Source organism: Streptomyces sp. NPDC034670, from assembly GCF_055574875.1.
On sequence record NZ_JBVITR010000033.1, the window covers coordinates 25846 to 81408 of the forward strand.

Annotated in this window: 44 protein-coding genes and 2 pseudogenes; 26 read left to right on the forward strand and 20 right to left on the reverse strand. The window is 74.0% G+C overall.

What is annotated here, in order from left to right; genetic code table 11:
- Positions 1-143: 143 nt before the first annotated feature.
- Complete coding sequence (locus ACZ56B_RS21300) at positions 144-1097, reverse strand: DUF2510 domain-containing protein (RefSeq protein WP_468792654.1); 954 nt, start codon at positions 1095-1097, stop codon at positions 144-146.
- A gap of 327 nt (positions 1098-1424) precedes the next feature.
- Between ACZ56B_RS21300 and ACZ56B_RS21305 the strand changes: the two genes are divergently transcribed.
- Entirely contained in the window at positions 1425-4115 is a 2691-nt protein-coding gene (locus ACZ56B_RS21305; RefSeq protein WP_468792658.1) for an ATP-binding protein, read from the forward strand.
- Between the two features lie 96 nt (positions 4116-4211).
- Here the strand turns inward: ACZ56B_RS21305 and ACZ56B_RS21310 are convergent, their stop codons facing one another.
- The gene (locus tag ACZ56B_RS21310; RefSeq protein ID WP_468792662.1) at positions 4212-5210 is read right to left on the reverse strand and encodes a DUF3048 domain-containing protein; all 999 of its coding nucleotides are present in this window, start codon (positions 5208-5210) and stop codon (positions 4212-4214) included.
- A 197-nt stretch (positions 5211-5407) separates the two neighbouring features.
- Between ACZ56B_RS21310 and ACZ56B_RS21315 the strand changes: the two genes are divergently transcribed.
- The gene (locus tag ACZ56B_RS21315; protein WP_468792666.1) at positions 5408-6598 is read left to right on the forward strand and encodes a zinc-dependent alcohol dehydrogenase; all 1191 of its coding nucleotides are present in this window, start codon (positions 5408-5410) and stop codon (positions 6596-6598) included.
- A gap of 135 nt (positions 6599-6733) precedes the next feature.
- Here ACZ56B_RS21315 and ACZ56B_RS21320 read toward each other — a convergent pair whose 3' ends face one another.
- Positions 6734-8935, reverse strand: a complete 2202-nt coding sequence (locus ACZ56B_RS21320) for an OmpL47-type beta-barrel domain-containing protein (RefSeq protein WP_468792812.1) — start codon at positions 8933-8935, stop codon at positions 6734-6736.
- 23 nt (positions 8936-8958) lie between these two features.
- Complete coding sequence (locus ACZ56B_RS21325) at positions 8959-11460, reverse strand: ThuA domain-containing protein (RefSeq protein WP_468792670.1); 2502 nt, start codon at positions 11458-11460, stop codon at positions 8959-8961.
- A 201-nt stretch (positions 11461-11661) separates the two neighbouring features.
- Between ACZ56B_RS21325 and ACZ56B_RS21330 the strand changes: the two genes are divergently transcribed.
- The 4 genes from ACZ56B_RS21330 to ACZ56B_RS21345 all read left to right on the forward strand — a co-directional run bounded on the left by ACZ56B_RS21330 (position 11662) and on the right by ACZ56B_RS21345 (position 15265).
- Positions 11662-12702 carry a multicopper oxidase domain-containing protein gene (locus ACZ56B_RS21330; RefSeq protein ID WP_468792674.1) on the forward strand — a complete coding sequence of 347 codons (1041 nt, stop codon included), beginning with the start codon at positions 11662-11664 and terminating at the stop codon, positions 12700-12702.
- Between the two features lie 137 nt (positions 12703-12839).
- Positions 12840-13880: a LacI family DNA-binding transcriptional regulator gene (locus tag ACZ56B_RS21335; RefSeq protein WP_468792679.1), complete on the forward strand. Its 1041-nt coding sequence runs from the start codon at positions 12840-12842 to the stop codon at positions 13878-13880.
- A 170-nt stretch (positions 13881-14050) separates the two neighbouring features.
- Positions 14051-14845 carry a VOC family protein gene (locus ACZ56B_RS21340; RefSeq protein WP_468792683.1) on the forward strand — a complete coding sequence of 265 codons (795 nt, stop codon included), beginning with the start codon at positions 14051-14053 and terminating at the stop codon, positions 14843-14845.
- A 174-nt stretch (positions 14846-15019) separates the two neighbouring features.
- Entirely contained in the window at positions 15020-15265 is a 246-nt protein-coding gene (locus ACZ56B_RS21345) for a WhiB family transcriptional regulator (protein ID WP_468792687.1), read from the forward strand.
- A 115-nt stretch (positions 15266-15380) separates the two neighbouring features.
- Here the strand turns inward: ACZ56B_RS21345 and ACZ56B_RS21350 are convergent, their stop codons facing one another.
- The 5 genes and pseudogenes from ACZ56B_RS21350 to ACZ56B_RS21370 form a co-directional block, all read right to left on the reverse strand.
- On the reverse strand, positions 15381-16355 hold the full coding sequence (locus ACZ56B_RS21350) for an acyl-ACP desaturase (protein WP_468792690.1): 975 nt from the start codon (positions 16353-16355) through the stop codon (positions 15381-15383).
- 211 nt (positions 16356-16566) lie between these two features.
- Complete coding sequence (gene ddaH, locus ACZ56B_RS21355; RefSeq protein ID WP_468792693.1) at positions 16567-17343, reverse strand: dimethylargininase; 777 nt, start codon at positions 17341-17343, stop codon at positions 16567-16569.
- Between the two features lie 189 nt (positions 17344-17532).
- Positions 17533-19812: an ATP-binding cassette domain-containing protein gene (locus ACZ56B_RS21360; protein ID WP_468792695.1), complete on the reverse strand. Its 2280-nt coding sequence runs from the start codon at positions 19810-19812 to the stop codon at positions 17533-17535.
- A gap of 10 nt (positions 19813-19822) precedes the next feature.
- Complete coding sequence (locus ACZ56B_RS21365) at positions 19823-20734, reverse strand: ATP-binding cassette domain-containing protein (RefSeq protein WP_468792823.1); 912 nt, start codon at positions 20732-20734, stop codon at positions 19823-19825.
- Between the two features lie 216 nt (positions 20735-20950).
- Positions 20951-21361 (reverse strand): annotated as a pseudogene (locus ACZ56B_RS21370) (ATP-binding cassette domain-containing protein); the annotation flags it as partial.
- A gap of 406 nt (positions 21362-21767) precedes the next feature.
- Between ACZ56B_RS21370 and ACZ56B_RS21375 the strand changes: the two are divergent.
- Positions 21768-22448, forward strand: coding sequence for a GOLPH3/VPS74 family protein (locus ACZ56B_RS21375; RefSeq protein WP_468792698.1), 681 nt, complete (start codon positions 21768-21770; stop codon positions 22446-22448).
- Between the two features lie 193 nt (positions 22449-22641).
- Here ACZ56B_RS21375 and ssgD read toward each other — a convergent pair whose 3' ends face one another.
- The gene (gene ssgD / locus ACZ56B_RS21380) at positions 22642-23058 is read right to left on the reverse strand and encodes a spore wall synthesis regulator SsgD (protein WP_468792701.1); all 417 of its coding nucleotides are present in this window, start codon (positions 23056-23058) and stop codon (positions 22642-22644) included.
- A 287-nt stretch (positions 23059-23345) separates the two neighbouring features.
- On the opposite strand from ssgD, the gene ACZ56B_RS21385 reads away from it, so the two are divergent.
- Entirely contained in the window at positions 23346-23669 is a 324-nt protein-coding gene (locus tag ACZ56B_RS21385; protein ID WP_468792703.1) for a plasmid stabilization protein, read from the forward strand.
- 77 nt (positions 23670-23746) lie between these two features.
- Positions 23747-24439: an endonuclease V gene (locus tag ACZ56B_RS21390; protein WP_468792706.1), complete on the forward strand. Its 693-nt coding sequence runs from the start codon at positions 23747-23749 to the stop codon at positions 24437-24439.
- Between the two features lie 100 nt (positions 24440-24539).
- Here the strand turns inward: ACZ56B_RS21390 and ACZ56B_RS21395 are convergent, their stop codons facing one another.
- A complete protein-coding gene (locus ACZ56B_RS21395) occupies positions 24540-24752 on the reverse strand; it encodes a hypothetical protein (RefSeq protein ID WP_468792708.1) in 213 nt (70 codons plus the stop codon).
- A 213-nt stretch (positions 24753-24965) separates the two neighbouring features.
- Here ACZ56B_RS21395 and mmpA point away from each other — a divergent pair, with 213 nt between their 5' ends.
- Positions 24966-25112 (forward strand): morphogenic membrane protein MmpA, encoded by a 147-nt coding sequence (gene mmpA, locus ACZ56B_RS21400; protein WP_468792711.1) that lies wholly within the window; start codon positions 24966-24968, stop codon positions 25110-25112.
- Positions 25113-25136: 24 nt separating this feature from the next.
- On the opposite strand, the gene ACZ56B_RS21405 is transcribed toward mmpA, so the two are convergent.
- The gene (locus ACZ56B_RS21405; protein ID WP_468792714.1) at positions 25137-26315 is read right to left on the reverse strand and encodes a saccharopine dehydrogenase family protein; all 1179 of its coding nucleotides are present in this window, start codon (positions 26313-26315) and stop codon (positions 25137-25139) included.
- Positions 26316-26605: 290 nt separating this feature from the next.
- Between ACZ56B_RS21405 and ACZ56B_RS21410 the strand changes: the two genes are divergently transcribed.
- From ACZ56B_RS21410 to ACZ56B_RS21420, 3 genes are read left to right on the forward strand one after another with little or no spacing between them, the layout of a single operon-like run.
- On the forward strand, positions 26606-27760 hold the full coding sequence (locus tag ACZ56B_RS21410) for a CaiB/BaiF CoA transferase family protein (protein ID WP_468792828.1): 1155 nt from the start codon (positions 26606-26608) through the stop codon (positions 27758-27760).
- Positions 27761-27771: 11 nt separating this feature from the next.
- Positions 27772-28986, forward strand: a complete 1215-nt coding sequence (locus tag ACZ56B_RS21415; protein WP_468792718.1) for an acetyl-CoA C-acetyltransferase — start codon at positions 27772-27774, stop codon at positions 28984-28986.
- A gap of 55 nt (positions 28987-29041) precedes the next feature.
- On the forward strand, positions 29042-31237 hold the full coding sequence (locus ACZ56B_RS21420) for a 3-hydroxyacyl-CoA dehydrogenase NAD-binding domain-containing protein (protein WP_468792722.1): 2196 nt from the start codon (positions 29042-29044) through the stop codon (positions 31235-31237).
- Positions 31238-31253: 16 nt separating this feature from the next.
- On the opposite strand, the gene ACZ56B_RS21425 is transcribed toward ACZ56B_RS21420, so the two are convergent.
- Complete coding sequence (locus tag ACZ56B_RS21425; RefSeq protein ID WP_468792726.1) at positions 31254-31985, reverse strand: MerR family transcriptional regulator; 732 nt, start codon at positions 31983-31985, stop codon at positions 31254-31256.
- A gap of 263 nt (positions 31986-32248) precedes the next feature.
- Here ACZ56B_RS21425 and ACZ56B_RS21430 point away from each other — a divergent pair, with 263 nt between their 5' ends.
- The 3 genes from ACZ56B_RS21430 (at position 32249) to ACZ56B_RS21440 (ending at position 38266) form a co-directional block, all read left to right on the forward strand.
- Positions 32249-34204 (forward strand): Xaa-Pro dipeptidyl-peptidase, encoded by a 1956-nt coding sequence (locus tag ACZ56B_RS21430; protein WP_468792731.1) that lies wholly within the window; start codon positions 32249-32251, stop codon positions 34202-34204.
- Positions 34205-34755: 551 nt separating this feature from the next.
- Positions 34756-36477, forward strand: a complete 1722-nt coding sequence (locus ACZ56B_RS21435; protein WP_468792736.1) for a BCCT family transporter — start codon at positions 34756-34758, stop codon at positions 36475-36477.
- Between the two features lie 148 nt (positions 36478-36625).
- The gene (locus ACZ56B_RS21440) at positions 36626-38266 is read left to right on the forward strand and encodes an ABC-F family ATP-binding cassette domain-containing protein (protein WP_468792739.1); all 1641 of its coding nucleotides are present in this window, start codon (positions 36626-36628) and stop codon (positions 38264-38266) included.
- Positions 38267-38461: 195 nt separating this feature from the next.
- Here ACZ56B_RS21440 and ACZ56B_RS21445 read toward each other — a convergent pair whose 3' ends face one another.
- Both ACZ56B_RS21445 and ACZ56B_RS21450 read right to left on the reverse strand, forming a co-directional pair.
- Positions 38462-40852 (reverse strand): Tex family protein, encoded by a 2391-nt coding sequence (locus ACZ56B_RS21445; protein WP_468792744.1) that lies wholly within the window; start codon positions 40850-40852, stop codon positions 38462-38464.
- Positions 40853-40969: 117 nt separating this feature from the next.
- Positions 40970-41101: an LPFR motif small protein gene (locus ACZ56B_RS21450; RefSeq protein ID WP_468792747.1), complete on the reverse strand. Its 132-nt coding sequence runs from the start codon at positions 41099-41101 to the stop codon at positions 40970-40972.
- Positions 41102-41274: 173 nt separating this feature from the next.
- Between ACZ56B_RS21450 and ACZ56B_RS21455 the strand changes: the two genes are divergently transcribed.
- Positions 41275-42243 carry a GlxA family transcriptional regulator gene (locus tag ACZ56B_RS21455; protein WP_468792751.1) on the forward strand — a complete coding sequence of 323 codons (969 nt, stop codon included), beginning with the start codon at positions 41275-41277 and terminating at the stop codon, positions 42241-42243.
- Between the two features lie 56 nt (positions 42244-42299).
- Positions 42300-42935: a DJ-1/PfpI family protein gene (locus ACZ56B_RS21460; RefSeq protein ID WP_468792756.1), complete on the forward strand. Its 636-nt coding sequence runs from the start codon at positions 42300-42302 to the stop codon at positions 42933-42935.
- Here the strand turns inward: ACZ56B_RS21460 and ACZ56B_RS21465 are convergent.
- Complete coding sequence (locus ACZ56B_RS21465) at positions 42922-43680, reverse strand: enoyl-CoA hydratase/isomerase family protein (RefSeq protein WP_468792760.1); 759 nt, start codon at positions 43678-43680, stop codon at positions 42922-42924. The genes ACZ56B_RS21460 and ACZ56B_RS21465 overlap by 14 nt on opposite strands.
- 149 nt (positions 43681-43829) lie before the next feature.
- Between ACZ56B_RS21465 and ACZ56B_RS21470 the strand changes: the two genes are divergently transcribed.
- Both ACZ56B_RS21470 and ACZ56B_RS21475 read left to right on the forward strand, forming a co-directional pair.
- Entirely contained in the window at positions 43830-44489 is a 660-nt protein-coding gene (locus tag ACZ56B_RS21470) for an HdeD family acid-resistance protein (RefSeq protein WP_468792763.1), read from the forward strand.
- 174 nt (positions 44490-44663) lie between these two features.
- Positions 44664-45167, forward strand: a complete 504-nt coding sequence (locus ACZ56B_RS21475) for an ATP-binding protein (protein ID WP_468792832.1) — start codon at positions 44664-44666, stop codon at positions 45165-45167.
- Between the two features lie 85 nt (positions 45168-45252).
- Here ACZ56B_RS21475 and ACZ56B_RS21480 read toward each other — a convergent pair whose 3' ends face one another.
- From ACZ56B_RS21480 to ACZ56B_RS21495, 4 genes are all read right to left on the reverse strand, one after another.
- A complete protein-coding gene (locus tag ACZ56B_RS21480; protein WP_468792772.1) occupies positions 45253-45384 on the reverse strand; it encodes a putative transporter small subunit in 132 nt (43 codons plus the stop codon).
- A 16-nt stretch (positions 45385-45400) separates the two neighbouring features.
- Positions 45401-47149: a sodium:solute symporter family protein gene (locus ACZ56B_RS21485; RefSeq protein ID WP_468792777.1), complete on the reverse strand. Its 1749-nt coding sequence runs from the start codon at positions 47147-47149 to the stop codon at positions 45401-45403.
- Positions 47150-47787: 638 nt separating this feature from the next.
- Positions 47788-48381 (reverse strand): isopentenyl-diphosphate Delta-isomerase, encoded by a 594-nt coding sequence (gene idi / locus ACZ56B_RS21490; RefSeq protein WP_468792781.1) that lies wholly within the window; start codon positions 48379-48381, stop codon positions 47788-47790.
- Between the two features lie 180 nt (positions 48382-48561).
- A complete protein-coding gene (locus ACZ56B_RS21495) occupies positions 48562-49500 on the reverse strand; it encodes a cation diffusion facilitator family transporter (RefSeq protein ID WP_468792783.1) in 939 nt (312 codons plus the stop codon).
- 502 nt (positions 49501-50002) lie between these two features.
- Between ACZ56B_RS21495 and ACZ56B_RS21500 the strand changes: the two genes are divergently transcribed.
- The 6 genes and pseudogenes from ACZ56B_RS21500 to ACZ56B_RS21525 all read left to right on the forward strand — a co-directional run.
- A complete protein-coding gene (locus ACZ56B_RS21500) occupies positions 50003-51847 on the forward strand; it encodes a DUF5941 domain-containing protein (RefSeq protein ID WP_468792787.1) in 1845 nt (614 codons plus the stop codon).
- The gene (locus ACZ56B_RS21505) at positions 51844-52596 is read left to right on the forward strand and encodes a phosphocholine cytidylyltransferase family protein (RefSeq protein ID WP_468792790.1); all 753 of its coding nucleotides are present in this window, start codon (positions 51844-51846) and stop codon (positions 52594-52596) included. The genes ACZ56B_RS21500 and ACZ56B_RS21505 overlap by 4 nt, the downstream gene beginning before the upstream one ends.
- Complete coding sequence (locus tag ACZ56B_RS21510; protein WP_468792793.1) at positions 52584-53645, forward strand: iron-containing alcohol dehydrogenase family protein; 1062 nt, start codon at positions 52584-52586, stop codon at positions 53643-53645. Before ACZ56B_RS21505 ends, ACZ56B_RS21510 begins: the two co-directional genes overlap by 13 nt.
- A complete protein-coding gene (locus tag ACZ56B_RS21515) occupies positions 53623-54402 on the forward strand; it encodes a CDP-alcohol phosphatidyltransferase family protein (protein WP_468792798.1) in 780 nt (259 codons plus the stop codon). Before ACZ56B_RS21510 ends, ACZ56B_RS21515 begins: the two co-directional genes overlap by 23 nt.
- Entirely contained in the window at positions 54399-55292 is an 894-nt protein-coding gene (locus ACZ56B_RS21520) for a glycosyltransferase family 2 protein (RefSeq protein WP_468792802.1), read from the forward strand. The genes ACZ56B_RS21515 and ACZ56B_RS21520 overlap by 4 nt, the downstream gene beginning before the upstream one ends.
- Positions 55293-55390: 98 nt before the next feature.
- Positions 55391-55563 (forward strand): annotated as a pseudogene (locus tag ACZ56B_RS21525) (ABC transporter permease); the annotation flags it as partial.

The following is a 55563-nucleotide window of genomic DNA, read 5'->3' on the forward strand; positions in this document are numbered from 1 at the left end:
AACCCTGTCCCCCCCCCCACGGGCAAACCGTGCGGCGACCCGCCCGCTCCGCACCGGGGGGGCGGTGGCGGCGCACACCACCCGTCCGGTTGGTGCGCTCCTCGAGCGGAGGGGCGCACCACCCGGCCGTCGCGGGTCGCGGATCAGACGTCCCGCCCGCTGCCGCCGCCCGACGACGCCTCGATGCCCTCGGTGATCTCGTCGAGGAGGGACTGGGTCTGATCGGTGTCCACGCCGAAGCGGACCACGACGATCTGCCGCGGCTGCGCGGGGGAGGGGAAGGCCAGCGACTGGACGTACCCGTCGGAGCCCTTGTCGGTGACCGCCTTCCAGCGCACCAGGTACCCCTTCTGCCCGGCCACGGTCACCGCCCTGGACGCGAGCACCTCGTGCGAGGTGATCCTTCCGTAGGCGTCGCCGCCGTAGGACTCCTCGGCGTTCGCGGTGATGTCCGCCTTGGCGACCTCCTCGGCGGTGGAGCCGCGGGTGCCCAGGGCCCGGGCCGGAGCCGAGTACGCCCCGCCCTTGGTGCAGGACTTGGAGGTGTTGCCGGGGCAGTCGTACGCCTTCTTCGACATCACCTGGGCGCCCACCGGGAGTTCCTGGCCGTACCAGCCGTCCGGGACGGGCAGGCTGATCCCGCTCAGCGCGTCGGTCACCGACCCGCTCTCGATCCGCGGCGGCTCGGACGCGTCCGGCCCCGGGCTCCCGCCGCCGTCCCGTCCGTCCGGCCGCTGGGCGGTCGCGGAGCCGCCCCGGCCGTCGTCGGTCAGCGCGTACACGCCGACCCCGATGCTCGCCAGCAGGGCGACGGCCACGGCGGCGGCCGTCGCGATCCGCACACCGCGTCCCCGGCCGGACGGCGCCTGCGCGGGATGTGCCGGGTACGCCGGATGCGCGGGATGCACCGGATACGCCGGGTGGGCCGGAGGCGTCCCGGCCGCGCCGCCCGGCACCGGGGGACCCCAGCCGGCGGCCGTCCCCGCCGGACGGACCCGGTCCGTCCAGGCGCTGCCGTCCCACCAGCGCTCGGTGGGCGGTCCGTCATTCTGCTGCCCGGGGTCGGGGTACCACCCGGGGGGAGTCACCTGCGTCATGCCCCCACCGTATGAGGCATCGGTGAAAGCCGGATGAGAGGGATCCGTCAGGGGCCCCGCGGCCCGCGCGGAGCGCCCGGCGGCGCCGTCCTCCCCGGCGCGCCGACCGCACCGCCACCGTGCCCCGCGCCCGCTCCCTGCTCGTCATCTCCCCTCCCCTCCACGGGTGTTGACCGCGGATCCCCAGGTGGAGGGCGAAACGCGTCGTCCCCTCGCCGCCGGAGTCACCCCTCACGGCAACAGCTGCCCCGACCGGCCACCACCGGGGCGGCGGGAGGACTACGCTCGAGCCTTGTACGTCGTTCGGGCGACTGGGGAGGTAGCGGGATGACGGAGGGACGGCCCACGGCCGCCTCGGCTTCCCTGTGGGAGCGCGACGAGGAGATCGCCGTCCTCGCGCGGGCGGTCGACACCCTGTGTGCGGACCGTTCCTCGCCCGGCAGCCTGCTGGTGCTCCGCGGTGAGTCGGGTCTCGGCAAGACCGCGCTGCTGGCCGAGGCCCGGCGCATCGCCGAGGAGCGCGGCTGCACCGTGTGGTCCGCCCGCGGCGGCGAGACCCTGCGCTCCGTCCCCTTCAACGTCCTGCGCCAACTCCTCCAGCCCGCCCTCGTGTCGATGCTGCCGGAGGAGGCCCGCGAGTACCTCGGCGACCGGTACGACATCGCCGGCCCCGCCCTCGGCGTGGCGGTGCCCGGTGACCGGCACGCCGATCCGCAGAGCGTGTGCGAGGGGCTGGTCGCCGTCGTGCGCCGGCTCGCCCGCCGGGACTGGCCGCTGGTGCTGCTGATCGACGACGCCCACTGGGCCGACCAGGAGACCCTGTACTGGCTCGCCTCCTTCGCCCGGCGCCTGGCGGACCTGCCCGTCCTCGTCGTGGTCGCCCGCCGGCCCGGTGACGTCTCCGGCGCGAGCGCCCGCCACCTGGACGCCGTCGCCGCCGCGGCCGACCTCCCCGTCACCACGCTGAGCGCCCTCACCCCGGCCGCCGCGGCCGGGCTCACCCGCGCCACGCTGGGCGAGGACGCCGACGCCGCGTTCTGCCGCGAGGTGTGGGCCGTCACCGGCGGCAACCCCTACGAGACCGTCGAACTGCTCGCCAAGGTCCAGGACAGCGGACTCGAGCCCGTCGAGGCCCACGCCGGCGCGCTGCGCGACCTCAACCGCTCCGCCCGAGGCGGCGGCCTCGTCGCCCGCCTCGAGCAGCTCGGCATAGACGCCACCCGGTTCGCCTGGGCCGCCGCCATCCTCGGCTCCGACATCACCGTCGGCCTGGTGGCCCGGCTCGCCACCCTCGACCACGACGACGCCGTCCGCTGCGCCGAACTCCTGCGCACCGCCCGCATCCTCACCACCTCGGACCCCGCCACGGGCCGCACCGGGCCCGAGGACCTCGAGTTCGTCCACCCGCTGATCGCCACCGCCGTCTACAACTCCATCCCCGACGCCCTGCGCCGCGCCATGCACGGCATAGCCGCCCGGATCGTCACCGACTCCGGGCGCGGCGCCGCGGCGGCCGCCCGGCACCTCCTCGAAGTGCATCCGGACGACGACGAGGAACTCGTCGGGCAACTGCGCGACGCCGCCCGCGAACACCTCGCCGTCGGCGCCCCGGACGCCGCCCGCCGCTGCCTCGAACGCGCCCTGGAGGAACCGCCGCGCCCCGAGGTTCACGCACAGGTGCTCTACGAACTGGGCCGCGCCACCTTCCTCACCGCCCCGGCCCGGACCATCGGCCACCTGCGGACCGCGCTCGGCATGCCCGGCCTCGACGGCGAGCGGCGGGTGGACGCCGTGGTCCGGCTCTCCCAGGCGCTCCTGCACAACGACCAGATGGAGGAGGCCGTCCGCACCGTCGAGGCGGAGGCCGCCCGGCTCGGCTCCGGCCCCGCCCACCTGCGGCTGCGGGCCGTGCAGTTCATGTGGGAGGGCATCCACGCCGGTGAGACCACCTCCCCCGGCCGCTCCGAGCGCCTGGCCGAACTCGCCGCCACCTGCACGGGCCGGGACAACTCCGAACGCGCGCTGCTCATCCTGCGCGGTTTCGACGCCATGATGCGCGGCGAGAACGCCGAGGAGGTCGTCGAGTTCTGCGACCGCGCCCTCGTCAACGGCCGGCTCGCCCCCGGTCTCGGCTGGACCGACTCCGAGTGGGGCGTCGAGCTGCTGCTCATGCTCACCAGCGCCTACGCCTACACCGACCGCCTCGACCGCGCGGAGAGCCTCTGCACCGAGGCCCTGCGCGCCTACGAGACCGCCGGCTGGAGCGGCGGCCACCTCGTCCTGGCCCACGCCTACGTGGGTCTCGCGCACCGCAGGCGGGGCCGGCTGGAGGCCGCGGAGCAGTCGCTGCGCAGGTCCCTGGACCTCGCCGAACGCGTCGGCCGCGGGCTGCCCCTCTACTGGACGGTGACCAGCAACCTCGTCGACACCCTGCTCGCCCGCGGCCACGTCGACGAGGCCTGGGCGGTGGCCGAACGGCACGGCTTCGCACCGCCCTACCCGTCCACCGTCGTCCTGCCCGACCTGCGCTCCGTGCGCGGCCGGCTGCTGCTCGCCGCCGGCCGCATCCGGGAGGGCGTCGACGAACTGGAGGCGGCCCAGAAGGCGGCGGCCGCCCGCGGCCACCACAACCCGGTCCACGTGTTCGGGGCCGCCGACCTCGCCCGCGCCCTCGCCACCGAGGACCCCGCCCGTGCCGCCCGGCTCGCCGTCGACGTCCGCCGGCGGGCCGAGCGCTTCGGCACGGACACCGCCGTGGGAGAGGCCCTGCGCCTGGCCGCCGCCCTGGAGACCGGCCGGCGCGCGGTCCGCCTGGCCGCCCGGGCGGCCGACTGCCTGGAGTCGTCGCCCTGCCAGTACGAGCACGCCGCGGCCCGCGTCGAGTACGGCGTCCTCGCCCGCTCCGCACCGGACCTCGAACGGGGCCTCGCGCTGGCGCGTTCCTGCGGCGCGGACGGCCTGGCGGCCCGCGCGCTGGCCGAACTGGAGACGGGCGCCGGACGCGTGGCGTCTCGGTGAGCCGCGGCGACGGGAGCCGCGGGGCCGCGCGGCCCCGCCGGGCCCCGGCCCGCACCGCACCGAGCGGATCGGACGGAACGGGCCGGTCCCGGCCCGTCAGGGGGCCTGCGCGTACACCACCCACACCTGGCCGCGGGCGAAGGTCATCCGCCCGCCGTCCCCGGTGGTGAACGCGGTGCCGTCCTCGGCGGCCGGGCGGCTCCAGTCCGCCTCGTACGCGCGGCCGTCGCGCAGCACGGTGGCCTTCCCGGAACCCACCGTCTCGGTGTACGGGGTGGTGTTGCCGCGGAAGTCCCGGTAGTCGGAGGACCGCACGGTCACGTACTGCACGACCACGGTCGCCGGCGCCAGCCGGCCGCCCTCCGTGGTGGTCGCGGGGGCGCCGTCCATCGAGACCAGCCAGCGGTCGTCCGCGTCCGACCAGGTGAAGGTGTAGCGGGCCGCCGGGTGGCGCACCGTGAACTCGTCCTCCGGTTCGCCGCCCGCGGGGGGCGGGCCGAAGCGGAAGCCGGTGGTCAGGGCGGCCGGGCCGGGCGGGGCGTCCAGGAGCCGGTCCGGCCGCAGGTACAGGTCGTGCGGGGCGGCGCGCTCCGGGGCCCGGACGAAGGCGCCGGGCGACGACGCCGGCGTCACCGCCTCCAGCGGCGCCCGGTCGATCACCGGCAGGAGCCTGCTGTGCGCCCCGGAGAAGGCCAGCACCGGCCGGTCGAACTGGCGCAGCAGCTCCAGATCGGACTCGCGGGCGCTGCGCACGGGACCGACGGACTCCGGCAACCGGGTGGCGTACACCGCCATCAGCCGGCTCAGCCCGCCCTCGACCTGCTCGACGTACACCACGTCCGCCGCCTCCACGCCCGTGTGGGGGCGGGCGGTGAGGGCGTTGTCGATCTTCACCGCGAGCGGCGGGGGAGCGTCCGTCCCGTTCGGCCGCGCCTCCCGCGAGGACGGCCGGTCCGCGCCGCGCCCGTCGTCGGCCGGGCCGCCGGACTCCGTGCAGCCCGCCGCCAGACCGGCCGCCAGTACGGCGGCCAGCAGTGCCCTCGCCGCCGCGCCGCGCCGCGTCCGTGCCCCTCGTCCCGTGCCCACCGTCGCCACCGTGCCTGCCCGTGTCCTGGATTGTCTCGATTATGCGCTCGTGTGATGGTCCGTGGACATATCCGCTTCCTGGGGGCGACGCGCGGCGATGGGGACCGATCGGCGCAATCGCCGCGCGATTGGGGCCGCGGCCGCTCGGGTACCCGGGGCCCACCGCGGCAGCGACACACCGGCCACGACGGAGGGAGCGGGCGGAGATGAAGGCAGTGACCTGGCAGGGCAAGCGGGACGTGCGGGTGGAGGACGTGCCCGATCCCCGGATCGAGGAGCCGACGGACGCGATCATCCGCGTCACCTCCGCCGGACTGTGCGGATCCGACCTGCACCTGTACGAGGTGCTCACCCCGTTCATGACCCCGGGCGACATCCTCGGGCACGAGCCGATGGGCATCGTCGAGGAGGTCGGCGCCGGAGTGCCGGACCTCCAGGTGGGCGACCGGGTCGTGGTGCCCTTCCAGATCGCCTGCGGCAACTGCTGGATGTGCCTGACCGGACTGCCCACCCAGTGCGAGACCACCCAGGTCAGCTCCGAGGGCATGGGTGCGGCCCTGTTCGGCTACACCCGCCTCTACGGCGCCGTCCCGGGCTGCCAGGCGGAGTACCTGCGGGTCCCGCAGGCGCAGTACGGCCCGATCAAGGTCCCGGAGGGGCCGGCCGACGACCGGTTCCTCTACCTGTCCGACGTGCTGCCCACCGCCTGGCAGGCGGTGGCCTACGCGGGGATCCCCAAGGGCGGCAGCGTCGCCGTGCTCGGCCTCGGCCCGATCGGCGACATGGCCTGCCGGGTCGCCCAGGTCCAGGGCGCCGGCCGCGTCTTCGGCGTCGATCTGGTCCCGGAGCGGCTGCGCCGGGCGAAGGAGCGGGGCGTGGAGACCTTCGACCTGAGGTCCTTCGACGACGAGAAGGAACTCGTCGAGGCGATCCGCGACCAGACCGACGGCCGCGGCCCCGACGCCGTGATCGACGCCGTCGGCACCGAGGCGCACGGCAGCGCGGCGGCCCGCATGGTGCAGAACGCCTCGGCGCTGCTGCCCCGCAAGCTGAGCGGTCCCATGGCGGAGCGCTTCAGCGTCGACCGGCTCGCCGCCCTCTACACCGCCATCGAGCTGGTGCGGCGCGGCGGCACCATCTCGCTGTCCGGCGTCTACGGCGGCATGGCCGACCCGCTGCCCATGCTCACCCTGTTCGACAAGCAGATCCAGCTGCGCATGGGGCAGGCGAACGTCCGCCGCTGGAGCGACGAGATCATCCCCTACCTCACCGACGAGGACCCCCTCGGCGTCGACGACTTCGCCACGCACCGCGTGCCCCTGTCCGAGGCGCCGCAGGCCTACGACATGTTCCAGCGCAAGAAGGACGGCGCGGTCAAGGTGATCATGAAGCCGTGACCGGTCCCGGAACCGGGCCCGGGCCCCGCCGGGCCCGCGGGCGCCGGGAGGACCCGGGCGGGAACGACCGGACCGGGCGGCCGCCGGCCGCCCGGTCGTCACCGCGTCAGGGCGGTGCCGGGGGTGTCGAAGGCGTCAGGGCAGCTCCTTGATCCGGACGTCCCGGTACGAGACCACGTCGGCCGTGCCGTGCACCTGCAGCCCGATGTAGCCGGAGGCGTACCGCCGCCCGTCCGTGCCCGGGTCGTCCGAGCGCGGCGGGGAGAAGTCCTGGCCGCCGGTATTGTCGAACTCGTTGATCAGCACGCCGTTGCGGTAGACCGAGTAGTGCTGGTCCACCACGCGGATCTCGTAGTCGTTCCAGGTGCCCTTCTGCGTCACGCCCGCGCCGGCCAGGCCCACGCGGTCGAAGCCGTAGACCGACCCCGTCTTGTACATGTCGCCGGCGGGGGAGTCGAACACCTGCACCTCGTGCCCGTACTTGATGGCGACCCACTCCGGACGCGGCTCCTCCGGGTGGTCGTGGACCTGCGGGAACCGCACGAGCACACCGGAGTTGGCGTTGCCGGCGCCCGGCGCGTCGTCCCGCCACTGGAGCTTCAGCGAGAAGTCGCCGTACGTGCGCTCGGGGAACCACAGCATGCCGAGCCCGCCCCTGGTGGTGCCGGAGGTGATCGACCCGTCCGGGTTCAGCGCGAACGAACCGCCGCCCACGTGCTGCCACCGGGCGAACGACTCCGGGCTGCCGTCGAGGATCGTGCGGTAGCCCTCGGTCCGGCCGGGCTCGCCGATGCCGGACTGGCGGGCGGCCCGGTTGACGGCCCGGTACTCCCGCTGGTCGACGACCCCTTCCTTCCGCAGCCGGTCCAGGACGGCCTTCACGTGCTTGAGGAACAGCGCCTGCGAGGTCCACTCCTTCTCGTCCTCGATCAGCTCGCCGATCCGGCACCGGTTGTCGGTGACCCGGTTGGGCACCCCGGAGTCGACCGTGCCGACGATCACCGTCAACCGCTCGTCGTACTCCGGGCAGTCGGGCGCGGGGACGCCCCCGCCCGCCACGACCGTGAAGCTCACCGTGAGCGCCTCGGAGGTGTTGCCCGCCTCGTCGCTCGCCCGGTAGGCCACGGTGTGCCGGCCCGCCCGGTCGACGACCACCGGCCGCGTGTACGCCAGGTAGGGGCCGCCGTCGAGGGAGTACTCGATCCCGGCGACGCCGGACCCGCCCTCGTCGGTGGCGCTGACGGTCACCCGGGCGCTGCCGACGTAGGCGCCGTCGGAGTTCCTCGTGCCGGTGACGGTCGCACCCGTCACCGGCGGGACGGTGTCCTGCGGGGGAGCGGCGACGACGGTGAACTCCACGCTCTTCTCGGCCGAGACGTTGCCCGCCCGGTCGGTGGCCCGGTAGCGCACGGTGTGCGTGCCGACCCGGTGCACCATCACCGGCCCGGTGTACGGCTGCCAGGCGCCGTCGGCGCCGATCGCGTACTCGATGGTGTTGACGCCGGAGCCGGTGTCGGACGCGGTGACGGTGACCGTCGCCATGTCGACGTAGGCACCGTCGCCGTCGCGTTCGCCGTCCACCGTCGCCGAGGTGTCCGGCGGCGCGGTGTCGTCCGACGGCGGGGCGACGACGGTGAACTCCACGCTCTTCTCGGCCGAGACGTTGCCCGCCTTGTCCAGGGCGCGGTAGCGCACCGTGTGCGTGCCGACCCGGTCGACCACGACCGGCGCGGTGTACGGCTGCCAGGCGTCGTCGGCGCCGATCGCGTACTCGATCCGGTCGACGCCCGAGCCGGTGTCGGCGGCCTCGACGGTGACGCTCGCCGAACCGACGTACTGGCCCTCGGCGTTCCGCGTGCCGGTCACCTCCGCCGTCGTCTCGGGCGCCGTGGTGTCCTCGCCGCCGCCCTCGGTCACCGTCAGGACGCCCCGCATCTGGCCGTGGCCGGGGATCGTGCAGTAGTAGAGGTAGCGGCCCGGGGTGAGCACGACCTCGGCGGTGTGCCGGCCGCCCTGGGCGTCGCCCGGGTTGGCCAGGATGTTCAGCTGGACGTCGCCGTTGTACTCGGGGTCCGACGTCATGAACGTCAGCGTGTGCGGCATGCCGGTGGTGTTGCCGGTGGCCGCGCTGTTCTCGAAGACGATCGTCGCCGGTCCCGCCGTCGCCGTCGCCGGTGCCGACAGGTACCTGTCGATGTCGTTCCCGGCGGTCCAGGTGAGCACCTGGTCCGCCGCCCCGGCACCGGTGGCCCCGGCGCCGGCTCCGGCGCGGTCGGCCGCGGAGGCGGTCTGCAGCCCGAGCACCACGAGCAGGGCGGCCAGCAGGGCGGCCCACATTCTTCGTTGCCGTGTCACTGCCCTCACCCGGCCTTCCGCGCCAGCTGACCGGCGGCCGGGGTCGGCCCGCCGCCCGTGTAGGTGACCCGCCACAGCGCGGACCTGGAGTCGGAGGTGAAGAAGCCCCGGCCGTAGTCGAGGAGGTACAGCGCCCCGTCCGGACCGAACTTCCAGTCCATCAGGTTCTTGATGCCGTCGTTGCCGATCGGCACGATCTTCTTCAGCGACTCCGAGTGCACCGGCAGACCGCCGTCCCCTTGCGTCCTCGGATCCATGAGCACCGCGTTGCGCGGCTGGTCGGCGTCGTAGAAGTCGCCGACGAACCACTTGCCGTCCCAGTAGGCCGGCCACTTGGTCCCGCTGGTGCTCGCCTCGTCGTAGCGGTAGACCGGTCCGTTCATCGCGGCCTGGCCGCCGCCCTTGAGCCAGGGCAGCCGGTGGGTGGCCTCCTCCGCCTTGTACGACGGGACGCCGGCGGCGTCGCGGGGGAAGTCCGGGCCGCCGCCCTGCGGCGAGTACCAGATGTTGTTGCCGGTCACCGGCGGCAGGTTGACCAGGCCGTCGTTGTTCGGCGACTCGTTCTTCGGGCGGTCGCAGTCGTACCAGCCCAGCGGCTTGGACGGGTCGGGGAGGTTCCGGTCCCGGTAGGGCTGCTTGTTGCCCATGCAGTACGGCCAGCCCCGGTTGGACGCCTTCGTGATCACGGCGAACGTGTCGTACTTCGCCGGGCCCCAGGTCGTCGACGGCTGCCCGGCGTCCGGGCCGACCCAGCCCGCGTAGAGGATGTCGGTCGTCTTGTCGACGAAGATGCGCGCGGGGTTGCGCACGCCCATCACGTAGATCTCGCCGCGCGTCTTCCCGCCGCCCTCGGCGGTCTCCTTCCCGGTGAACAGGTTGCCCTCGGGGAGGGTGTAGGTGCCGTCCGGCTCCGGGTGGATGCGCAGGATCTTGCCGTTGAGGTCGTTGGTGTTGCCGGCCGTGCGGCGCGCGTCCGCGAAGGAGACGCCCTTGAAGTTCGGCTCGGGGTTGTTGCCCGAGTAACCGCCGCTGAAGCCGCTGGAGTTGGTGTCACCGGTGGCGATGTACAGGTTGCCCTTCGAATCCCAGGCCATCCCGCCGCCCGCGTGGCAGCAGCTGTGGATCTGCACCGGCCACTTCAGCAGCACCTTCTCGCTGCCCGGGTCCAGCTTGTCGGTGGCCCGGTCGAACGTGAAGCGGGAGACGCGCCGTTCGCCCATGTGCCTGTCGCGGTCGATCTCCGAGTGCGGCGTGTAGTGCAGGTACACCCAGCCGTTCCGCTCGAAGTCCGGGTCCAGCTCGATGCCGAGCAGCCCCTCCTCGACCTTGGTCAGCTCGTCGCCTCCGCCCTTGTTGCCGAAGACGGTGAGCGCCCCGGCGAGGGTGACCTTCCCGGTCCTCGGGTCGTAGACGTGGATCTCGCCCCTGCCCTTGCCGATGTCGGGGTCGTTCCAGTCGGTGACCACCGGCAGGGAGGAGTCGGTGCCGCCGCGGCCGATGTAGAAGACCCGGCCGTCGGGGGCGGTGACCAGGCCGTGCGGTTCGCCGATCTGGTCGTTCTGCCCCGGCTGGTTGGGCCGGGTCAGGCGCTCCGCCTTGTAGTTGCCGGTGATCGTCGCCTTGCAGTCGGCCTGCACGAGCCGGGTGGTCCACAGCAGGGCGCCGCGCAGGTGCTCGCGGAAGTCGGTCTCGTCGTACGACGACACCGTGCCGCCCATCCCGGTGTAGAAGGAGCGGCCGCCGTCGTAGTCACGGCACCAGCTGACCGGGTGGTCCCAGCCGTTGGCCCCCGTCCCCGGCTGATAGGTCGACTCGCGCACCCGGGCCACGGTGTGCACCTCGCCGGACGGGTTCTTCACCCAGTTCAGCCACTTGTCGGGCCGCTTCCACTCCAGGGGCAGGCCCTTGGTCGCCGGGTGCCGCCGGTCGCCCACCTCGACGGTGGCCCGCTGCGCCTTCCCGGGGCTCGACGCGGCCGGGCGGGCGCCGATGAGGCCGGTGAACCAGTCCGAGTAGGGCTCCGCGCGGGCCGCGTCGTGGAGGCCGACGAAACCGCCGCCGGCCTCCATGTACGCCTCCAGGCCCGCCTCCTGGTCCGGGTCGAGGACGTCCCCGCCGCCGGTCAGGAACACGACCGTGTTGAAGCGCCCCAGCTTCTCGCCGTCGGTGAAGACCGAGGCGTCGTCGGTGGCGGTGACCTTGAACCGCTGGTTCTCCGGGCCGGACAGGCCGATCCTCTCGATCGCCGCGATCCCCGCGTTCACGAGCGGGGACTCCTCGCCGCCCGCCGCCGAGCCGTGGAACAGCAGCACGCGTACGTTCGCGCCGCCCGGGGGCGACTTGACGGACATCGTTGTCAGGGATGGATCCCGGTCCGGGCGCGCGCTGGCGGCCGGCGCCGACAGCAGCCCGGCGGCGACGATCCCGACGGCGGCGCCGACCGCCCAGGACCGCCGCCCCGCTCCGGCTGCCCCGGTGCTCCTTCTGCTCGGTCTCCGTAAGTGCATGGGTTCTTGACGCGGTGTGAGCCGCATGTGGCCACCCACCCCTCCTCGGTCGCGGCAACAGCGTCAAGGACGCTAGACCCCTTTGCGTCACACGCCAATACCAATGGCCGCAATGAAACGAACTTTGTCCTGAGTGTGGAGAAACCCTCGGAGGGCCGCTACGGTTTCACAGGTTCATGACAGCCACGTGGGGAGTTCGGCATGGACAGACGCGGCTTCAACCGGCGGGTGCTGCTGGGCGGTGCGGCCGTCGCGACATCGTTGTCCCTCGCACCCGAGGCCGCGAGCGCCGCCGGACCGGCGAGGACCGCGCCCGCCGGGGGCGAGGTGCGGCGCATCAAGATGTACGCCGAGCGGCTGAGCGGCGGGCGGATGGGCTACGGCCTGGAGAAGGGCAAGGCCTCGATACCCGGCCCCCTCATCGAGCTCAACGAGGGCGACACGCTGCACGTCGAGTTCGAGAACACCATGGACGTACCCGTGAGCCTGCACGTCCACGGCCTGGACTACGAGATCTCCAGCGACGGCACCAAGCAGAACAGGAGCGACGTCGAGCCGGGCGGCACCCGCACCTACACCTGGCGCACCCACGCCCCGGGCCGGCGGGCGGACGGCACCTGGCGGGCGGGCAGCGCCGGCTACTGGCACTACCACGACCACGTGGTCGGCACGGAGCACGGCACGGGAGGCATCCGCAACGGCCTCTACGGCCCGGTGATCGTGCGCCGCAAGGGAGACGTCCTGCCCGACCGGACGCACACGGTCGTCTTCAACGACATGACGATCAACAACAGACCGGCCCACACCGGCCCGGACTTCGAGGCGACCGTGGGCGACCGCGTCGAATTCGTCGTGATCACGCACGGCGAGTACTACCACACCTTCCACCTGCACGGTCACCGCTGGGCCGACAACCGCACCGGCATGCTCACCGGCCCCGACGACCCGAGCCAGGTCATCGACAACAAGATCTGCGGCCCGGCGGACTCCTTCGGCTTCCAGGTGATCGCGGGGGAGGGGGTGGGGGCGGGCGCCTGGATGTACCACTGCCACGTCCAGAGCCACTCCGACATGGGGATGGTCGGCCTGTTCCTGGTCAAGAAGCCGGACGGCACGATCCCGGGCCACGATCCGCACGGACACCACCACGGCGCGGCCTCCGGGAAGGCAGGGGAGGCCGGGAAGAGCGGGAAGGCCGGGAGGACCGGGACGAGCGACCGTCCGGAGGAACACGCGCACTGACGGCACGTCCCTCGGCGCGAGCGGCCCCCGGGCCCGCCGAACGGTCCGGCGAACCCGCCCGAGTGATCCAGGAGCACTCTCCCCTCCTCCGGGCGCGGGGCTATCCTGTCCCGCATCCGCAGGTGAGGAGCCCCGAGGTGACCGAGACAGTGCCGCGTCCCACGCTGGAGGCCGTGGCCGCGAGGGCCGGGGTCTCGCGGGCCACCGTCTCCCGCGTGGTCAACGGCTCCGACGGGGTCAGGGAGCCCCTGGCCGAGCGGGTCAGGCAGGCCGTGGAGGAACTCGGATACGTGCCCAACCAGGCCGCCCGCAGCCTGGTGACGAAACGGCACGACGCCGTCGCCGTCATCGTGGCCGAACCGGAGACCCGCGTCTTCGCCGACCCCTTCTTCGCCCGCCAGCTGCGCGGCATCAGCAAGGAGCTGACGGCCCACGACAACCAGCTCGTGCTGCTGCTCACCGAGGACCGGGACGACCACGCGCGGGTGGGGCGCTACCTGGCCGGCGGCCACGTCGACGGCGCGCTGGTGTTCTCGCTGCACGTCGACGACCCGCTGCCGGAACTGATCCAGCGCGCCGGGCTGCCGACGGTGTTCGGCGGCCGGCCCGACTGGAACGGCGGCCGGAAGGGCGTGGTCTACGTCGACAGCGACAACCGGGGCGGCGCCCGGGACGCCGTACGGCATCTGCTCGGCCTCGGCCGCAGCCGCGTCGCGCACATCACCGGCGCCCTCGACCAGACCTCCGCGGCGGACCGGCTCGACGGCTTCCGGGACGCCGTGGCCGACGCCGACCCGCGCCTGGTCGTGGAGGGCGACTTCACCCCGGCCGCGGGCGAGCGGGCGATGCGGGAACTCCTCGGGCGCTGCCCCGACCTGGACGCGGTGTTCGCCGCCAACGACCTCATGGCGGCGGGCGCCCTGCGCGTGCTGCGCGAGCACGGGCGGCGGGTGCCGGACGACGTGGCGGTCGTCGGCTTCGACGACATGCTGCCGATCGCCGAGCAGACCGACCCGCCGCTCACCACGGTCCGCCAGGACATCGAGGAGATGGGCCGCCTGATGGCCCGCCTGCTTCTGCGCGACCTCGACCGCACCACGACCGCACCCGAGAGCGTGGGCGGCACCCCCTCCGGCGTGATCCTGCCGACGACCCTGGTGCGGCGCGCCTCCGCGTGAGGCCCGGCGGCACGGGGCCCGGCGCACGCCGCGGACCCGTCCGGCCGCACCCGCGCGCGGCGGTCCGGACACGCCCGTCCAGGTGCTCCGACGGCACAGGGGCGACGGATCACCGGCAGACGGTGGAAGACTCGGCGGAGCAGGCGACGGGCCCTTCCGCAGGAGGCACCATGCTCACCACCCGCTTCGTCGACGGCGCCCCGAGCTGGATCGACGTCGGCACGCCCGACCCCGAGGGCACCACGTCCTTCTACGGCGGTCTCTTCGGCTGGGAGCACGAGCCGGCGGGCCCCGACGCCGGCGGCTACGGCTTCTTCCGGCGGGCCGGCCGGATCGTCGCGGGGGCGGTGCGGGTCCCGCCGGAACGAACGCCGGCCGCGTGGACCGTCTACTTCCAGAGCCCGGACGCACAGGCCGCGGCGCAGGCCGCCCGGCAGGCCCGGGGCGGCGTGCCCGTGCCGCCCGCGGCCGCGGGGGAGCAGGGCAGGTCGGCGGTCCTCGCCGACCAGGCGGACGTCCCCTTCGGCGTCTGGGAGCCCGCCCTCCGCAAGGGCGTCGAGGCCGCCGGCGAGGTCGGCTCGCTGTGCTGGGTCGAGCTGTACACCCCGGACATCGCCCGGGCCGCCGCCTTCTACCACGCGGTGCTCGGCTGGGAGACCTCGGCGGTGACCTTCCCCGGCGGTGTCTACACCTCCCTCAGCCCCGCCGGGACCGGGGAGGAGGGCGTGTTCGGCGGTCTGGTCCCCCTGGCGGACGACCCCACGGAGGCGGAGTCCGGACGGCCCTACTGGCTGCCCTACATCGGGGTGGACGACCCGGACGCCGCCGTCGCCCGGGCCGTCGAGCTGGGCGCCCGGGTCCGGATGCCCGCCACCTCCCTCGCCGGGGTCGGCCGGCTGGCCCGCCTCGAGGACCCGTACGGCGCCCGCTTCGCCGTCCTCAGGGGCGACCCGCGGCAGACCTGACCCCGGCCCGGGGCCCGGCGGGACGGACGGGATCCGGCGGTCCCGCCGCGCGCCGCCGTGCGTTTCCCGCCCGGAGGGCGCCACCATCGTGCGGACACGGACGGGTGAACGGTGCCGAGCCGCGTTGACGTGATGTTGAGCGGACGTTTTTCACCGCCCGGCACGCTCTCGGCCATGCACATCGACACGTTTCCGTCGCCCGACCTCACCTGGCAGGAGGAAGCGCTGTGCGCGCAGACCGGGGGGGACTTCTTCTTCCCCGAGCCGGGCAGCTCCGTCCGTGAGGCCAAGCGGATCTGCGGTCTGTGCCCCATCCGCGCCGCCTGCCTCGACTACGCCCTGGCCCACGACATGCGCTTCGGCGTCTGGGGCGGCCTGTCGGAGAAGGAGCGGCTGGAACTGCGGCGGGTGAGCCGTTAGGGCCCTTCTGGCGGACCGGGCCTTCGTCGGAAGGGCCCTGACCGCCCCGGCCGGACGCCCCGCGGGGGAGGACGGCCCCGCCGGGCACGGCGGGGCCGTGGCCCGCGGGGCGGTCTCAGCCGGCCTTGCGGGCCGCCATGCGGGCCTTGCGGGCCGCCAGCTTCTCGTCGAACTTCCGCGCCTCCGAGTCCAGGCCACCCATGAACACGCCGAGTTCCTCCTGGGCCTTGCGGCCCTCGGGGCCGAGGCCGTCGATCTCCATGATCTTCAGGAAGCGGAGCACCGGCTGGAGCACGTCGTCGTGGTGGATGCGCAGGTTGTAGACCTCGCCGATGGCCATCTGCGCGGCGGCCCGCTCGAAGCCGGGGATGCCGTGACCGGGCATCCGGAAGTTCACGACGACGTCGCGCACCGCCTGCATCGTCAGGTCGGGGGCGAGTTCGAAGGCCGCCTTCAGGAGGTTGCGGTAGAAGACCATGTGCAGGTTCTCGTCGGTCGCGATGCGGGCCAGCATGCGGTCGCAGACCGGGTCGCCGGACTGGTGGCCGGTGTTGCGGTGCGAGATGCGGGTGGCCAGCTCCTGGAAGGCGACGTAGGCGACCGAGTGCAGCATCGAGTGCCGGTTGTCCGACTCGAAGCCCTCGCTCATGTGCGCCATGCGGAACTGCTCCAGCTTGTCCGGGTCCACCGCCCGCGAGGCGAGCAGGTAGTCCCGCATCACGATGCCGTGCCGGCCCTCCTCGGCGGTCCAGCGGTGCACCCAGGTGCCCCAGGCGCCGTCCCGGCCGAACAGGGTGGCGATCTCGTGGTGGTAGCTCGGCAGGTTGTCCTCGGTCAGCAGGTTCACCACGAGCGCGATCCGGCCCACCTCGGTGACCTTGGACTGCTCCTTCTCCCAGGCCTCGCCGTCCTCGAAGAAGCCGGGGAAGTTGCGGCCGTCGCTCCACGGCACGTACTCGTGCGGCATCCAGTCCTTGGCGACCTTCAGGTGCCGGTCGAGTTCCTTCTCGACCACTTCCTCCAGTGCGTACAACAGCCGGGCGTCGGTCCAGACGGACGGGCTGCCGAGGTGAGGGGAAGCGAGCGTCACGGGAACTCCAGGGGGACGGTGCGGGTACGACGGGTCCGGCGAGCGGTGCCGGGAACCTACGGAATCGTAGGCTACGAATCCGTAGGTTACGTAGCCGTAGGTTAAGGGTGTCGTAAAGACCGCTGATCAGGTGTACCGCCGTACGGACGCCCCCGGTGCGGGCGGCCCCGGCGCCGCGGGCCCGCGAGCCGCGCGGGGAAGGGGCCGCCGGTCAGGCGTGCAGCTCCCGCAGACGCACCGACAGGCAGGTCACGCAGCCCTCGAGCTTCTCGAACTCGCCGATGTCCACCAGGACGGGCGCGTAGCCGAGGTCCGAGAACAGCTCCGCGGTCCTCGGCGCGCTCGCGGCCATCAGCAGCCTGTCCCCGCCGAGCAGCACCACGTGCGCCCCGGAGTCCTCCGGCACCGGCAGGAAGCGGGGGAACGGCGGCGGCGCGTCCGGGTGCGGGGCGCGCCCGACGACCGTCCCGTCCGGCAGCGCCGTGACCGCCGACTTCAGGTGCAGCGCCCCGGCGACCGGCACGGCGACCACCCGCGCGCCCAGCGGCTCGAGCACGGCCCGCACCTGCCGGACCCCGGCCGCGTCGGTCCGCCCGCCGCGGCCCACGTACACGGTGTCGCCGACCTTGAGCACGTCGCCGCCGTCCAGCGTGCCCGGCTCCCGGACCCGGTTCACCGAGCAGCCCAGGGACGCCACGGCCTCCTCGACGCCGGCGGTCTCGCCGCGCCGGGACTCGGCGCCGGGCCGGGCGATCAGCGCCACGTTCCGGTACATCACCACCGTGTCCTCGACGAACACGGAGTCCGGGCAGTCGTCGGCCGGCGCCACCTCGACCGTCTCCCAGCCGTGGGCGCGCAGCGCCCCCACGTACGCCTCCCACTGCTCCACCGCCCGGCCGACGTCCACCCGCTTCCGCTCGACGTGGGTCACCAGCCCTTCGCCCAGACGGGGACCGGGACGGCGGACCAGGGCCTTCTTGCTGGGCACGAGCGGGCCTCCCGGTCGGACGGGGCGTGTCGGCACGGCGCCGGGGACCTCGCCGCGGGCGGCGGGGCCTCCCCGGTCCTCGGCGGACCATCATGCCGGGCGGACCGGGACGGGGCCACCCCCCGGCGGCCGCGGGGCGCGCCACGGGCGACGGGGTCCGCCGGACCCCGCCCGCGGCGGGCCCCGGCGTCACCGTCCCCGTACCGCCCGCCGCAGGTGTTCCCCGGTGAAGGACCCCCGGGCCGCCAGCAGCTGCTCCGGCGTCCCCTCGAAGACCACCCGTCCGCCGTCCCGCCCGCCGTCCGGGCCGAGGTCGATCACCCAGTCGGCGCGGGCGATCACGTCCAGGTGGTGCTCGACCACGACGACGGTGTTGCCCGCGTCCACCAGCCGGTCCAGCAGGGCGACGAGGCCGTCCACGTCCGCCATGTGCAGCCCGGTGGTCGGCTCGTCCAGGACGTACACCACTCCCTCGCGGTGCAGCCGGGTGGCCAGCTTGATGCGCTGCCGTTCGCCGCCGGACAGCGTGGACAGCGGCTGCCCGAGGGTGAGGTACGTCAGGCCGACGTCCCGCAGGGCGCGCAGCCGGCGCCGCACGCCCGGGTCGTCGAAGAAGTCCAGCGCCTCGTCGGCCGTCATCTCCAGGGCGTCGGCTATGGAGCGGCCGCCGACCGTCAGCCGCAGCACCTCCTCCTTGAAGCGCCGGCCCTCGCAGGCGTGGCAGGTCGTGGTCACCGGGTCCATGAAGGCGAGGTCGGTGTGGACGACCCCCCGGCCCTCGCAGGCGGCGCAGGCGCCGGCCGAGTTGAAGCTGAACAGCCCCGGATCCCGGCCCGTCTCCCGCGCGAAGACCTTCCGCACCGTGTCCATGATCCCGAGGTACGTCGCCGGGGTGGACCGCGCGGAGATCCCGACGGCCGACTGGTCGACGACCACCGTGCCGGGGTGGGCGGCGGTGAACTCCGCGACCAGGGTGCTCTTGCCGGACCCGGCGACCCCGGTCACCGCGGTCAGCACCCCGGTCGGGAACCGCACGGTGACCTCGCGCAGGTTGTGCCGGTCGGCGCCCTTCACCCACAGCTCGCCGGCCGCCTCCCGCACGGCGTCCTTGACCGCCGTGCGCCGGCCCAGGCACCGCCCGGTCAGGGTGCCCGAGGCGGCCAGCTCGGCCGGCGTCCCCTCGAACACCACGCGTCCGCCCCCGGCGCCCGCGCCGGGGCCCATGTCGACGACGTGGTCGGCCAGCGCGATGACGTCGGGGTCGTGCTCGACGACCAGCACGGTGTTCCCCTTGTCCCGCAGCCGCAGCAGCAGTTCGCCGAGGCGGTGCACGTCGCGCGGGTGCAGCCCGACGCTGGGCTCGTCGAAGACGTACGTCATCCCGGTCAGGCTGGACCCCAGGTGCCGCACGGTCTTCAGCCGCTGTCCCTCGCCGCCGGAGAGGGTGGACGTCTCCCGGTCGAGACTGAGGTAGCCGAGGCCGATCGCCTCGATCCGCTCCAGCGCGGCGACGGCGGCCGAGGCGATCGGCCGGGCGAGGGGGTCGTCGATCTCCCGCAGCACGGCGATGAGGTCGGTGACCTGCATCCGGGCGCAGTCGGCGATGGACAGCCCGTGGACGCGCGTCGCCAGCGCCGCCTCGTTCAGCCGGGCGCCCCGGCAGGCCGGGCAGGTGCCCTCGGCCAGGAACTCCCGCACCGTGTCGCGGGTCTTCTGGCTCATCGCCGCCAGGTCCCGCTTCAGGTAGAGCCGTTCGAACCGGTCGGCGAGCCCCTCGTACTCGGTGGTCCAGGTGCCGCCCGTGCCGTTCACGGTGACCTTGCTGCCGGGACGCCCGCGCATCAGGAACTGCCGCTCGGACGCGGTGAACTCGCGCACCGGCTTGTGCGGATCGAGGTCGTCGCTGTTGGTGTACGCCTGTCCCTGCCAGGTCCCCGGGGCGAACGGCGGGAAGCGGACCGCCCCCTCGGCGAGGGAGCGGTCCGGATCGAGAATGCGGTCCCAGTCCGGCCGTACGGTCCGGCCCAGGCCGTCGCACCCGGGACACATGCCCGACGGGTCGTTGAACGAGTACGCCGTCGCCGGCCCGGCGCTCGGTGTGCCGTGCCGGGAGAACAGCACCCGGATCACCGCGTACACGTCCGTCATGGTGCCGACCGTCGACCGGGAGTGGCCGCCGACCGGCCGCTGGTCGACGACGATCGCGGGGGTGAGGTCCTCCAGGGCGTCCGCGTGCGGCCGCTCGTACTTGGGCAGCCGGTTGCGGACGAACGAGGTGTACGTCTCGTTCAGCTGCCGCTGCGACTCGACCGCGATCGTGTCGAAGACGACCGACGACTTCCCCGATCCCGAGACGCCGGTGAACACGGTCAGCCGGCCCTTCGGGATGCGGAGCGTGACGTCCTTGAGGTTGTTCTCCCTGGCCCCGGTGAGGGTGATGAACGCGCTGGGCTCGCTCGACTGGCTCATGCCGCCGACGCTAGAAGCGATACCCGACATCTCCTGTCGTGATTTCCTTCAGTTCCCCCTCCTCCATCAGCAGCCACCGCGTGATGCCGATCGACTCCAGGAACGGCAGGTCGTGACTGGCCACGACCAGCGCCCCCTCGTACGACTCCAGTGCCGTGGTGAGCTGCCGGACGCTCGCCATGTCGAGGTTGTTCGTCGGCTCGTCCAGCATCAGCAGCTGCGGCGCGGGCTCCGCCAGCATCAGCGCGGCCAGTGCGGCCCGGAAGCGCTCGCCGCCGGAGAGCGTCTGCGCCCTCTGGTCGGCGCGCGCGCCCCGGAACAGGAACCGGGCGAGCCGGGCCCGGACCCGGTTGTGGGTGGCGCCCGGGGCGAACCGGGCCACGTTCTCGGCGACCGTCAGCCCGCCGTCGAGGACGTCGAGCCGCTGCGGCAGGAACCGCAGCGGGACGTGCGCCGTCACCTCGCCCGACACCGGTTCGAGCTCCCCGGCGATCGTGCGCAGCAGCGTCGTCTTGCCGGCGCCGTTGCGCCCGATCAGCGCGACCCGCTCCGGCCCCCGCAGATCGAGGCCGCCGTCCACCCGGGCGCCGTGGGCGAGCCCGACGTCCCGGAGGGTGAGCACGGTGCGTCCGGGCGGCACGGCCGTGTACGGCAGGTCGACGCGGATCTCGTCGTCGTCCCGCACGGCCTCCACCGCCTCGTCGAGCCGTTCCCGGGCCTCGGAGAGCTTCTCCTCGTGCAGGGCGCGGTGCTTGCCGGCGGAGACCTGGGCCTGGCGCTTGCGCTCGCCCATGACGATCTTGGGCTCGCGCCTGGTGTCCCACATCTTCTGCCCGTACCGCTTGCGGCGGGCCAGCTTGACCTGGGCGTCGGCCAGTTCGCGCTTCTGCTTGCGCAGGTCCGCCTCGGCGACCCGCACCATGCGTTCGGCCGCCTCCTGCTCGACGGCCAGCGCCTCCTCGTAGGCGGAGAAGTTACCGCCGTACCAGACGACCTCCCCGGACCTCAGGTCCGCGATCTGGTCGACCAGTTCCAGCAGTTCGCGGTCGTGGCTGACCACGACCAGCACGCCCGGCCAGTTCGCGACGGCCGCGTACAGCCGCCCGCGGGCGTACAGGTCGAGGTTGTTGGTGGGTTCGTCGAGCAGCAGCACGTCCGGCCGGCGCAGCAGCAGCGCGGCCAGCCGCAGCAGCACCGACTCGCCGCCCGACAGCTCACCGACCGTGCGGTCCAGCCCGATGCGGCCGAGGCCGAGTTCGCCGAGCGTGGCCAGGGCGCGCTCCTCCACGTCCCAGTCGTCGCCGACGGTCTCGAAGTGCTCCTCGGCCGCGTCGCCCGCCTCGATGGCGTGCAGCGCGGCCCGCCGCGCGGCGATGCCGAGCGCCTCGTCGACCCGGAGCGCGGTGTCCAGCGTCACGTTCTGCGGCAGGTACCCCACCTCGCCGGTCACCCGGACGGCGCCGCCGGCCGGCGCGAGTTCGCCGGAGATCAGTTTCAGCAGGGTCGACTTCCCCGAGCCGTTGACGCCGACCAGCCCGGTGCGGCCGGGACCGAAGGAGACGTCGAGGCCCTCGAAGACGGAGGTGCCGTCGGGCCAGGTGAAGACGAGGGACGTACAGGTGATGGACGGGGACATGCGGGCCTCCGCGGTTGCTCGGAGCGGTCAGGGGCAGACGCGTGGGGAGACACCGCGAGAGGACGACCGGCAGCCGGGAGGAAGGTCTGGGCACGAGAGAAGCCCTGCTCCGCGAGGGGACGGCTGGAACGCCGAGGTCGCACGCGACGTGCACACCCCACAACACGGGTGTGACGCGGTGTCTCAGAACCTCAGACGAGCAACGTCCCTCTCCCATCGACGGCAACAGGACCGTCATGGACGCTACGAGAGGGCGGATCGGCTGTCAACGGCATTACCGGTCTCACCGATCGCGACCTCACCGACCCGAGGAGGCTCCGTGCGCCCCCTGCTCGACGGCTCGCTCTCGCTGCCGGCCCGGCTCCACCTGCTGGCCTGGAACACCGCGCGACGGGAGGTCGCCGAACCGGCCCGGCTGCCCCCTCTGGTGCGGGCCGGCGCCCTCGCCGACCTGGCCCGGCGCGGTCTGCTGATCGACGACGACGGCATCGCCACCCCGCTCGACCTGGACTCCCGCACCGGGGACGCGGTCCTCGACGGGCTCCTGGAGCTGGTCAGCGAGTCCTGCCCGCACCGCTGGCGCACCTGGGTGACGCTGCACGCCCGGTACACCCTCGACGCGGTCCGCGAGCAGCTGGTCTCCGACGGGTTCCTGCGCGCGGAGAAGCGACGGGTGCTCGGGGTGTTCCCGTCCGTGGGGTACGTCCTGGACGACGTCGTCCGCGTGGACGCCCTGCAGGACGAGGCGCGGCTGGTCCTCGACGGCCCCGTGCCGGCCGGGGACGTCCCCGAGGCGGACGCGGCCGTCGTCGCCCTGGCGGCCGCCGCCGGACTGCGCACCCTGCGGCCGGCCCGGGACCGCGCCCGCCGCGAGCGGCGCGTCGAGGAACTGACCGAACGGGGCGGGGCCGCGACGCCCGCCCTCGGCGGGATCGTGCGCGAACTGCGCGCGGCGGTGACCGCGGCGGTGCCCGCGTCCCCGCGCACGACGGGCGGATGAGCCTTCTCCGTAGGCCAGGAGGCCGGCGCCGGCGGCGCCGGGAGCCGGGGAGGGGAGCGCACCCCGGCACACGCCGCCGCCCGCCGCGCCGCCCCGGCGCCGGCGGGGCCCTCGTCCCCGGGACCGCCGACCCGGGATCGGCCGCGGAGCCCGACGCGCCGCCCGGCGGCGCGCGTCGGCCCGCGGTCCCGGTTCAGCAGGAGTCGCGCATCAGCTCCGCGAGGTCGTGGTCCAGGTCGAGCTGGAGGTGCTCCAGGCCGGCCGGCACCAGCTCGCTCGTGGCCTCGAGGAACCGGCGCACCTCGCCCGAGCGGACGTGCACGACGGCGGTGCCCTCGGGAGCGTGGAACTCCAGCACGGTGCGGTCGTAGCCGTACGGCCGCACCCGTACGTCGCCGTGGCCCTCGGGCCCCCGCAGCCCCGCGGTGAGCAGCTCGCGGGAGAAGGTCCAGCAGACCTCCACGCCCTCCAGGGTGGCGGGCGCGGGGAAGGTCATCCGGACGGCGAACGGGTCGTTCCGGTCGTAGTGCAGGGTGGCGGGAATGCTCGGCATCCGCGGCGCGGCGGCGACGAGACGGGCCTCGACGGGCTGCTCGATGACGGTGGACAACGCCTGCTCCCTCGTGACGTCTGGACGGGCTTGCGGGGCGGATCGGGTCGGCTACTGGAGGAGACGACGGAATCGGCCACTCCGTGCACACGATGAGCGAGTGACCTCTGTCACCGCCTTCATGCGTCCGGACGGCGAGGCCCTCCCGCGTGGCCCCCGCGGCGCGTGCGGCGCCCGCCGGACGGGGCCGGGGGAGGGGGCGCCCGGCGGAGCACGCGCGAACGGGTGGGCTCCGTCCGCCGCCGACGGGGTACCCGTCCGCCGAACACGAGAGGAAGGGAGCGGACATGCCACGCGGTTCCAGCCCCAAACGGGAACGCCAGTACGAGCACATCAAGGAGAGCGCGCAGGACCGGGGCGAGAGCAAGGGGCGCGCCGAGGAGATCGCCGCGCGGACGGTGAACAAGGAGCGCGCCCGGTCCGGCGAGTCGAAGACGGCCAGCCGCACGTCGACGCAGGACATGTCGTCCGGCAAGCGGGGCGGTCAGCGGTCGGGCAAGGGCTCCCAGGGCCCGACGCGCGACCAGCTGTACGAAGAGGCCAGGAAGCGCGGCATCGAAGGCCGTTCGCACATGAACAAGGGCCAGCTCCAGCGGGCGCTCGGCAAGTGAGCCGCCCCCGCGCGGAGGGAGCGGGTCCCGGGGCCGCCCTCCGCGCGGGCCCGCCCGCCCCGTAGGCTCGGGGCACCATGACGACCGTACGCGTACCGGACGGCTGGCCCGTCACCGAGGAGGAGGCCCGCGCGGTCCAGGACGCGCTCCGCGCGCGGGTGGTGCTCGACGAACCCGGCCCGCCGCCCGGGACGGGCCGGGTCACCGGCGTCGACGTGGCGTACGACGACGAACGGGACCTCGTCGCGGCGGCGGCCGTCGTCCTGGACGCGGCGAGCCTCGACGTCGTCGCCGAGGCCACGGCCGTCGGCCGGATCTCCTTCCCGTACGTGCCCGGACTGCTCGCCTTCCGCGAACTCCCCACCGTCCTCGCCGCCCTCGACGCCCTGCCCTGCCCGCCGGGCCTGGTCGTCTGCGACGGCTACGGCCGCGCGCACCCCCGCCGCTTCGGCCTCGCCAGCCACCTCGGCGTCCTCACCGGCCTGCCGGCGATCGGCGTGGCCAAGAACCCCTTCGTCTTCGCCCACGACGACCCGGACGCCCCGCGCGGCAGCACGGCACCGCTGCTCGACGGCCGCGAGGAGGTCGGCCGCGCCCTGCGCACGAGGGACGCCGTCAAGCCGGTCTTCGTCTCGGCCGGCCACCGGGTGAGCCTCGACAACGCCTGCGCCCACACCCTCGCGCTGGCCCCCGCCCACCGCCTCCCGGAGACCACCCGCAGGGCGGACGCCCTGTGCCGCAGGGCGCTCCGCGAGGCGTCCGGGACCTGACCCCGGCCCCGGACGCCCCGCGGCGCCCGCCGGGGCGCCGGGGCCTCTCGTTCGGCCCGGGCCGGGCTCGCGGGGCCCGGGCCGGGCCCGACGAAAGGCCCTAGGAGACCGCCTCCTGCGCCCCGGCCGCCGTCTCGATCCTCCAGTGCCCCACCTCGCGGTACTCCGAGTCGTAGATCACCGATCCGTCGCCGGGCTCCAGCGGGTGGTGGCGCACGTTCCCGCCCCAGTACCGCAGGATCCGGCCCAGCTCCCCGGCGGGGTCCTTCGCCAACGCGTCGCCGTCCATGGTGACTTCGAGAAGAAATCGCATGCCTTCAAGGATTTCATTGAACTCCTTGTTGGCACTTCGGGAGCGGGTTCCGCGGGCCGGCGCCGGGGTGCCGGGCCGGAGCGGTCCCCGGGTCCCAAGTCAGGGGGATGCCGGGTCCCGGGGCCGGGCCGTACGCCGCGCCGGGGGCACTCATGTGCGAACTGAGTACGTGTACGGATGCCCGGCCCCCGCGCCCGTCGGCAGGCTGGGCGCATGACGACGCACCGTGCACCCGGTCCCGCGGCACCCTCCGTCCGGCCCGCCGGGCGGGCCGTGACGATCGGCCTGGCCCTCGCCGTACCGGCCGGGATCGGCTGGATCGCCGGAATGGTCTACACCGTCCTCACCTGGCCGCTGTGAGGCGGTCCCGGCCGGGACCGCCCGTCAGCGGATCGCGGCGACGCGGAAGCGGATCCCCGCGCCCCGCAGCCGTTCGATCAGCGCGTCGCCCATCGCCACCGCCGTCGTGACCTGTCCGGACGTGTGCGGGAGGTCGTCGAGGGCCAGGCTGAGCGCCCCCTCGGCGAGCATCTTCGCCGTCTCGTCGTAGCCGGGGTCGCCGCCCGAGACCTCCGTGTACACCCGCCGTCCGCCGCCCTCGCCCACGAAGCGGACGGTGAACCAGCTCCGGGCGCGCTTGCGGGGACTCGGCCCGTCGCCGGGCCTGAGCCGGCCGGAGAGCAGGCGCCGCGCGGGAGGCAGCTGGGCCGCCGCCACCAGCGCGCCCACGGCCGCGACCCCGCCGACCGCCACGGGAAGGCGGCGGACGGCCGCGTAGTGCCGGTAGCGGAAGTCGGGTCCGTACCGGTCGAGCGTCCTCGCCGACCGGCGCACGATCTGCGCGTCGACGGTCGGCAGCGGCAGGGCCCAGGCGCCCACCTCCGGGGCGTAGCGCGGCGCGCCCGGGGGCACCGAGACCCGGCGGCCCACCAGCCGCGGTTCGTGGCGCCGGCGGTCCCGGGCCGCCGCGCGGAGCTGCCGGGGCCGGGAGAGCTGGCCCAGCGCCGAGGCGAACGTCCCGCCCGAGAAGGCCGCGTCGGCGGTCACGAAGCCGTCCACGGTCAGCGGCACGCCCTCGGGCAGCCGCCGCACGGTGAAGTAGGCGCCCAGGTCGTGCGGCACCGAGTCGAAGCCGCAGGCGTGCACCAGCCGCGCGCCGGTCTCCCGCGCGCGTGCGTCGTGGCGGACGTACACCAGGTCCACGAACTCGGGTTCACCCGTGAGGTCGACGTAGTCCGTGCCAGCGTCGGCGCAGGCGGCGACGAGTTCCTCGCCGTACTCCACGTAGGGGCCCACCGTCGTGGCCACCACGCGCGCCTGCCCGGCGAGCTCGCGCAGCGAGGCCGGGTCGGACGCGTCCGCCCGCAGCCGGCCGACCCCCGCGCCCCCGGGCAGCCGCTCGCACAGCCGCTCCAGCCTCCGCGCGCTGCGGCCCGCGACCGCCCAGCGCAGCCCGGCGGGCGCGTGGGCGGCGAGGTACTGCGCGGTGAGTTCCCCGACGAAGCCGGTGGCTCCGAAGAGCACGATGTCGTACGGACGGTCCGTCCTGTTCAGCCTGCTCATGACACCCCTTGGTCGTGCAGCCGCGCCGCTGTCGCCCGCCGAGGCTAGCGTGAGGGGTGCGGGGCGCGACGGCGAGCCCGGGGCAAGCGGACGGCCGTGGCCGGGAACGCCCCGAAGAAGTCGGAAAAAGCGTGCGGGGACGCCCCCGGCCCGCCCGGGTCCGCCGGACGCCTCCCGCCCGCGCGTAGAGTTTCCAAGCGCTTGCTCGCCCGGTCTTGTGCCGGGTGGAACGCGTTCCTAGCATCACTGGTGTGACATCGGTCGTGTCACGGTCGGACGGGGAGCTGCGGATGACGGAGGCCAGGACGGCGGGGCACGGTCCGCTCACCGGCGTGCGCGTGGTCGAGCTGGCCGGCATCGGTCCCGGACCGTTCGCCGCCATGCTCCTCGCCGACCTGGGCGCCGACGTCGTCCGCGTGGACCGCCCGGGCGGCCCGGGCCTCGGCATCGACCCGGCGCACGACGTCACCCACCGCAACAAGCGCTCCGTGGTCGTCGACCTGAAGGCACCCGACGGCGCCGCACGCGTCCTCGACCTGGCCGAACGCGCCGACGTCCTCGTCGAGGGCTACCGTCCCGGTGTCGCCGAGCGCCTCGGCGTCGGCCCCGCGGACTGCCGCGCCCGCAACCCCCGCCTGGTCTACGGCCGGATGACCGGCTGGGGCCAGCAGGGCCCCCTCGCCGACCGCGCGGGGCACGACATCGCCTACCTCGCCCCCACCGGCGTCCTCGGCATGATCGGCGACCCGGACCGGCCCCCGGCCGTCCCGGCCAACCTCCTCGGCGACTACGCGGGCGGTTCCCTCTACCTCGTCGTCGGCGTCCTCGCCGCCCTGCACCACGCGCGCGCCACCGGCACCGGGCAGGTCGTCGACGCCGCCATCGTGGACGGCGCCGCCCACCTCTCCGCGATGATCCACGGCATGCTCGCCGCCGGCGCCTGGCAGGACCGGCGCGGCACCAACCTCCTCGACGGCGGCTGCCCCTACTACGGCACCTACGAGACGGCCGACGGCCGCCACATGGCGGTGGGCGCGCTGGAGCCGCGGTTCTACGCCGAGTTCCTGCGCCTGCTCGGCCTGGAGGACCAGGCCGCCGCCCACGCGGACGTCACCCGCTGGCCGGAGCTGCGCGAGCGGGTCGCCGCCCGCTTCAAGTCCCGCACCCGCGCCGAGTGGACGGCCGTCTTCGAGGGCTCCGACGCCTGCGTGGCACCCGTGCTGTCCCTGCGCGAGGCCCCGCACCACCCGCACCTGGCCGCCCGCGGGACCTTCACCGACCACGGCGGCATCACCCAGCCCGCACCGGCCCCGCGGTTCTCCGCGACCCCCGCCACCGTCCGCACCGGGCCCGCCCGGCCGGGCGCCGACACCGACGACGTGGCCCGCGACTGGGACGTGCCCCGGCTGCTGTCCTCGCCCCCGAAGCCCTCGAACCCCCAGTGAAAGGCCTCCCCGTGAGCACCGAAGCGTACGTGTACGACGCGATCCGCACCCCGCGCGGGCGCGGCAAGGCGACCGGCGCCCTGCACGGCACCAAGCCCATCGACCTGGTCGTCGGCCTCATCCACGAGATCCGCGGCCGCTTCCCGGACCTCGACCCGGCCGCCGTCGACGACGTCGTCCTCGGTGTCGTCTCGCCCGTCGGCGACCAGGGCTCCGACATCGCCCGCATCGCGGCCCTCGCCGCCGGACTGCCCGACACGGTGGCCGGCGTGCAGGAGAACCGCTTCTGCGCCTCCGGTCTGGAGGCCGTCAACCTGGCCGCCGCCAAGGTGCGTTCGGGCTGGGAGGACCTGATCCTGGCGGGCGGCGTCGAGTCGATGTCCCGGGTGAAGATGGCCTCCGACGGCGGCGCCTGGTTCAACGACCCGATGACCAACCTCGACGTCAACTTCGTGCCGCAGGGCATCGGCGCCGACCTGATCGCCACCCTCGAGGGGTTCTCCCGCCGCGACGTCGACGAGTACGCGGCGCTGTCGCAGGAGCGCGCGGCCGCCGCCTGGAAGGAGAACCGCTTCGAGCGGTCCGTCGTCCCGGTGAAGGACCGCAGCGGCCTGGTCGTCCTCGACCGCGACGAGCACCTGCGCCCCGGCACCACCGCCGACTCCCTCGCGGGCCTCAGGCCGTCCTTCGCGGACATCGGCGAGCTGGGCGGCTTCGACGCGGTGGCGCTGCAGCAGTACCACTGGGTCGAGCGGATCGACCACGTCCACCACGCGGGCAACTCCTCCGGCATCGTGGACGGCGCCGCCCTGGTCGCCGTCGGCTCCCGGGAGGTCGGCGAGCGCTACGGGCTCACCCCGCGCGCGCGGATCGTCTCCGCCGCCGTGTCCGGCTCCGAGCCCACCATCATGCTCACCGGCCCCGCCCCGGCCACCCGCAAGGCGCTCGCCAAGGCCGGGCTGACCATCGACGACATCGACCTGGTCGAGATCAACGAGGCGTTCGCGGCGGTCGTGCTGCGCTTCGTGAAGGACATGGGGCTGTCGCTGGACAAGGTCAACGTCAACGGCGGCGCCATCGCGCTCGGCCACCCGCTGGGCGCCACCGGCGCGATGATCCTCGGCACGCTCGTCGACGAACTGGAGCGCCAGGACAAGCGCTACGGCCTCGCCACGCTGTGCGTGGGCGGCGGCATGGGCATCGCCACCATCGTCGAACGCCTCTGAATCCCGGCGGCCCGATCCCCGCGCCCCGCACGCGACCCCTTACGGAGACCCCCTCATGACCGAGAGCACCACCATCCGCTGGGAGCAGGACGACACCGGCGTCGTCACCCTCGTCCTGGACGACCCGAACCAGTCCGCGAACACCATGAACCAGGCGTTCCGCGACTCCTTCGCCGCGATCACCGACCGCCTGGAGGCCGAGAAGGACTCGATCCGCGGCGTCATCCTCACCTCCGCCAAGAAGACCTTCTTCGCCGGCGGCGACCTGCGCGACCTGATCCGGGTCACCCCCGAGACGGCACAGGAGCTGTTCGACGGCGGCATGGCGATCAAGCGCCGGCTGCGCCGCCTCGAGACCCTCGGCAAGCCGGTCGTCGCGGCGATCAACGGCGCGGCCCTCGGCGGCGGCTACGAACTCGCCCTGGCCTGCCACCACCGGATCGCCCTGGACGCCCCCGGCTCCAGGATCGGCCTGCCCGAGGTCACCCTCGGCCTGCTCCCCGGTGGCGGCGGCGTCGTGCGCACCGTCCGGCTGCTCGGCATCGCCGACGCCCTGCTGAAGGTCCTCCTCCAGGGCACCCGGTACACCCCGCGGCGCGCCCTGGACAACGGCCTCGTCGACGAGGTGGCCGACAGCCCGGAGGACCTGCTCGCCAGGGCCCGCGCCTTCATCGACGCGCACCCCGAGTCCGCCCAGCCCTGGGACCGGCCCGGCTACCGGATCCCCGGCGGCACCCCGTCGGACCCGAAGTTCGCGGCCGACCTGCCCGCCTTCCCCGCCACCCTGCGCAAGCAGACGGGCGGCGCGCCCTACCCGGCCCCGCGGAACATCCTCGCGGCCGCCGTCGAGGGCGCCCAGGTCGACTTCGAGACCGCCCAGGCCGTCGAGGCCCGCTACTTCGTCGAGCTGGCCGCCGGACAGACGTCGAAGAACATGATCCAGGCGTTCTTCTTCGACCTCCAGGCCGTCAACTCCGGCGCCAACCGCCCGAAGGGCGTCGAGCCGCGCCGGGTCCGCAGGGTCGCCGTCCTCGGCGCCGGGATGATGGGCGCCGGCATCGCCTACTCCTGCGCCCGCGCCGGGATCGAGGTCGTCCTCAAGGACGTCTCCCTGGAGGCGGCCGTCAGGGGCAAGGGCCACTCCGAGAAGCTGTGCGCCAAGGCCGTCGCCAAGGGCCGCACCACCCGGGAGAAGGCCGACGCGCTGCTCGCGCGGATCACGCCGACCGCCGAGGCCGCGGACCTGGCGGGCTGCGACGCGGTCATCGAGGCCGTGTTCGAGGACACCGCGCTCAAGCACAAGGTGTTCCAGGAGGTCCAGGACGTCGTCGCCCCCGACGCGCTGCTGTGCTCCAACACCTCGACCCTGCCCATCACCGCCCTCGCCGAGGGCGTCGAGCGGCAGGACGACTTCATCGGACTGCACTTCTTCTCGCCGGTCGACAGGATGCCGCTGGTCGAGATCATCAAGGGCGGGCGCACCGGGGACGAGGCGCTGGCCCGCGCCTTCGACCTGGTCCGGCAGATCGACAAGACCCCGATCGTCGTCAACGACTCGCGCGGCTTCTTCACCTCGCGCGTCATCGGCCACTTCATCAACGAGGGCGTCGCCATGGTCGGCGAGGGCATCGAGCCCGCGTCGGTGGAGCAGGCCGCCGCCCAGGCCGGCTACCCGGCCAAGGTGCTGGCCCTGGTGGACGAGCTGACGCTGACCCTGCCGCGCAGGATCCGGGGCGAGGCGAAGCGGACGGTGGAGGAGGCGGGCGGCACCTGGGACGCGCACCCCGCCGAGGCCGTGATCGACCGCATGGTCGACGAGTTCGGCCGCCCCGGCCGCAGCGGCGGCGCCGGCTTCTACGAGTACGGCGAGGACGGCGGCCGCGGCGCCCTGTGGCCGGGACTGCGCGAGCACTTCACCCGGCCCGGGCACACGATCCCGTTCCGCGACATGCAGGAGCGCATGCTCTTCTCCGAGGCGCTGGACGCCGTCCGGCTGCTGGAGGAGGGCGTGCTCACCTCCGTCGCCGACGCCAACATCGGCTCGATCCTCGGCATCGGCTTCCCCGGCTGGACCGGCGGCGTCCTGCAGTACGTCAACGGCTACGACGGCGGCCCCGGGGGAGGGACCGGCCTGCCCGGATTCGTGGCCCGCGCGCGGGAGCTCGCCGACCGCTACGGCGAGCGCTTCACCCCGCCGGCCCTGCTGGTGGAGAAGGCGGAGAAGGGCGAGGTCTTCACGGACGCGCGCTGACGGCGCGCCGGCCCCGTCATTCCCGGGACTCGTCGTCCATCCACTCCCGCAGTTCCTCCCTCAGCGACCGCTGGAACGTCGTGAGCAGCGCCTGCACCACGAGCGGCTGCATGTGGGCGGAGAGCGACCGCACGTCCCGCGCGTCGCGCTCCGCGACCGCGTCGCGCAGCAGCCGCGACAGCTCGCGGGCCGCCGCGCGGGAGTGCTCGGTGAGCGTGGTCCGGGCCGCGAGCAGGGTCTCCTGCGACAGCGGCACGTCCAGCAGCTCGACACCGAGCCGCAGCAGCCCGGCGTCGACCCGGAAGGCCCCGCCGTCCCGCTCGACGACGTCCACCGCCGCCAGCCGCCCCAGCTCCTCCTCGGTCAGCGCCCGTCCCGCCAGCCGCTCCAGCTCCTCCCGGGAGACGGTCCTCGCCGTTTCCGGAGCCCAGGAGGCCACCACCGCCCGCTGGACCGCCAGCTCCCGCGCGGTCAGGTCCGGCGGCAGCCGCTCCAGGTACCGTTCGATGGCCGCCAGCGTCACGCCCTGGTGCCGCAGCTCCTCGATGAGCGCCAGCCGGGCCAGGTGCTCCCGCCCGTAGTGACCGACCCGCCGCGGACCGAGCACCGGGGGCGGCAGCAGGCCCCTGGTGCCGTAGAAGCGGATCGTGCGCACCGTGACGCCGGCCCGGGCCGCCAGTTCGTCGATGGTGAGGGTGGGCCGCTCGCCCTCCCGCCGCCCGCGCGGCGCCTCGGTCTCCGTCGTCATGCGCAGCAGTATCGCTGTACCACCGGTGCTGTGACACCCGGGGCGCCGCCGGGGGCCGTGCGCATGTTCCGCGGCGGACCCGGGGACCGCCGGCGTCCGCCTCCCCGGCGGCGCCGTGTCACCGAACGGCCGGTGGGGCGGGAGGCACCGGTGGCGGTCCACGGCCACGGCGACCGGGCGGACGCCGCACCCGGCGCCCCATCACCTCACGACCCGTCAGATGCGCTCTTCTGCACACGAGTTGACCGGTGTACCGTCCGCGCATGCCGAAACGCACGCGCCTCACGACCTGGAGAACGCTCGCGACGGCGGCCACCGCCGCCCTGACGGCCGCGCTGCTCGCCCCGACCGCGGCACGGGCCGCGCCGCGCGAGAGCCTGCCCGTCCACTCCTACGCCGACGCCGTCCGCGAGGCCGTCTGGGTGGACACCGGACTCGACGAGGACCGCGACGGGAGGACCGACCGGGTCGCCGTCGACATCGTCCGCCCCCGCGAACCCGCGCAGCAGGGCCGCAAGGTCCCCGTCATCATGGACGCCAGCCCGTACTACTCCTGCTGCGGGCGCGGCAACGACAGCCAGCGCAAGACCTACGACGCGGACGGCGACATCGTGGGCATGCCGCTGTTCTACGACAACTACTTCGTGCCGCGCGGCTACGCCGTCGTCGGCGTCGACCTGGCCGGAACCAACCGGTCCGACGGCTGCGTGGACGTGGGCGGCCGCTCCGACATCCGGTCCGCGAAGGCCGTCGTCGACTGGCTGAACGGCCGGGGCCGGGCCTACACCACCCGCACCGGAACCGAGCGCGCCAGGGCCGACTGGACCAACGGCCGCACCGGGATGATCGGCAAGAGCTGGGACGGCACCATCGCCAACGGGGTCGCCGCGACCGGTGTCGAGGGCCTGGAGACCATCGTCCCGATCGCCGCCATCTCCTCCTGGTACGACTACTACTTCGCCCAGGGCGCCCCGCTCTACGACTCGGGCCCCGACTGGCTGTCGCACTACGTCGAGAGCCCCGACGCCCGGTCCCGGTGCGCCGCCGTCCAGCGCGAACTCGTCGACGGCGCCCCGCGCAGCGGCGACCGGACGCCGCTGTGGACCGAACGCGACTACGTGCGCGCCGCGAAGAAGGTGCGGGCCAGCGTCTTCCTCGTGCACGGCGCGCAGGACCTCAACGTGCGGATGCAGCACGTCGGCCCCTGGTGGGACGCGCTCGCGAAGAACGGGGTGAAGCGCAAGATCTGGCTCTCCCAGACCGGTCACGTCGACCCCTTCGACTTCCGCCGCGCCGAGTGGGTCCGCACCCTGCACCGCTGGTTCGACCACGAACTCCTCGGCCACGACAACGGCATCGACCGGGAGCCGATGGCCGACATCGAGCGCCGCCCCGACCAGTGGGTGACCTCCGCCGCCTGGCCGCCGCGCGGCACGCGCACCGCGACCCTGCGCCCCGCCCGGGGCGCCGAACCGGGCGTCGGCACCCTGGGCCTGCGCAAGGGCAGGGGCACCGAGACCTTCACCGACGACCCGCGGCTCGGCGAGACCGACTGGGCCGCGCGCGTCGACACGCCGACCCCGGAGAAGGCCGGGTTCGTCACCGTCCCGCTCACCCGGGACCTGCGGCTGTCCGGCTCCTCCCGGGTCACCGTCACCGCCACCCCCACCACCCCGACGGCCCACCTGTCCGCCGTCCTCGTGGACCTCGGCCCCGGCACCGTCCGCGACTACGCCGACGCCGGGGAGGGCATCACCACCCTCACCGAGCGCTCCTGCTGGGGCGCGAGCACGACGGGCGACAGCTCCTGCTTCAGGGAGACCCGCGCGAAGACCGTCGACGTCGGCCACACGATCGTCAGCCGCGGCTGGGCCGACCTCGGCCACCGCGCCGGCACCGGCAAGGGCGCCCCGCTCACCCCGGGCAAGCGGTACACGGTCACCCTCGACCTCGCGGCCACCGACCACGTCGTGCCCGCGGGGCACCGCCTGGCGCTGATCGTCGCGGGCACCGACCGGGGCCTGATCGACCCTCCGGCGGACACCCCCGCCCTCACCCTCGACCTGGCCCGCACCACCGCGCACGTCCCGTTCACCGGCGGAGCGGCCGCGTTCGCCCGTGCCACCGCGGGCCCGCCCGCCGGGGCCCGGGACACGGCCCCGAACGGCGTGGGCCGGCCGGACGCCACCCCCCGCCGCGTCCCCGGGGAGGCCCGGTGAAGCGCGCCCCGCGCGTCGCCGTCACGCCCGCCGTGGCCCTCGCCGCCTCCCTCGCCGCAGCCCCGGCCCGGGCCGGCGAGGGCCCCCGCTCCGCACCGGATGCGAGACGGGCGACGGGGCCCGCCGGGCCACCCCGCCCGAGGAGCGGCGGTCCCTCGCGGCCACCGACGCGGCACGCGCGGCCGGCCGCGCCGACACCGGCCCCGTGCACCTGGGCGGGGCCGGCAACGACCCGCCCGGCCCCGCCGGGACGCTCACCGGTCCGCCGTGCGGCCACCGCCTCGCCCCCGGACCGGTACGCGGAGGTCCGGGACGAGCCGGCGCCGCACGGGGTGCGCGTCCGGCGGGACGGCGACGGGGGCGTCCTCGTCCCCCGGCGGCGGCCGCTGCGGGCCCTCGTCCCGCTGCTCCTCGACGCAGGCGCCGCGTACCACCTCACGCAGGGGGAGCAGGACATGTCCTGCTGAGCAAGGTGAGTTTTGCGCCACGTGTGGTAGGGGCATCTCCGGAGGAGCGCACTCCGATCAGAAGTTCGATGAAAGGTGCCGCCAGTGACGCAGGACCATCACAGCGACAAGGGCCGGACGGCAGGCCCGCTACCGGGCTCGGAAGCGGGTCTGCCCGGCCGGCAGCGGCCCCGGACCGACCGGGTGGTGTTCGGCGTCACGGCCGCGCTCACCCTCGCGTTCGTGGTCTGGGGCGCCGCCGCGACGGACTCCCTCGAGAACGTCTCCAGCAGCGCGCTCAGCGGGCTGATGCACAACGGCGGCTGGGCGTTCATGCTGGCCGCCTCCGGCTTCGTCGTCTTCGCCCTCTGGCTCGCGGCCAGCCGCTACGGCCGGATCCACCTCGGCGCCGAGGGCGAGGAACCGGAGTTCCGCACCGTCTCCTGGGTCGCGATGATGTTCAGCGCGGGCATGGGCATCGGGCTGATGTTCTACGGCGTGAGCGAGCCGCTGGCGCACTACGTCACCCCGCCGCCCGGCACCGCCCCGGCCGACTCGGGCGACCGCATGGAAGTGGCCATGGCCACCACGCTGTTCCACTGGACGCTCCACCCCTGGGCGATCTACGCGGTGGTCGGCCTCGCCATCGCCTACAGCACGTTCCGCAGGCGCCGCCGGCAGACCATCAGCGCCGTCTTCACCCCGCTCATCGGGGAGCGGAACGCGAACGGGATCGGCGGGCGCGTCATCGACGTCCTGGCGATCGTCGCGACCGTCTTCGGCTCCGCGGCCTCGCTCGGCCTCGGCGCGCTGCAGATCGGCTCCGGCGCGCGGGAGCTCGGCTGGATGGAGAAGGTGAGCACCGGGCTGCTCGTCGGCATCATCGCGGTGCTGACCGTGGCGTTCGTCGCCTCGGCGGTCTCGGGGGTGGAGAAGGGCATCCAGTGGCTCTCCAACACCAACATGGTGCTGGCGCTGGTGCTCGCCCTGTTCGTGTTCGTGGCGGGCCCGACCATCATCGTCCTCGACCTGCTGCCCACCTCCGTCTTCTCCTACCTGGGCGAGCTGCCCGAGCTGGCGGCCCGCACCGAGGCCAGCGGCGGTGAGGGGGTCGCCGACTGGCTGGGCAGCTGGACCGTCTTCTACTGGGCGTGGTGGATCTCCTGGACGCCCTTCGTCGGCATGTTCATCGCCCGCATCAGCCGGGGCCGGACCATCCGCCAGTTCGTCGGCGGGGTCATCCTCGTCCCCAGCACGGTCAGCCTCGTCTGGTTCGCGGTCTTCGGCGGCTCCGCGATGAAGCTCCAGGAGCAGGGCGGGCTCGGCGAGGAGTCGACGCCCGAGGGACAGCTCTTCGCGGTGCTCCAGCAGTTCCCCGTCGCCACGGCCACGAGCCTGCTGGTGATGGTCCTCGTCGGCATCTTCTTCGTCTCCGGCGCCGACGCGGCCTCGGTCGTCATGGGCACCCTCTCGCAGAAGGGCGCGCTGGAGCCGAGCCGCCTGGTGGTGGTGTTCTGGGGCGTCGTCACCGGCGCGGTGGCCGCGATCATGCTGCTCGTCGGCAGTGGCCAGGGCGACGCGCTGACGGGCCTGCAGAACCTCACGATCCTCGCGGCGGCGCCGTTCGTCGTGGTGATGATCTTCATGTGCGTGGCCCTCATGCGCGACCTGCGCCGGGATCCGCTCATCGTGCGCGGCGAGATGGGCTCCGAGGCGGTGGAGCTCGCCGTCATCCAGGGACACGAGAAGTACGACGGCGAGTTCGAACTCCGCATCGGTCCCGGCCGCGGCCCGGACGTGGAGGGGGACCCGATCGGCAAGCACTGACCGCCTCCTCCGCCCGGCCGGTCCGACCGGCCGGGCGGAGGGCGTCCCGCGGCCCGCGCCGCGGGGACGGTGCCGGTGACGGCCGTGGGGCGGTGAGCGGCCGGGGCTCCCCTCCCGTCCGCGCACGGCGGCTAGGATCGGCGGTCTGATGACTGCCACCCTCGTCGCCAAGAACCTCGCCGCCGGTCACGGCGACCGCTCCCTGTTCACCGGCCTCGACCTCGTCGTCGCCCCCGGCGACGTGATCGGCCTGGTCGGCGCCAACGGCGCGGGCAAGTCCACGCTGCTGCGCCTGCTCGCCGGGCTCACCGCCCCCGAACGGGGCGAGCTGCGCCTCTCCCCGCCGACCGCGACCGTCGGGCACCTCCCGCAGCAGCCGGAGCGCCGGCCCGGCGAGACCGTGCGGGCCTTCCTGGCGCGCCGGACCGGCGTCGCCGAGGCCCAGCGGACCATGGACGAGGCGACCGAAGCCCTGGTCGCCGGGGCGCCGGGCGCGGACGACGCGTACGCCCTCGCCCTGGAGCGGTGGCTGTCCCTGGGCGGCGCCGACCTCGACGAGCGTGCCGAGGAGGTCGCCGGCTCCCTCGGCCCGGCCGTCGACCTGGACCAGCCGATGACCTCCCTCTCCGGCGGGCAGGCGGCCCGCGCCCAGCTGGCCTCCCTCCTCCTGTCCCGCTACGACGTCTTCCTCCTCGACGAGCCGACCAACGACCTCGACCTGGACGGCCTGGAGCGCCTGGAGCGCTTCGTGGGCGGACTGCGCGCCGGGACCGTCGTCGTCAGCCACGACCGCGAGTTCCTCACCCGCACCGTCACCAAGGTCCTCGAACTCGACCTCGCCCAGCGGCGGATCAACCTCTACGGCGGCGGTTACGCGGCCTACCTGGAGGAGCGGGAGGTGGCCCGCCGGCACGCCCGCGACGCGTACGAGGAGTACGCCGGCAAGAGGACCGCCCTCCAGGAACGCGCGCAGATGCAGCGCGCCTGGATGGACAAGGGCGTGAAGAACGCGCGGCGCAAGGCGGGCGGCGACAACGACAAGATCGGCCGCAAGTTCCGCAGCGAGGCCAGCGAGAAGCAGGCCGCCAAGGCCCGTCAGACGCAGCGCATGATCGAGCGGCTCGAGGTGGTCGAGGAGCCGCGCAAGGAGTGGGAGCTGCGCATGGAGATCGCGGCGGCCCCGCGCTCCGGCGCGGTGGTGGCGACCCTGCGGGACGCCGAGGTGCGGCGCGGCGGCTTCGTGCTCGGCCCGGTGTCCCTGCAGGTCGACTGGGCCGACCGGGTGGCCGTGACGGGCGCGAACGGCGCCGGCAAGTCCACGCTGCTGGGCGCCCTGCTGGGCCGCGTCCCGCTCGACGCCGGGCACGCGGCCCTCGGCCCGGGCGTGCTGCTCGGCGAGGTCGACCAGGCCCGCGCGCTGTTCCACGGCCCCGAGACGCTGCTCGACGCGTTCCGCCCGGCGGTCCCCGGCCTGGAACCGGCCGACATCCGCACCCTGCTGGCCAAGTTCGGCCTCAAGGCGGACCACGTGCTGCGCCCCGCGGCCACCCTCTCCCCGGGCGAACGCACCCGCGCCGCCCTCGCCCTCCTGCAGGGCCGGGGCGTCAACCTCCTGGTCCTCGACGAGCCGACCAACCACCTCGACCTGCCCGCCATCGAGCAGCTGGAGGACGCCCTCGACGCCTACGAGGGCACCCTCCTGCTGGTCACCCACGACCGCCGCATGCTCGACGCGGTCCGCGTCACCCGCCGCCTGGAGGTGGCCGACGGCAAGGTGACCGAACGCTGACGGGCCGCCGCCGAACTCCATGACGGCCCGCCGCCGGACTCCACGCCGCCGCGGAAGCCACCGCAGGCGCACCGCACCCGGACGACCGGCGTCCGGCGCGGCCCGTTCCGGGACGCCGGCACACCGACGTCCTGCGGACCCGGACGGGCCCGGACCCCGCAGCGCGGGACCCGGGCCCGGGGCGGCGGGCACGGCTCAGCGGCGGCTGCCCTTCGGATCGACCAGTCCGGCGCGGCGCAGGGCGTCGGCCATCGCGCTGTTCGCGGGCGCGGGCGCCTGGCGCGCACCGCCGTTGCCACCGCCACCGCCACCGCCCTGGCCGCCGCGGCCCTGACGCTGCTGCGGGGGACGCCCGCCGCGCTGCCGGCGCTCGCCACCGCCGCCGGCCGGCCGGCCCTGCGGGGCCGCCTCGTCGTCCAGCCGCAGCGTCAGCGAGATCCGCTTGCGCGGGACGTCCACGTCCAGGACCTTCACCTTGACGATGTCGCCCGGCTTCACCACGTCCCGCGGGTCCTTGACGAACGTCTTCGACATCGCCGAGACGTGCACCAGGCCGTCCTGGTGGACACCGACGTCCACGAACGCGCCGAAGGCGGCCACGTTCGTCACCACGCCCTCCAGGACCATCCCGGAGGACAGGTCGGAGATCTTCTCCACGCCCTCCTTGAAGGCGGCCGTCCGGAACGCGGGCCGGGGGTCGCGCCCCGGCTTCTCCAGCTCCTTGAGGATGTCGGTGACGGTCGGCAGACCGAACTTCTCGTCCACGAAGTCCTGCGGCCGCAGCGACCGCAGCACCGCCGTGTTGCCGATCAGCGCGGCCACCTCCTGACCGGAGGTCTTCACCATGCGCCGCACCACCGGGTAGGCCTCGGGGTGCACGCTGGAGGCGTCCAGCGGGTCGTCGCCGCCGCGGATCCGCAGGAAGCCCGCGCACTGCTCGTACGCCTTGGGCCCGAGCCGCGCGACCTTCTTCAGCTCGCCGCGGGACCGGAACGGGCCGTTGCCGTCCCGGTGGGCCACGATGTTCTCGGCGAGCGAGGAGGAGATGCCGGACACCCGGGCCAGCAGCGGCGCCGACGCGGTGTTGACGTCCACGCCGACGCCGTTCACGCAGTCCTCCACCACCGCGTCCAGCGAACGCGACAGCTTCACCTCGGACAGGTCGTGCTGGTACTGGCCGACCCCGATCGACTTCGGGTCGATCTTCACCAGCTCGGCCAGCGGGTCCTGGAGCCGGCGCGCGATGGACACCGCGCCGCGCAGCGACACGTCCAGGTCGGGCAGCTCCTGGGAGGCGAAGGCGGAGGCCGAGTACACGGAGGCGCCCGCCTCGGACACCATCACCTTGGTCAGCTTCAGCTCGGGGTGCCTGGCGATGAGCTCGCCCGCGAGCCGGTCGGTCTCGCGGGAGGCCGTGCCGTTGCCGATCGCGATCAGCTCGACCGCGTGCTCCTGCGCCAGCCGGGCCAGCTTGGCGATCGCCTCGTCCCACCGGTTCGCCGGCACGTGCGGATGGATCACGTCCGTGGCCACGACCTTGCCGGTCGCGTCCACCACGGCGACCTTCACGCCCGTCCGGAAGCCCGGGTCCAGGCCGAGCGTCGCCCGCGTGCCCGCGGGAGCCGCCAGCAGCAGGTCGCGCAGGTTGGCCGCGAAGACCCGCACCGCCTCGTCCTCGGCCGCGGTGCGCAGCCTCAGGCGCAGGTCGATGCCGAGGTGCACCAGGATGCGCGTGCGCCAGGCCCAGCGGACCGTGTCCAGCAGCCACCGGTCGGCGGGGCGCCCCCGGTCGGCGATCCCGAACCGGCGCGCGACGATCCCCTCGTACGACGACGGGCCGTCCACCGGCTCCTCCGGCTCCAGGACGAGGTCGAGGACCTCCTCCTTCTCGCCGCGCAGCAGCGCCAGGACCCGGTGCGAGGGCAGCTCGGTGAACGGCTCGGCGAAGTCGAAGTAGTCGGCGAACTTCGCGCCCGCCTCCTCCTTGCCCTCGCGCACCCTGGCGGCCAGCCGCCCGCGCACCCACATGCGCTCGCGCAGCTCGCCGATGAGGTCGGCGTCCTCCGAGAACCGCTCGGTGAGGATCGCCCGCGCGCCGTCCAGGGCGGCCTGCGCGTCCGCGACGCCCTTGTCCGCGTCCACGAACGCGGCGGCCGCGGCGAGGGGGTCGACGCCCGGGTCGCCGAGCAGTCCCTCCGCCAGCGGCTCCAGTCCCGCCTCGCGGGCGATCTGCGCCTTGGTGCGCCGCTTGGGCTTGTACGGCAGGTAGACGTCCTCCAGGCGCGCCTTGGTTTCCGCGCCGCGGATCCGCGCCTCGAGCTCGTCGGTCAGCTTGCCCTGCTCGCGCACCGACTCCAGGATCGCCGCACGACGCTCCTCCAGCTCCCGCAGGTAGCGCAGCCGCTCCTCGATCGTGCGCAGCTGCGCGTCGTCGAGCATCTCGGTCGCTTCCTTGCGGTAGCGGGCGATGAAGGGCACCGTCGAACCGCCGTCGAGCAGTTCCACGGCGGCCCTGACCTGCCGCTCCCGTACGCCGAGCTCCTCGGCGATCCTGCCTTCGATGGACCCTGCGAGGGGTGTCGTCACGTTCCCGTACCGCCTTCTCCACTGAGGTTGCGCGGCAATTGTGGCAGGTGGCGCCGACAACCGTGGATCAGGGCGGCGGCGCGCCCGGACACCGCACGGGCGGCCTCACGGAGGGCCTCAGGCGCGGCGTCCGCGGGCGGTGGACGAGGCGCCGCCGAACAGCCGGGCCAGCGCGCGGAAGGGCAGGGTCACCACGGTGGCGATCGCCCCGCCGATCTGGCGCAGGACGTCTGCGAGGGCACGGAACACGTCGGTCTCCTTTCGTCCCCCGGCCCCTTCGGCCGGGAAGCGGATGTCCCGCGGGTACCTCGCCGGCGCCCCACCATGCACCGGGCCCCGGCCTCCACGCCGTCCGGGCCGTGGCAGGAAAGGTGGGGTGCTCGTCGTTGCGGCCGTGCCGGGCGCCGCCAAGAATCGGGGACATGGCGCAGCGAACCGTTCTCGTCGTCCTCTTCGACGGCGTGCAGAGCCTCGACGTCACCGGCCCCTGGGAGGTCCTCGCGGGCGCCGAGAAGCACGCGCCGGGGACGTACCGGCTGCGCACCGCCTCCCCGGACGGCTCCCCGGTGCGCGCGAGCAGCGGCCTGACCGTCGTACCGGACCGGGCCCTGTCCGGCGCGCCCGCCCCGCACACGCTCCTCGTCCCCGGGGGAGAGGGGACCCGGCGGCCCGACCCGCGGCTGACCGACTGGCTGCGCCGCAACGGACCGCGCGCCGAGCGCCTGGTCTCCGTCTGCACGGGGGCGTTCCTGCTCGCCGGGGCCGGTCTGCTGGACGGCCGCCGCGCCACCACGCACTGGGCCCACTGCGACCGGCTCGCCCGGGACCACCCGGCCGTCGAGGTCGACCCGGACCCCGTCTACGTCCGCGACGGCCACGTCGCCACGTCCGCCGGCGTCACCGCGGGCATCGACCTCGCGCTCGCCCTGGTCGAGGAGGACCTCGGCCGGGCGGCCGCCCTCACCATCGCCCGGCACCTGGTGGTGTTCCTGCGCCGGCCCGGGAACCAGGCCCAGTTCAGCGCCCAGCTCGCCGCCCAGACCGCGCGGCGCGAGCCGCTGCGCGAGGTGCAGCACTACATCACCGAGCACCCCGGCGCCGATCTGTCCGTCGAGGCGCTCGCGGCCCGCGCCGCCCTCTCGCCGCGCCACTTCGCCCGCGCCTTCCGCGCCGAGACCGGCACGACCCCGGGCCGCTACGTCGACCGGGTACGGCTCGAACACGCCCGCCGCCTGCTGGAGGACACCGGCGACGGCGTCGAGGAGATCTCCCGCGCCAGCGGCTACGGCACGCCCGAGGCGATGCGCCGCGCCTTCGTCCGGGCCCTCGGCACGCCACCGGCGGAGTACCGCCGCCGCTTCCGGCCCGCTCCCGCACCCGCCCGTCCCTGACGCTCCCGCCCCGCCCTTCCCCGACGCTCCCGCCCACCCCTCCCGAAAGGCCACCGATGCAGATCGCCATCGTCCTCTTCGACCGCTTCACCGCCCTCGACGCCGTGGGCCCGTACGAGACCCTCGGCCGCCTCCCGGACGCGCGGACCGTCTTCGTCGCCGAGCGGACCGGCCCCGTGCGCAGCGACACCGGTGCGCTCGCCCTCACCGCCGACGGGACCCTGGCCGACGTACCCCGCCCGGACGTCGTCGTCGTGCCCGGCGGCCCCGGACAGACGCCCCAGATGGACAACGGCACCCTGCTGGACTGGCTGCGCGCGGCCGACGCGTCCAGCACCTGGACGACCTCCGTGTGCACCGGGTCCCTGCTGCTGGCCGCGGCCGGCCTCCTGGAGGGACGCCGGGCCACCTCCCACTGGCTGGCGCTCGACCACCTGAGGAGGTACGGCGCCGAGCCGACCGGGGAACGCGTGGTGACCGACGGCAAGTACGTCACCGCCGCCGGTGTCTCCTCCGGCATCGACATGGGGCTCACCCTGCTCGGCCGGATCGCCGGCGACGAACACGCCCAGGCGGTCCAGCTGCTCACCGAGTACGACCCGCAGCCGCCCTACGACGCGGGGTCCCCGCGGAAGGCGCCCGCGCACCTCGTCGAGGAGTTCCGGTCGAAGAGCCGCTTCAGCCTGACGTAGTCGTGGTCCAGGTGAAGTGCGGCGCCCGGCGCTCCAGGAACGCGGCGACCCCCTCCGCGGTGTCGCCGCTTCCGCGCGCCTGGGCGTCCCAGTGGGCGTCGCGGTCGGTGCGTCCGTCCGCGAACTCCTTCGCCGCGGCCTGCGTCAGCTGCGAACGGGACACCAGGACCCGGGTGAACTCCGCGACGCGTTTGTCCAGTTCGCCCTCGGGCAGCACCTCGTCCACCAGACCGGTGCGCAGCGCCCGCTCGGCGTCGATCAACTCGCCCGAGAACAGCAGGTACTTGGCCGTGGCCGGACCCACCAGCGACACCAGCCGCCGGGTGGCGGACGCCGGGTAGACGATGCCGAGCTTCGCCGGCGTCACGCCGAACAGCGCCCCCTGCTCCGCGAACCGCAGGTCGCAGGCGGCCGCCAGCTGCGCCCCGCCGCCCACGCAGTGCCCCCGCACCGCCGCCAGGGTCGGCTTGGGGAAGGCGGCGAGCGCCTCCTCCGCCGCGACGGCCAGCCGCTGGGCCTCGAGCGGCGACCCCTGGAGCGTGGAGATGTCGGCCCCGGCGCAGAACGTCCCGCCCTCGCCGGTGAGCACCAGCGCCCGCACCCCGGGGTCGTCCGCCAGCGCGTCGAGCAGCGGCGGCAGGGCGGCCCACATCGCGGCCGTCATGGCGTTGCGCTTCGCGGGACGGCGGATGACGACCGTGGCGACCGAGTCGGCGACGCCGTGCAGCAGCTGGGGCTCCTCCATGCGCCGGATGCTATCCGCCCCGCCCGGCCCACCGGCCGGCGGAGTCCGCCCGGCGCAGCCCGGGGGACGGGCGGAGACTGGGGAGAGGGAGGAGGGAGAGGGAAGGACGAAGGAGAGGAGAAGGGGGGAGAAGGAGCGAGGAGGCACTCATGGACCGGTCCACCAAGCCCCACGGCGAGACGGCGAAGCTGAGCCGCGGTTTCGGCTGGCTCGCCGTGCTCGGGGTGATCCTGGTCGTCGCCGGCCTGGTCGGCCTGGTGTACACGGGCGTCGCCACCCTGACCTCGATGCTGCTGTTCGGCTGGCTGCTGCTGATCGGCGGCGTGGTCGGACTGCTGCACGCCGTCCAGGCCCGGCACACCAGCTTCTTCTGGCTCGGCGTGGTCGTCGCGGCCCTGAACATCGCGGCCGGCGTGGTCATCCTGAAGACGCCGGAGGCCGCGGCCGAGGCGCTGACCATGTTCGCCGCGCTGCTGTTCCTCACCGGCGGGGTGTTCCGGCTGGTCGGCAGTCTCGTGGTGCGCGGGCCGCAGTTCGGCTGGACGCTGGTGCAGGGCGCCTTCGGCCTGCTGCTCGGCGTCCTGGTGCTGGCCACCTGGCCGAGCAGCAGCCAGTACGTCATCGGTACGTTCTTCTCCCTCTCCCTGCTCTTCGACGGGCTCGGCCTGATCGCCACCGGCTACGGCGGACGCCGGATCGTGGGCATGGTCACCGACCGGCTGGCCGGCGAGGAGACCGCGCGGGAGACGGAGGAGGGGAGGCCGTACGGAACGGAATCGCCCGCCGCCAAACCCGTACAACCCGAATAGTGCGCCGACCCGGCACAAGACGGGCCGGAACAGTCCCGCAATCGACGGTGTCATACGCCAACGGTCAGAAACGTTCGATATCCGCTGACTTGCGTTCAGTACTTCGGTACGGAGCGGCTCGTTACCAACACTCGACGCGTGGCGACAATCGAGCGCGAGGGTGGCGACCGGACGATGGACGACCAGGGGCGGGAGCCCGGTCCACGCCCACAGGGCGCGGAAGGTTCCGCCGGGACGGGAGCCGCGGACCCGCTGCCGTACGAGGGCGTCTGGCGGTTCACCGCCCCGGCCGTCGACGCCTCGGTCCCGCAGGCCCGCCACGCCGTGCGGGACCTGCTGCTGCGCCAGGGCGTGCCGGTCGCCGACGAGGTGCTCCAGGGGCTGCTGCTCATCGTCTCGGAGCTGGTCACCAACGTCGTGCGGCACGCGGCGCTGCTGTCCCCGGTGCTGGCCGTCGAGGTCGCGGTCGGCGCCGAGTGGGTCCGGGTGTCCGTGGAGGACAACCACCCCTACCGCCCGACCGCCCTGGAGACCGACCACGGCCGCACCGGCGGCCGCGGACTGCTCCTGGTGCGCGAGATCACCCTCGAGGCGGGCGGGGCCTGTGACGTCGAGCACACCGCGAGCGGCGGCAAGGTGTTCTGGGTCACCCTGCCGCTCAAGCCCGCCCGGCTCTAGGCGTGCCGTTCGGACAGGTTGGTGACGCGCCCCGCCCCCGGCGCCCGTGTCACGCGGGGGCACCGGGGGCGGGGCGGGCGCCGGGTCAGATCAGGTCCTGGCCGTCGCGGCGGGCCTGGGCCCACTCGCGGAAGAACCCACGGCTGATCACGAACAGGACGACGGCCACGAGCACGGGCCACATCAGGACGTAGGCGGTCAGGGCTGCGGTGGTCACGATGCCTCCTCGGGGGTCACTTGGTGCCGGTTCCGGCGGGTTCGGGGTCGCCGTCGGCAGCCCCCGCCCGGCTCGGGAGCGGGGCCTCGCCGTCGGCGGCCGCGGTCTTTGCGACGGCGGCCGCCGACGAGCCGCCGTCGAAGTCGCCGGTGCGCTGCGCGATGAGGGAGAAGTCGAAGCCCTCACGCCGGCGCACGGACATGGCCCAGCACAGGACGGTGGACACCGAGTAGGCGACCAGCGAGCCGCACAGCGTGGCGTACTCGTGCAGGGAACCGATGGCGAACGGCGCGGACACCACCACCGCCACCGCACCGGTGACCTTCGCCGCCCCGAGGCCGAAGAAGCCGAACACCATCAGGCCGAGGACGACGCCGATGCCGACGACCGACAGCACGTCCACGACGATGCCGAAGAAACCGTCCACGGGGATCCAGCCGAAGCGGACCGGCAGGAACACCGCGAGCGCCGCGAGCACCGAGGTGGTGAACGCCTTCCCGCTGACCTTGTCCCAGTAGAAGCTGGCCAGCACCGGGAAGACGAGGGCGCCCCACAGCGCGCCGACGAACACCAGCAGATCGAGGATGTTCAGCTGCAGGCTGGCGAAGGCCACGGCCATCGCGGTCGCCACCACCATCGTGGCGCGGCCGACCAGCAGCATCGTCTTCGGGTTGGCCCGCTCCTTGCCGGCCACGTTCTGGCCGTAGACGTCGGCCATCATGATCGAGGAGAGGGCCGCGAGGTCCGAGTCGGCGGTGGAGGAGAGCGCGCCGACGATCATGACGAAGAACAGGGCCAGCAGCGCGGGCGGCAGGTACTCGGCGGCCATCCCGGGGATGATGTTGTTCGGGTCGCCGCCGACCGGCTCGTAGCCGAGGTAGAGGGCGAGCACGCCCAGCATGCCGACACCGATGACCATCGCGCCGTAGCCGACGGTCGCGGTGATGAAGGTCGGCTTGATCAGGTCCTCCCTCACCGCGAAGAGCCGCTGCGCGATGGTCTGGTTGCCGATCGCGTAGGCGAGCACCGCGGCGATGTACGGGGCGCCCTGCTCCATGAAGGCCGTGCTGGAGAAGAAGTTGCCCTGCTCGGCGGTCAGGTTGCCCGCGCCGGTCTCGAACGCCGCCGGGAAGTCGGCCGCGAAGAAGATGAACGGCACGATGACGGCCACCGCGCCGAGCATCGCGACGACCTGCACGAAGTCGGTGAGCACCGAGGCGCGGAAGCCGGACCACAGGGTGTAGAGCAGCACGCCGGCGGCGACGGCGAAGACACCCTGGGTGAAGGTGAACGGCGACAGCATCGAGATCAGCACGCCACCGGCGATGAAGTTGGACATCAGGCTGATCAGGCTGCCGACGACGTTCGAGCCGGCCAGCATCAGCTGGCTGGAGCGGCCGTGCCGGGCGTGCATGACCTCGGCGAGGGTGTGCGCCTTCGGGGCCACGGCGCGGATCCGCCGGCCGAAGGGGTAGATGAAGAGGATCATCAGGGCGCCCCAGAGCCCGTAGTGGATGGGGCCGGAGATGCCGTAGGTGTAGCCGGACGTCGCGGACGCGTACATCGAGGACGCCCAGATCCAGGTCGCCGTCATGCTGGCCGCGGAGATCCCGAAGCCGATGTTGTTGCCGGCGGTCATGTAGCCGTCGGCGTTCTCTTCCTTCTTGCCGATGCGGGTCGAGATCAGGAAGGTCCCTCCGTAGAAGAAGACCAACAGACCCACGACCACCAGTGCGCTGAACTGGGCTGACTCCAGTTCGCCCACCCGCGCCACCTCCTTCGACTCGTGGAGCCCGGCGTCGGCCGCACCACCCGGCGTGTCGACGGCGGACCGCGGACGCGTCCCGCGCGTCGCGCGGCGGAGAAGGGCTCCGGCCCGGCAGCTTCTCGCTGAACCGGGGACGTTCACAAAGAGGCAGGCTCTTTGAGCCCGCAAACTGTCGGCACGTTAACAGCTATTTCACGTCATGGTGAGGCCGCGTCGGTTCGCGACGCGTGAGACGTGTCACCAGGAATTTTGCCTGATCTGCGCAAGTCCCCGACATATCCGGCGGGTGCTTTGCCGGGAAGGTGGCTTTTTGAGCCGTGTCTTTACGGCCATCCGTTTGCAAGTTGCAATTGCGATGTCGATTGCTTTGTTACGCCAAAGAGATCATCAACGGGGCCCGATGCGCCACGATTGCGGTGAAAGAGGCCGAAGCGCGGCGAACCGCTCAAACGGCCCGAACGAAGGTCGGGCCCACGTCCCGTCACGGCCCGGTCCGGCCGGAAAACCGCGCGGACAGCACGAGCGCCCGCCGGTCGGGGCCGGAAATCCGGCCCCGACCGGCGGGCGCGTGTCTGCTCGGCTCCTCGGCGGCCGCCCGTGCGAGGCCGCCGGCCGCGGACCGCCGAGCGGCCCGGTCACCAGCCGGCCGACGGCCCCGTCAGCTCCCGGACGGCGGGGCGGGCCGCGTCCAGGACGGTCATGAACCAGGAGGAGAACGTGTCCTTCGCGTGCCGGTCCGCCAGCTCGGCCGGGGTCACGAACGCCGTCGACGCCACCTCCGCCGGGTCCGGCCGCACCGGGGACTGCACCATGCCGACGAAGAGGTGGTTGTACTCCTGCTCCACCAGCCCCGAGGCCGGGTCGGGGTGGTGGTAGCGGACCGTGCCGGCCTCGGCGAGCAGGGAGGGCGACACCCTCAGCTCCTCGAACGTCCGCCGGGCCGCCGCCGCGAACGGCGCCTCACCGGGGTAGGGGTGGCCGCAGCAGGTGTTCGACCACACACCGGGGGAGTGGTACTTGCCCAGCGCCCGCTGCTGGAGCAGCAGCCGCCCGCGCTCGTCGAACAGGAACACCGAGAACGCCCGGTGCAGCTGCCCCGGTGGCTGATGGGCGGCCAGCTTCTCCGCGGTGCCGATCGTCACACCGTCCTCGTCGACCAGTTCCAGCAAAATCGCCTCCGCGGTGCCGTCCGACGCGCCGTGCGTCGAGGTGGCAGGTGTGATCGGCATACCCATCCTTCACTCGGTCTTCGCGCCCCAAGTCTGCCGCACGCGTCCGGCGCTCCCGGCACTCCGCCGCACGCCCGCATGTCCCGGGGGCGGCGCGGGAGGCGGTCGGACACCGGGAGGCGGGGTCCGGAAGAGGGCGTGCGGCGCAGCGGCCGGCGGGAACCGCCCGCCCCGGGTGCCTCAGTGGCACAGACGCGCCTCGTGCTCCGCGTGTCCGCCGGGCTCCAGCTGGAAGGTGCAGTGCTCCACGTCGAAGTGGTCGCCCAGGCAGGCCTGCAGCTCGTGCAGCATCTTCTCGTGCCCCATGGCGTTCAGTACCTCGGAGCTGACGACCACGTGCGCGGAGAGCACCGGCATCCCCGAGGTGATCGTCCAGGCGTGCAGGTCGTGGACGTCCTCCACCCCGTCCGTGGCCAGGATGTGCGCGCGCACCTGGGCCATGTCGACCCCCTTGGGGGCCGCCTCCAGCAGCACGTCCAGGGTCTCGCGCAGCAGCTTCCAGGTGCGGGGCACGATCATCAGCGCGATCACCAGGGAGGCGACCGGGTCGGCGGCCGTCCAGCCGGTGGTCAGGATCACCAGCGCGGACACCATCACCGCGACCGAGCCGAGCGCGTCCGCCGCCACCTCCAGGAAGGCGCCGCGCACGTTCAGGCTCTCCTTCTGCCCGCGCATCAGCAGGGCCAGCGACACCAGGTTGGCGACCAGGCCGATCGCGCCGAACACCATCGTCAGCCCGCCCTCGGTGCCGGCCGGGGTGATGAACCGCTGGACCGCCTCGTACAGCACGTAACCGCCGACGCCGAGCAGCAGCAGGCAGTTGGCCAGCGCGGCCAGGATCTCCGCGCGGGCGTAGCCGAAGGTGCGGCGCTCGCTCGGCGGGCGGTTCGCGAAGTGGATCGCGAGCAGCGCCATGCCCAGGCCCAGGGCGTCCGTCGCCATGTGGGCCGCGTCCGCGACCAGGGCGAGCGAGTCGGCCAGCGCGCCGCCGGCGATCTGGACCACCACGACACCGAGCGTGATCGCCAGCGCCGCCCGCAGCCTGCCGCGGTACGCCGCGCTCGCGGTACCGCCGGCGGGTGCGCCGTGCGCGTGCCCGTGACCGTGCCCAGCCCCCATGCAAGCCGCCCTTCCGTGACCTCTCCGGATCACAGTGAACTACGGGTCGGGGGTATCCGGCAACGCGGCACTGAACACCGTTGTCATCTGCTCTGACCTGCGGAAATGTTGTGCAGGTCACGCGCGTGCGGACCCGGGCGGGCCGGCCCCCGCGACGCGGCCGCCGACCCCGCCGGGCCGGCCCCCTCGCGCACCGGGCGCCGGGCGGTCACGGCCCGTGGTGCGGGTGCCCCGGCGAACCGGCTCCGGCGGTGATCGGCCGCGTCCCGCGGGGACCTCGGCGCCCTTCCCGGCGGCGCGGTTTGTGGGGCGGGCCCCGCATCCCCGATGATGGCGGCGGCATGGGCGAACCGCGCCGGTCCCACCGTCGAACGGGCGGTGAACACACGCTTCCGGGCATCCGATAACCTCTGCCGACATGTTGCCCGGAGGCCCCCGTACGGGTGCCCCACCATGTACATGACCGGCGTGGACGCGTCGGCACCCAGGGAAGTGAGTTCGGTTGTCGACCGCCATCCTCACCGGTCCGCCGGTCCCCGGTTCGTCACTCGAGGGCGATCTGCGCTCCCTCGGCTTCGACGTGCGCACCGCGTCCGGCACCGCCGAGGCCGGGACCCTGCTCGCCGGGGTGCCGGCGGGGGAGCGGGTCGCGGTGGTCGACGCCCGGTTCGTGGGCCACGTGCACGCGCTGCGCCTCGGCCTCACCGACCCCCGCTTCGCGCTCGCGGCGATCCCGGGCGCCGTCACCGCCCAGCCGGCCGGCCGGCCGGCCCTGGCCCGCGCCCTGGCCCGCGAGGACTCCGCGTCCGCCGAGGCCGCCGGCGACCGCCCGGCGACCGGCGGCACCACGCTCGTCGACAGCCTCGCCGACCGCATCGCCACCGTCCTCGACGCCGAGGGCGCCGACGTGCACCGCCCCGAACTCGGCAGCCTCGTCGCCACCGTCCCCGGCGACCCGCAGGCCCGCAACGAGGCCCGGCAGGCCGTCGCCGCCGTCGACGACGAGGCCGTCCGCCTGAAGTCGGCGGTCAAGGCCCGCGACGGCTTCTTCACCACCCACTTCATCAGCCCGTACTCCCGCCACCTCGCCCGCTGGTGCGCCCGCCGGGGCCTCACGCCCAACCAGGTCACCACCGCCTCGCTGCTCACCGCGCTCATAGCGGCCGGCTGCGCCGCCACCGGCACCCGCGGCGGCTTCGTCGCCGCCGGCGTGCTGCTCATCGCCTCCTTCGTGCTGGACTGCGCCGACGGCCAGCTCGCCCGCTACTCCCTGCGCTACTCCACCCTCGGCGCCTGGCTCGACGCCACCTTCGACCGCGCCAAGGAGTACGCCTACTACGCGGGCCTCGCCCTCGGCGCGGCCCGCGGCGGCGACGACGTGTGGGCCCTCGCCCTCGGCGCGATGGTCCTGCAGACCTGCCGGCACGTCGTGGACTTCGCCTTCACCGAGGCCAACCACGACGCCACCGGCAACACCAGCCCCACCGCCGCCCTCTCCGACCGGCTCGACAGCGTCGGCTGGACGGTCTGGGTGCGCCGCATGATCGTCCTGCCGATCGGCGAACGCTGGGCGATGCTCGCCGTCCTCACGGCCGTCACCACTCCCCGGATCACCTTCTACGCGCTCCTCGTCGGCTGCGCCCTCGCCGCGACGTACACCACGGCGGGCCGCGTCCTGCGGTCGCTGACCCGCAGGGCCCGCAGGACCGACCGGGCGGCGCGGGCCCTCGCGGACCTCGCCGACTCCGGGCCGCTGGTGGAGGTCCTCGCGGGACCGCTGAAGGCCCCCGCACGCCGGCTGCCCGGGGCCGCCGCCCCGGCCCTCGCCCTGCTCGGCGGCCTCGCCGTCGCCGCCACGGCCGTGCTGACCGGCTTCGGCGGCCCCTGGACGACCGCCGCCGCCTGCGTCCACGTCCTCACCTCCGCCCTGGCCGTCGCCCGCCCCCTCAAGGGCGCCCTCGACTGGCTCGTCCCCCCCTTCTTCCGCGCCGCCGAGTACGGCACCGTCCTGGCGCTGGCGGCCGCCGCGGACGTGAACGGAGCGCTGCCCGCGGCTTACGGGCTGGTGGCCGCGGTCGCCTACCATCACTACGACACGGTCTACCGCATCCGCGGTGACGCGGGCGCGCCCCCGCACTGGCTGGTGCGGGCGACCGGGGGGCACGAGGGCCGTGTCCTGGTGGTCGCCGTGCTGGCCGCCCTGCTCACCGCCCCGCAGTTCACGGTCGCGCTCACGGTGCTCGCCGTGGCCGTGGCCCTGCTGGTGCTCGCCGAGAGCATCCGCTTCTGGGTGACCGCCCACCGGGGCGGCGCGCCCGCCGTACACGATGAAGGAGAACCCGCATGATCGGCCTTGTGCTGGCGGCCGGCGCCGGACGGCGCCTGCGCCCCTACACCGACAGCCTTCCCAAGGCGCTGGTGCCGGTGGGGCCCGAGGGCGTGGAGGGCGAGCCGACGGTTCTCGACCTCACCCTGGCCAACTTCGCCGAGGTGGGCCTGACCGAGGCCGCGGTCATCGTCGGCTACCGCAAGGAGGCCGTGTACGCGCGCAAGGAGGCCCTGGAGAAGAAGTACGGCCTCAAGCTCACCCTGATCGACAACGACAAGGCCGAGGAGTGGAACAACGCCTACTCCCTGTGGTGCGGCCGGGACGCGCTGAAGGACGGGGTGATCCTCGCCAACGGCGACACCGTCCACCCGGTCTCGGTGGAGAAGACCCTGCTCGCCGCCCGCGGCGGAGGCAAGCGGATCATCCTCGCCCTGGACACGGTGAAGTCGCTGGCCGATGAGGAGATGAAGGTCGTCGTCGACCCCGAGAAGGGGATGACGCGGATCACCAAGCTGATGGACCCGGCCGAGGCGACCGGTGAGTACATCGGCGTCACCCTGATCGAGGGCGAGGCCGCCGGCGAGCTGGCCGACGCGCTGCGGGTCACCTTCGAGCGGGACCCCCAGCTGTACTACGAGGACGGCTACCAGGAGCTGGTCGACCGGGGCTTCCGGATCGACGTGGCCCCGATCGGCGACGTCGCGTGGGTCGAGATCGACAACCACGACGACCTCGCCCGCGGAAGGGAGATCGCATGCCGGTACTGACCCGGCTCATCCCCTCGCCGGTCGTCGTCGACATCCGCCCCGGCGCCCTCGACGACCTGGCGAGCGTCCTCGCCGACGAGCGCGTCTCGCAGTCCGGCCGCCTCGCCGTCGCCGTCAGCGGCGGCTCCGGCGCCCGGCTGCGCGAGCGGATCACCCCCTCCCTGCCCGGCGCCACCTGGTACGAGGTCGGCGGCGGCACGCTGGACGACGCGATCCGGCTGGCGGGCGCCATCAAGGCCGGCCACTACGACGCGGTCGTGGGGCTCGGCGGCGGCAAGATCATCGACTGCGCCAAGTTCGCGGCGGCACGCGTGGGCCTGCCCCTGGTGGCCGTCCCGACCAACCTCGCGCACGACGGTCTGTGCTCGCCGGTCGCCACCCTGGACAACGACGCCGGCCGCGGCTCCTACGGCGTGCCGAACCCGATCGCCGTGGTCATCGACCTCGACGTCATCCGCGACGCCCCGGTGCGGTTCGTCCGCGCCGGGATCGGCGACGCCGTCTCCAACGTCTCCGCCATCGCGGACTGGGAGCTGGCGTGCCGGGTCAAGGGCGAGCGGATCGACGGGCTCGCCGCGGCCATGGCCCGGCAGGCCGGCGAGTCCGTGCTGCGCCACCCGGGCGGCATCGGGGACAACGAATTCCTCCAGGTGCTCGCCGAGGCGCTGGTCCTCAGCGGCATCGCCATGTCGGTCTCCGGCGACTCGCGGCCGTCCTCCGGAGCCTGCCACGAGATCAACCACGCCTTCGACCTGCTCTTCCCCCAGCGCGCCGCCGCCCACGGCGAGCAGTGCGGACTGGGCGCGGCCTTCGCGATGTACCTGCGGGGGGCGCACGAGGAGTCGATGCACATGGCCGGGGTCCTGCGCCGGCACGGGCTGCCGGTGCTGCCCGAGGAGATCGGCTTCACGCCGGACGAGTTCGTCCGGGTCGTGGAGTTCGCCCCGGAGACCCGGCCCGGCCGCTACACGATCCTCGAGCACCTCGCCCTGAAGACCGACCAGATCAAGGACGTCTACGCCGACTATGTCAAGGCCATCGGTAGCTGAACTCCGTCCGGTTGTGCACCCCCCGGGGGTCAAGGACCGGCGCAGCGGTGAGCACTGGATGGGACGCCTCTACATGCGCGAGGTGTCCCTGCGGGTGGACCGCTACCTGGTGAACACCAGGGTCACGCCCAACCAGCTCACGTACCTGATGACCGTCTTCGGTGTCCTCGCGGCCCCGGCACTGCTGGTGCCGGGGATCGCGGGGGCCGTCCTCGGTGTGCTCATGGTCCAGCTGTACCTGCTGCTGGACTGCGTCGACGGCGAGATAGCGCGCTGGAAGAAGCAGTACTCGCTGGCCGGCGTCTACCTGGACCGGGTCGGCGCCTACCTGTGCGACGCCGCCGTCCTGGTCGGCCTCGGGCTGCGCGCCGCCGACCTGTGGGGGTCCGGGCGCATCGACTGGCTGTGGGCCTTCCTCGGCACCCTGGCCGCGCTCGGCGCGATCCTGGTCAAGGCCGAGACCGACCTCGTCGGCGTCGCCCGCCACCAGGGCGGGCTGCCGCCGGTGAAGGAGGCCGCGTCCGAGCCGCGCTCCTCCGGCATGGCGCTGGCCCGCAGGGCCGCCGCCGCGCTCAAGTTCCACCGGCTGATCCTCGGCATCGAGGCGTCCCTGCTGATCCTGGTCCTCGCGATCGCGGACGCGGTCCACGGCGACCTGTTCTTCACCCGGCTCGGCACCGCCGTCCTCGCGGGCATCGCGCTGCTGCAGACCGTGCTGCACCTGGTGTCCATCCTCGCCTCCAGCAGGCTGAAGTGAGCGCCCGCATGAAGGTCGGCGCGGTGATCATCACCATGGGCAACCGCCCCGACGAGCTGCGCGCCCTGCTCGACTCGGTCGCCAAGCAGGACGGCGACCCGGTCCAGGTGGTCGTGGTCGGCAACGGCTCGCCCGTCCCCGACGTGGCGGAGTTCTCGCCGGCCGTGCGCACCGTCGAGCTGCCGGAGAACCTCGGCATCCCCGGCGGCCGCAACGTCGGCATCGAGGCCTTCGGGCCCGGCGGCCGGGACGTCGACATCCTGCTGTTCCTCGACGACGACGGCCTGCTGGCGCGCCACGACACCGCCGAGCTGTGCCGCGAGGCCTTCGCCGCCGATCCGCGGCTCGGCATCATCAGCTTCCGCATCGCCGACCCGGAGACCGGCGTCACCCAGCGCCGCCACGTGCCCCGGCTGCGCGCCTCCGACCCGATGCGCTCCTCCCGCGTGACCACCTTCCTCGGCGGCGCCAACGCCGTGCGCACCCAGGTCTTCGCCGAGGTCGGCGGGTTGCCGGACGAGTTCTTCTACGCCCACGAGGAGACCGACCTGGCCTGGCGGGCGCTCGACGCGGGCTGGATGATCGACTACCGGTCCGACATGGTGCTGTACCACCCGGCCACCGCCCCCTCGCGGCACGCGGTCTACCACCGCATGGTCGCCCGCAACCGCGTCTGGCTGGCCCGCCGCAACCTCCCCGCGCCCCTGGTCCCGGTCTACCTCGGCGTCTGGATGCTCCTCACCCTCCTGCGCCGTCCCTCGCGTCCCGCCCTGAAGGCGTGGTTCGGCGGGTTCCGGGAGGGCTGGGCCACCCCCTGCGGACCCCGCCGGCCCATGAAGTGGCGTACGGTGTGGCGGCTGACCCGGCTGGGCCGGCCTCCCGTCATCTGACAAGCTCGTGTCCGGGAGCACGGGGGGCCGTACCGGGTTCCCGTGTTCCCGCCGGGCCCGCACGGGCCGCGCACCTCGAGGACGAAAGTTTTCCATCAGTGAGTGAGACAACGCACGACGGCACGGTCGCGGTGAGCGCGTCCGTGCCGCCCGACGAGGGCCTCACGGCAGCCCAGCTCGCCGCCAGGTACGGCCTCACGGTCAGCGGGGCCCGGCCGTCGCTGTCGGGGTACGTCCGTCAGCTCTGGGGGCGGCGCCACTTCGTCCTCGC

Bases quoted from the DNA above. Each gene is read 5' to 3' on its own strand.
- ACZ56B_RS21430 (WP_468792731.1), top strand. From the start codon at position 32,249: ATGCCGAAACGCACGCGCCTCACGACCTGGAGAACGCTCGCGACGGCG.
- ACZ56B_RS21410 (WP_468792828.1), top strand. From the start codon at position 26,606: ATGACGGAGGCCAGGACGGCGGGGCACGGTCCGCTCACCGGCGTGCGC.
- ACZ56B_RS21365 (WP_468792823.1), bottom strand. From the start codon at position 20,734: ATGGTGCGGGTCGCCGAGGCGGACCTGCGCAAGCAGAAGCGCGAACTG.
- ACZ56B_RS21330 (WP_468792674.1), top strand. From the start codon at position 11,662: ATGGACAGACGCGGCTTCAACCGGCGGGTGCTGCTGGGCGGTGCGGCC.
- ACZ56B_RS21395 (WP_468792708.1), bottom strand. From the start codon at position 24,752: ATGCGATTTCTTCTCGAAGTCACCATGGACGGCGACGCGTTGGCGAAG.
- ACZ56B_RS21420 (WP_468792722.1), top strand. From the start codon at position 29,042: ATGACCGAGAGCACCACCATCCGCTGGGAGCAGGACGACACCGGCGTC.
- ACZ56B_RS21345 (WP_468792687.1), top strand. From the start codon at position 15,020: ATGCACATCGACACGTTTCCGTCGCCCGACCTCACCTGGCAGGAGGAA.
- ACZ56B_RS21455 (WP_468792751.1), top strand. From the start codon at position 41,275: ATGGCGCAGCGAACCGTTCTCGTCGTCCTCTTCGACGGCGTGCAGAGC.
- ACZ56B_RS21495 (WP_468792783.1), bottom strand. From the start codon at position 49,500: ATGGGGGCTGGGCACGGTCACGGGCACGCGCACGGCGCACCCGCCGGC.
- ACZ56B_RS21320 (WP_468792812.1), bottom strand. From the start codon at position 8,935: ATGTGGGCCGCCCTGCTGGCCGCCCTGCTCGTGGTGCTCGGGCTGCAG.
- ACZ56B_RS21460 (WP_468792756.1), top strand. From the start codon at position 42,300: ATGCAGATCGCCATCGTCCTCTTCGACCGCTTCACCGCCCTCGACGCC.
- ACZ56B_RS21475 (WP_468792832.1), top strand. From the start codon at position 44,664: ATGGACGACCAGGGGCGGGAGCCCGGTCCACGCCCACAGGGCGCGGAA.
- mmpA (WP_468792711.1), top strand. From the start codon at position 24,966: ATGACGACGCACCGTGCACCCGGTCCCGCGGCACCCTCCGTCCGGCCC.
- ACZ56B_RS21360 (WP_468792695.1), bottom strand. From the start codon at position 19,812: ATGAGCCAGTCGAGCGAGCCCAGCGCGTTCATCACCCTCACCGGGGCC.
- ACZ56B_RS21325 (WP_468792670.1), bottom strand. From the start codon at position 11,460: ATGCACTTACGGAGACCGAGCAGAAGGAGCACCGGGGCAGCCGGAGCG.
- ACZ56B_RS21515 (WP_468792798.1), top strand. From the start codon at position 53,623: ATGTCAAGGCCATCGGTAGCTGAACTCCGTCCGGTTGTGCACCCCCCG.
- idi (WP_468792781.1), bottom strand. From the start codon at position 48,381: ATGCCGATCACACCTGCCACCTCGACGCACGGCGCGTCGGACGGCACC.
- ACZ56B_RS21510 (WP_468792793.1), top strand. From the start codon at position 52,584: ATGCCGGTACTGACCCGGCTCATCCCCTCGCCGGTCGTCGTCGACATC.
- ACZ56B_RS21405 (WP_468792714.1), bottom strand. From the start codon at position 26,315: ATGAGCAGGCTGAACAGGACGGACCGTCCGTACGACATCGTGCTCTTC.
- ACZ56B_RS21390 (WP_468792706.1), top strand. From the start codon at position 23,747: ATGACGACCGTACGCGTACCGGACGGCTGGCCCGTCACCGAGGAGGAG.
- ACZ56B_RS21425 (WP_468792726.1), bottom strand. From the start codon at position 31,985: ATGACGACGGAGACCGAGGCGCCGCGCGGGCGGCGGGAGGGCGAGCGG.
- ACZ56B_RS21470 (WP_468792763.1), top strand. From the start codon at position 43,830: ATGGACCGGTCCACCAAGCCCCACGGCGAGACGGCGAAGCTGAGCCGC.
- ACZ56B_RS21300 (WP_468792654.1), bottom strand. From the start codon at position 1,097: ATGACGCAGGTGACTCCCCCCGGGTGGTACCCCGACCCCGGGCAGCAG.
- ACZ56B_RS21315 (WP_468792666.1), top strand. From the start codon at position 5,408: ATGAAGGCAGTGACCTGGCAGGGCAAGCGGGACGTGCGGGTGGAGGAC.
- ACZ56B_RS21440 (WP_468792739.1), top strand. From the start codon at position 36,626: ATGACTGCCACCCTCGTCGCCAAGAACCTCGCCGCCGGTCACGGCGAC.
- ACZ56B_RS21465 (WP_468792760.1), bottom strand. From the start codon at position 43,680: ATGGAGGAGCCCCAGCTGCTGCACGGCGTCGCCGACTCGGTCGCCACG.
- ACZ56B_RS21505 (WP_468792790.1), top strand. From the start codon at position 51,844: ATGATCGGCCTTGTGCTGGCGGCCGGCGCCGGACGGCGCCTGCGCCCC.
- ACZ56B_RS21340 (WP_468792683.1), top strand. From the start codon at position 14,051: ATGCTCACCACCCGCTTCGTCGACGGCGCCCCGAGCTGGATCGACGTC.
- ACZ56B_RS21385 (WP_468792703.1), top strand. From the start codon at position 23,346: ATGCCACGCGGTTCCAGCCCCAAACGGGAACGCCAGTACGAGCACATC.
- ACZ56B_RS21305 (WP_468792658.1), top strand. From the start codon at position 1,425: ATGACGGAGGGACGGCCCACGGCCGCCTCGGCTTCCCTGTGGGAGCGC.